A 57,671-nucleotide genomic window follows, 5' to 3' on the forward strand; every position below is an offset into this window, starting at 1 on the left:
TCATCTGTGTGGTCCCCGCCACAGCCAATATCCTGGCCAAAGCCGCCCATGGCCTGTGTGATGATTTAGCCAGCACGACCTTACTGGCCACCGACACGCCCGTCCTGATGGCCCCGGCGATGAATGTGCGCATGTGGACGCACGCCGCCACCCAAGCCAATGTCAAAACCCTGCGCGCGCGCGGTGTTGAGGTGATTGAGCCGGATGAGGGCGAAATGGCCTGCGGCGAATTTGGACCCGGTCGCCTGCCCGAGATTGAACGCTTGAGCCAGATTATCGAAGCGCGCCTGAACGCCATCACCGCGCCTAAGCCGCTGGCTGGAAAGCGTGTGGTCATCACCGCCGGGCCAACGATTGAGCCTTTAGATCCGGTGCGCTTCCTGTCTAATCACTCCTCAGGTAAGCAAGGCTATGCCCTGGCCGAAGCCCTGCGCGATGCCGGGGCGGATGTCATCCTGGTGTCGGGTCCAACGCAATTACCCAGCCCCTATGGCCTTAAAACCGAGCGCATTGAAACCGCGCTCGAAATGTTGAGCGCGGTCGAAAACGCCCTGCCCGCTGACATCTTTATCGGCGTCGCAGCGGTCGCCGATTGGCGGCCGAAAGAAACCTCGGACAAAAAGCTTAAACTGGAAAAAGCCACCGTGGCGAGCCTGTCGCTCGCGGAAAACCCAGACATTTTGCGCGCCGTCTCGCAATTAAAAACCGATCGCCCCCGCCTGGTCATTGGTTTTGCCGCTGAGACCCATGAGGTTGAAAAGCTGGCCAAAGACAAACGCAAACGCAAGGGCTGTGACTGGATCATCGCCAACGATGTCTCCGGCGATGTGATGGGCGGCAGCGAGAACGAAGCCTTGATTGTCGCTGAGACCTTCACCCGCCCGCTGGCCCGCGCCAGCAAGGCCGAGATTGCGCGCGACATTACCGCCGCGATCAGCGAACACTTCGCTGCGGCCAAAGCCTAATCCATCATTATAAGGACTATGCCATGCACGTACCCGTTCGCGCGCTCGATCATTTTTCTGGGTTGGAGTTGCCCGCCTATCAAACCGCTGGCAGTGCGGGCATGGATTTACGCGCTGCCGTCCCCCAAGACGCGCCCATCACCATCCCCAGCGGGCAATGGCGTTTAATCCCCACGGGCCTCGCCATGGCTCTACCCCAGGGTTATGAGGCCCAGGTGCGTCCGCGTTCAGGCCTGGCCGCCAAGCATGGCGTGACCTGCCTCAACACCCCCGGCACGGTGGATGCGGATTATCGCGGTGAGATATTCGTCAATCTGATCAACCATGGGCCCAGCGATTTCGTGGTTCAACGCGGCGAGCGTATCGCCCAGATGATCATCGCCCCGGTAATTCAAATCCAATGGAGTCTGGTGGATAGCCTGGATGACACCGAACGCGGCAGCGGCGGCTTTGGCTCGACGGGCGTGTGATCGCTGGTATCTGGGGTAAGTTTCAGCTAAACTCTAGGGCTCGTGACCCGAGGTTTGTCTATGAGCGTTCAAAAGACCATCGCTTTATCGCCCCAGCATGAAAGCTGGTTAGAGCTGCAGGTAAAAGAGGGGCGGTACGGATCTTTAAGCGCGCTTATCAAAGACTTGATTGATGAGCGGCAAATCCGCGAAGCGGAAACTCAAGAGCATATCGAGGATTTGCGCCGTGCCCTGATTGAGGGTGAGGCCAGCGGTCGCAGCCCGCTTTGCCTGCAAGACATTTGGCTGGATGAAACGCAAAAGCGATGACCCCCTTATGGGTCACGCGCGCGGCGGAAGACGATCTGCGCCAAATCGTGCGCTGGGGGCAAGATCATTTTGGCCCGCAGCAAAGTAAGATATTCCGGGATAAATTAGACCAAGTCTTTCGCCGAATTGCACACAGCCCGACGATTTATCCACAAGTGGATTATATCCGGCCAGGCTATCGCCGCGCCCTGTGCGGACCTTATTCGATTTATTATCGCCTTTGCCCAGATGGCATCGAAATCATCAGGGTCTTAGGCCGCCAGCATCGTGAAACAACGCTTTAACGCCCCAACAGCCCTTGAGGGAGCGGATCGCAATAGGCCTTCACATCAAACACACGCTGATCGATGATAATGTCTTGCGGGCGTAAAGAACGCGACAGCTCCAAGCCCTCAAGACTGCGCGCACGTGACAGGGCCACATAGGCCTGCCCATGGGCAAACAGATTGCGTGCGATATCGATATAGACCTTATCCAAAGTCAGCCCTTGGGCTTTATGGATAGTCATCGCCCAGGCCAGGCGCAGCGGAAATTGGGTAAATCCCCCCACCGCATCTTTCGAGAGCGCCTTTTGCCCGGCATCATAGGCATAGCGATAGCGTTCCCATTTTTGCGGCTCGACCAGATGCTGGTCGTTGCCGATCTTGATGCGGATTTTATCGCCTTCGAAGCCCGCCACTTCGCCCAGCGAGCCATTGACCCAGCGCCCTTGGGGGTCATTGCGGATCATCATCACCCGCGCGCCCGCTTTCAACACCAAAGGATCTTCGGTGGGATAGGCGCGCTCTTCAAACTGACCTTCAACCTTGGCCCCAAAGACTTTGGGTGTGCCGGGAAGGCCTTCCAAGCGTTGATAATTGATATTAAACGCCGCCTGATTGGTGGCGGTCAGCACGACATGGCTGGCGCTGGCTTCCAGACCCGAACGCCCGGTCACACGAGCATTTAACAGGCTGGCTTGATCTTCACGCAGATCCCCATCGCGCACCCCATTCAGGACATTGACGAAATCGGGATCGGATTGGCGATAAACCTGTTCCAGCTCGACATAGCTAAAGCCCGCATCACGAAACACCGGCGGGTGGAAGAAGAAGGGCCCGCCATAGGCCATGTCAAGATAGGCCCCTTCTTCGCCCTGAGCAATCGGAGGCAGCTGAGCCAGATCACCAACCAGAATAACCTGCACCCCGCCAAAGGGTTCCTGGCGATTACGGTTGAGGCGCAGGCTGGCATCAATCGCCCACATCACATCTGAGCGCACCATGGAGATCTCATCGATCACCAAGGTCTCTAAGGCTTGTAAAGCGCGCGCATTGCGCAAGCGTTTGATGTCGGCAGGCTCAATCAAGCGCGGCGGCAAGCGGAAGAAGGAATGAAGGGTCTGGCCCCCCACATGCATGGCCGCAACCCCAGTGGGGGCCACCACGGCCGCGCGCGCGCCCGCCCGACGTAAAAACTCACGCAGCAACGTGGTCTTGCCTGTCCCCGCCCGGCCCGTCAGGAACAGATTAGGCCGCTTATCAATCAGGAAATTGATTAAGGCGGTCTGGTCAGCGGCAAGCGCGGGGACATTGGGATCAGAGGCGAGCAGGGACATGGCGGGACCTAAACAAATCTAGAACACTACCATGGCGGGCTTCGCCCTAAAGCGCTAGGCCAAGATGTCACTGCGGTCTTTAAAAGGGACGGCACAGGAGGGCGTTTCACGCCGGTTAGCCCTCCTGTGCCTTAACCAGATCCCATCAACCCATTTCACAAGGGCTACCCCCCTCTTGATGATAGCGCCTTGCCCCGCGGGATCTGGCTTATCGCATTATGCTTGTCGACATATAGTCCTTGCAAGGAACAAATTTCTTCATAGTCCTAGCGACGCTCTGGCGCGCGGCACGCCTCACCCTCAAAGCGGAAATCGCGCACATAGCCATCGGGGCTGATCACAAAGCGAGTTTCACACGGGGCCCAATAATCACGCGGTGGTTCATAGACCACATCCTCAATGACTTCTTTGCGCTCGCGGCGATAGCCATCACTGTCGCGATACGTCACCCGGCGCTCGACAGGCACGGTATAATGATGACCGGGAATATAGCGATATTCTTCGAATTGATAGACCCAGACCTCGCTGTCATCGCTCAAGGCATGACGGCGCAGAGGCGGGCCTAATTCAATCACCAACATATCAGAAGTCTGGCCGATATATTGTTCCGTTTGCTGACGATAGCCTTCCGTCGTTGCACAGGCGCTGAGCATAAGACTGGTCGCCAAAGCCGCCAAAGCATAGTGTTTCAAAATGTCCCTCCCTACGTAAGTCATGGCATGCATGAAAGCATGAGGGGCGCTGCCTGAATGTAAGCTGAAGACGATCCTTAGCTTTTCGTCAAAAACATGAAATGCGAGTTATCCATGTCCATTGATATTGAGCGTCATGCCCGACATATCTTGCTCAAAGAAATCGGGGGGCCGGGACAGAACAAACTCGCTAGAGCCCATATCGCCCTCATCGGTGTGGGCGGGCTTGGCGCGCCTGCTGCGCTCTATCTGGCGGCGGCGGGCGTAGGAAAGCTGACCCTTATTGATCCTGATTATGTCAGCTTAGATAATTTACAACGCCAGATTCTCTATACCACAAAGGATATCGGCGCCCCCAAGGCGCAGCGCGCCAAAGATCGCCTCACCGCGCTTGATCCGCGCCTTCACTGTGACATTCACGCCGTCAAAGCCGATGCGCAGAACCTTCCAGCACTGCTTCAAGGTGTGGATGTGGTTCTGGATGGCTGTGATGATTTCGAGACGCGTTTCGCCGTCAATCACGCGGCGATCGCGGCGCAAATCCCGCTCATATCCGGGGCCTTGGGGCGCTGGGATGCCCAGGCGAGCGTCTTTGCCGGTCACGAGAGCGAGACCGCTTGCTATCAATGCTTCGTGCCGGACATTCCGCCCGAAGCAGAAACCTGTGAACGCGTGGGGGTCGTTGGGCCGTTAACTGGCATCTGCGGATCCCTGATGGCGTTGGAGGCGATCAAGCTGATCACTGGCGCGGGCCAGGTGTTAAAGAACCGGCTGTGGATCTATGAGGGCTTAACGGCGCGCACCCGGATCGTCACTCTGGCCAAGGACCCGGCCTGTCCCAGCTGCGGGACGCTCTAAGGCGTGAGATCTGGCCCAGGCGAGATCCAGAACAAGTCCTAAAACCGCCCAGGGCGCAAAACCCAGGATCAGACCGAAGACCAAAGCGCCGCTGACGGCGACAATGATCATACCAATCACCCCGCCCAGCACCAGACCAAGGGCCGATATCCAACCGGGATGCCAATGAGCCAGCACCCCCCAGGGGGCGCGATGCGAGGTCGAGGTCGTATCAAGGGGGGTGTTCTGGCTCATCATAAGACCCAGACTAGACAGGGGCGGCTTTCCCGACCCTGTCCAAAGTCTGAAGTCTTTGTAATTGTGTTACGTGTCTTATTCGAGACGGCCGGTGATATCGCGATAGAGGGTTGTGGTCATGCGCTCGGTCGTGATGAAGCGCCAATTCCAGTCCTCATGGAAATCCGCCAAGGGATTGGCCTCTTGGATCTGGGCTAAAGTCAAGCCTTGATCGACCAGGGCTTGAACGCGGGCTTTACCCTCGCGCAGCATCGCCACAGACGCTTCCAGATCGGCGCGCGTAGAGAGCGGGCCATGGCCAGAGATGATTTTGGTATTCTCATCAGAGCGCGCAATGATCGCTTCCATACCGGCGATATAACCCTCAACTGTGCCCCCCGTATCGAGGTCGATATAAGGGAACATGCCTGAGAAGAGGAGATCACCGGCGTGAATAACATTGGCCTCTTCAAACACGATGAAAAGATCGCCATCGGTGTGGGCGGTGGGGGTGTGGACGATGTCGGCCGTTTGCCCATTCATCGTGATGGTAAAATGATCGCCCAGATTAAGGCTTGGCAAAAACGCGCCGGCCAAAGGCTCCGCCGTAGATCCAAGGAGGTGCGAGGTCTGGGGATGGGTCAGGCGTTCACGCACGGTGTGATGGGCGGCAATCACGGCGCCACGTTCAGCAAAATAGGCATTGCCCTGAACATGATCCCCATGCCAATGGGTGTTCAGCACCAGCTCCACATCCTGGCCTGAAATCTCGCGCTGGGCGTGATCAATCAGGGGCGCGAGGCGCTCATATTGGGTGTCGATCATAAAGACGCCATCTTCACCCACTAAAATGCCCACATTGCCCGCCTGATCGGTCGCAAGCATATAGAGCCCGTGACCCAGATCGGTGGTTTGAACCTGAACATCGTCTTGTGCCAAAGCCATGCTGGGCACGAGTAAGCTGGTCGATAAGATAGTCGTTTGGATAAGCGTGCGGATCATCATCAGCCCCTTCATCAAAATCTGATGCCTTGCATATAGGGACACTGTGATCGATCTTCAAAAAAAGCGTGCTAAATAAACCGAGTCAAAAAACACTGTTTCACACTTCACTGAACCGTCCACCTCGTTAACGTCTGATTTACCAGTATGGGCGCACCCCTAAGTCTATGATCCGTGTTTTAAGCCTTCTTCTGATCTGGATACTCATCGCCCTTCCTGCGGGGGCGCAGGCCCCGTCACGATCGACGGGATCGGACAGCGGCCTTCCCATTCCGCGCTATATGTCCTTGAAGTTTTCCAGTGTGAACGGGCGTTCTGGCCCCTCCACCGATCATCCGATTGCCTGGCATTATAAGCGCGCAGGCCTTCCCATCGAAGTCATTGCCGAAACCGAAAGCTGGCGGCGCATTCGCGACCCTGAAGGCGAAGAAGTTTGGGTGCATGAACGCATGCTCTCTGGGCGGCGCTCGGTCTGGGTCGTGAACCCCACCTGGCTGCGCACCCGCCCGGATGCCGAAGCCCCGCAAGAAGCCCTGGCTGAGCCCGGTGCCATGCTATGGCTGGAGCGGTGCTTGTCGGGATGGTGCCGTTTAGAGGTTGAGGGCCAGCGCGGCTGGGCCCAGGCGCGCGATCTGTGGGGGGTTTATCCCCATGAATTGGGCACAGCCCCAACCTTGAGCCAGACCGAGAGCCATGCTACCGGTCCTTCCCTCTAACCACGCGATTGGTTTGAATGATCCTCATGGACGCATTCAAACCCGACTGAGCAGAGCCTTAAAATTCTGAACGGTCGCAACCTTCGGGCTTAAGGCAAATGACAAACCAACCCGACCATTATGATTATGATGGCCTGATCCAATCAGGTAATGCGCAGCTATGGGGCGATGGGAATGCTCAGCTTCCCTTACCGCCCATGCTGATGATGGACCGTATCACCAAGATCACCTCTGATGGCGGCGAATTCGGTAAAGGCCTGGTTGAGGCCGAGCTGGATATCAAAGACGATTTGTGGTTTTTCCAATGCCACTTCAAAGGTGACCCTGTGATGCCAGGCTGTTTAGGTCTGGATGCGATGTGGCAATTGGTCGGCTTTTTCTTGGGCTGGTCAGGCGCAGAAGGGCGTGGTCGCGCGCTGGGCGTGGGTGAAGTAAAGTTCACCGGACAAATTACGCCTGACGTAAAAAAAGTTCGCTATGTTATCAACCTTAAGCGGGTCATTATGAGACGTTTGGTCCTGGGCATCGCCGACGGACATGTAGAAGCGGACGGCGAAATCATTTATACTGCCAAGGACCTTCGGGTCGGCCTGTTCAAACCAGAAGCTAACAAGTCGCGAGAGTCTGAATGAGGCGTGTAGTCGTTACCGGACTGGGTATTATTTCTTCCATCGGCGAGAACGCTGAGGCTGTGCAAAAAGCCTTGCGGGCTGGTCAATCCGGGGTCATCCAAGCCCCTGACTATCAAGAGCTGGGCTTTCGCTGCCAAGTCCACGCCAAGCCGAATGTTAACGCGCAAGAGCACGTTGATAAACGCGCTTACCGCTTTATGGGTGAGGGTGCGGGCTGGTGCTATATGGCCATGGAACAGGCCATTAGCGATGCCGGGTTGAGCCCTGAAGAGGTCTCGCATGAGCGTACCGGCCTGATCGTCGGCACCGGGGGGCCCTCTACCGATGCCATCGTAAAGGCGGCTGACATCACCCGTGAAAAAGGTCCCAAGCGCATTGGGCCGTTCGCAGTGCCCAAGGCGATGAGCTCAACGGGCTCGGCCACCTTGGCGACCCCTTTCAAGATCAAGGGCCTGAATTACTCCATCTCATCGGCATGTACGACCTCTTTGCATTGCATCGGGGCCGCCGCCGAGCAGATCCAATGGGGTAAGCAGGATGTAATGTTTGCCGGGGGCGGTGAAGAACTACACTGGACGCTCTCCAACCTGTTTGATGCCATGGGCGCGATGTCCACCGGCTATAATGACACGCCAGAGCGGGCCTCCCGCGCCTTTGACAAAAACCGTGATGGGTTCGTCATTGCGGGCGGGGCTGGCATTGTGATCTTGGAAGAGTATGAGCGGGCCAAAGCGCGCGGGGCCAAGATCTATGCTGAAATCCTGGGCTATGGCGCAACATCGGATGGCTATGACATGGTTGCCCCCTCGGGCGAGGGCGCAGAGCGCTCCATGAAAATTGCCATGGCCGAAGCCAAGGGCCGCACGATTGATTATATCAATCCGCACGCGACTTCGACCCCGGTCGGCGATGTCGCAGAATCCAAGGCGATCCGCGCCACTTTCGGGGCCAATATCCCAGCCTTCTCTGCCACCAAATCCATGACCGGGCACTCGCTCGGCGCGGCCGGTGTGCAAGAAGCGATCTATTGCCTCCTCATGATGCAAGGCGGCTTCATCGCCCCTTCCATCAATATTGATGAGCTGGATCCTGAGTTTGATGGCCTGCCAATTGTGCGTGAAACCCAAGCCGCAACACTCAATACCGTGATGTCGAACTCCTTCGGCTTTGGCGGTACGAACGGCACGATCATTATGGGGACACCGGACTAATCTGGCCCCCAAAGTCTAACAAAAAAGCCGCCCCGGTCATCCGGAGCGGCTTTTTTTATGCGAAAAGCTGGAACCCTATTCCGCAGCCGGCAGGCGCGGCTGGCTGATAAATTGCGGGGCGATCTTCAGATCTTTTGCCCATTTCAGCTTTTCAAAAATCAACAGCAAAGTGCCATTATAGTCAAAGATGCGATTGAAAAAGCCCTTGCGCGGCAAGTGAAGCGCACTCACAGGGTAATCATGATGGTGATCATGGAAGGCTTCACCGCCGGTCAACAGGGCCAAGACATAATCAAACCAGAGCGGGGTTTTGAGATGACCAAAGACATTGATCCCCAAAATCGTGGCGTGAAATTGCACCCCGCGCGCAATGATCGCGGCCGAATGTAATAACAAGACCAGAATCACAGATCCGCCCAGCGCCCAGGTCGCCAGATAAATTGCCGCCGGAACAAACAGATGGATGGTCAAGGTCAGCCAGTTATAATGCTGATCGGTGATCTTCACGAAGGGAATATCGCGCAACCACATCGCCATCGGGCGCTTCAAATCATTGCGATCGCGGAAAAACAACCAGCCCATCCAGGCCCAGAGCTTTCCTTCAGCCGGATTATGCGGATCGCCTGGCTTATCGGACAGGCGATGGTGTTGGGAATGATAATTGACCCAGTCTTTAAGCGTACCCTGCATCGCCAGAACACAGTTCAAAGCCGTGATGATCTGGGCGGGCCATTTCAATTCACCGGCTTTATGTTGCCAGATGCGGTGCAGGACCCCAATGCCCATATTGCACGCCATCAAAGTGATACCCCCGACCATCATGGCCAACACGATATACCACCAATGGAAAGTAATGGCGGGCAGGGCCAAGCCCAAAACCATAGCCAAGATCAAACCGATAACCCCAAGGCTGGGATAGATCACGGCCGCGAAAACGCTCGGCCAATCCAAATTTGACCATGATTTTTCAATGGATTGAGAGCGAGGTAGTGGAGCCATATGTCTTTGCACCCTTATCTGTCATAACGCCCATCCCAAAGGGACGGTGCGTTAATTTAACCCCTCAACCCCTTGCCCGCCTAGACCAGGTTTCAGTATGGAGCGGGAAAGTGAAGAGAGCGTGAGCGAAAGCCCACAGTGTGAACGATCCGGTGCGCCATCTCGACGCGGGGTTAAAAACGCGTTATCGGATATGTCCTCTTAACGTTGTTCCTGTCGCTTGAGGGTTCAAGGCCTTCACGACGATTTTCATCACGGAAAACGAAACCATGACTGACACAAGCTTTCCTGCCGGTGACCTGTTAAAGGGCAAACGTGGCCTCATCATGGGCGTGGCGAACAAAAACTCCATCGCCTGGGGCATTGCCCAGCAATTGGCCGCTCAAGGCGCAGAGCTCGCCTTTTCCTATCAAGAAGCTCTTGAAAAGCGCGTGCGCGGTCTGGCCGAAAGCATCGGTCAGGACTTTTTGATCCCGGCTGATGTCACCAATGATGACGAAATGGAAGCCTGCTTCAAAACGCTTCAAGCGCGTTGGGGCACGATAGACTTCCTGGTTCACGCCATCGCCTTTGCGGGCAAGGATGAACTTCAAGGCTCCTTCACCCACAACACCACGCGTCTGGGCTTCCAACGCGCCATGGACATTTCCGCCTTCTCTTTCGTTGATGCGGCAAAACGCGCCAGCGCGATCATGCCCTCAAAGGAAAATGGCGGCGGGGCTATGGTCTGTCTTACATATTTGGGCTCTGAGCGCGTTGTCCCCAATTACAACGTCATGGGCGTTGCCAAAGCCGCCCTTGAAGCCTCAACGCGTTATATTGCCCGCGATCTGGGCCCTGAAGGCATTCGCGTCAATGCGATCTCTGCCGGTCCAATGCGTACCCTGGCCATGGCCGGGATTTCCGGCGGTAAGACCTTGATGAAGACCGGTAAAGACTGGTCGATGCTGAAAGAAGACACCACGATGGAAGGTGTAGCGGGCGCTGCGCTCTATCTGTTGTCAGACCTGGGTAAATCCTGCACCGGTGAAGTCCTGCACGTGGATGCCGGTTTCCACGCGGTCGGCGTGCCTGATATTTCTGAAGACGAATAAGTCTTTCAAAAACCGAAATGAAAAGCCCCGCTCGATTGAGCGGGGCTTTGTATTTTAAGCCACTTCAGCCCTAAATGCGTCTGCGACACGGGCAGACGCTTGAATATAAGGTCCTGGACTATAGCTGATCCGCAATCCCCTGCCGCCTTGATTCAGCGTCGTGAAGCCTTGGCGAAGGCGCAGCATGCGCCCCATTTCCCAGAATGTCAGGCCGAAATGGCGCTTGAAACTACGCCGCACCGTGGAGGGATCACAGGCCCACCTGTCAGTGGTGTGCGTCGAAAATCGGGCAGGTATTGCGATGAACTGACAAAAAAACTGCCTCCCCCCTATGACGGGTGGGGGAGGCATAAGTGCAGATTTAAAAGCGATGGTTGGAGGCAAATGCGCCTTTAAACCCAATACCTAAGGTCCAGACCATCAAGATGTCTGATGACAGAAGACCCTCTCTCTAACCCCAGGCATAAGTTTTTTATTGCAACTCAGACCTTAAAATCAAGCCAATTCTCGCTGCTTTGCAGCATAATTGCATATAAAATTATTTTACACCAAATAATTCTCTGGCAAAAGGGACGTGACTGACGATTTCCGCTAAAATCCAACTTCCCAAAGCCGTTGCGACCAGCACCAGGCTAAACTCGCCAAGCTTAGAGGGGATCCAATCGTATTGCGCCAAGATATAAACCAGCACCACCGTGATCGTTTGATGAAAAATATAAAGCGCGAACACTCGCTTGTTTAAATATGTGATGATCGCATGGGGGTTGGTGAACCAGATCCGCGCCCACGCCAACAGCGTGACAATCGCGCTCCACGTATAGACCACCCGACCAATGCGTGAAAGAAGCAAAACAGGACCGTCTTCTGCGGCCACCCAATCCCAATTAGACCAGGCAAAGGTCAAAATGACGCCCAATCCCAGGGTCAATACGGTCACCGGCCAGCGCACTTTATCAACCCCCAGCCAGAAGGGGCGATAGCGCGCCAGCGCCAAACCGCTGACAAACATCACCGCCATATGGGTCAGATTGGCCCAATCTGAAACCAAATTATGCGTGGTTGGAAAATAGGGTGTCAGCCCCCAGCGCACCCATAGAAGAGGGATGAGGGGGATCACCACACTCCAGACTGCCGCGCGGGCGGGCTGAGCTTCAATCTCGCGCGTCTGGCTTGGGAATACGCGGTTAAAAAGCGCAACTATGCCTGCACCCAAGGCCGTGAGCAGGCAAAACACCCACAAATAAGCGACATACCATAAATGGTTCCAGGTCGGGGTCGTAATGCCTTCGATCTTTGGGCCTTGCAGGTAATCGCCATAAAAGGCCCAAAAGCCTGGCTCAATCAAACCGGCCTGACGCAATTGGAAATAGGTCTGTGGCGCAACAATCGTCACCATGCCAAAGACCAGCGGCACGAAGAGCCGCCAGCCCCGCGACAGGCCAAATTTTGCCGCGCCCAGCTTGGCCAAGAGATAAGACGCGGCCACCCCAGAGATGAAGAATAACAGTGATAACCGCCAGGGGTTTAACAGCCGCATCAAGGCTTCACCCTGTTCGCTGGCAAAGCCGCTTTTGACATGCCAGTCCCAGCTCACATAGGCCATCCCGACATGATAAAAAATTAAAAGACCAAAGGCGATAACCCGAAGGGCATCCAGACTATGATGGCGTTGGAATGCGCCGTGATTGTGTGACATAGATCTCTCCCGCTATGATGTGGGGGAAGATGTCAGACCTCGCGTCCAAGTCAGTCAGTCTGGGCTCAACGCCATGACAAAGCCTATGAATTTCAAAGAACAGGGATAAGTGACAGCCCTATGGGACACACATCAGCCCCTTCGCAGACCCCCTCAACCAATATGACCGCGCAGGTCGGTCTGCGCCGGGTGTTTATCGTCTTTACACTGCTGACTTTGGGCTTCTGGCTGGTGAATGTGTCCAGCGTGGCCAGCGAGCTGGCGCGTGATGGTCATGCCCAGGCCCTGCTGCAGGCCAGTATTTTAGAAACCTCCAGCACACTCATGCTGATCGCGCTGTTCTGGGCCGTGGCCGCCTTAGACTTCTATGTCCCGCTCAGTCGCAGCCAATGGCGTATACCCTTGGCGCTGTATCTTGTGGCGAGCCTTTTTTATTCCGCGCTGCATATCATGGGCATGATGGCGCTGCGCTTTACGATCTGGCCGTTCGCTTTTGGCGAGCCCTATTCGGCCTTTGACAATCCGCTCGATGATTTTCTCTATGAATATCGCAAGGATGTATGGAGCTTTATTCTCACCCTGCTCATCTTGCATATGGCCCGTCATCTTCATGAGTTGACGATCAGCGCTCAAGCTAGCCTGAAAGCGGCCCGCAAGGATCATATGCTCACCTTGCGTTCGGGCGGGCGTGAGCTGCGCCTTCCCATCTCCAATTTTCTCTATGCCAAGGCAGCCGGTAATTATGTGGAGGTGGTCACCGTGCAAGGGGGGACGCATCTTGTACGCCTTACTTTAAGTGAGTTGGAAACCTTGTTGGAGGAGGGTGAGGGCGAGCCTTGCCGCCTGCACCGCTCTTACCTGACGCGTAAATCCCTGGTGCGCGAGATCACATCCCTGGGCGATGGTCGTGCAGAGGCCCAATTGGTCGATGGCCAAATCCTGCCTGTCGGGCGGGCCTATCGCACCAGCATATAAAGCCAGGCCCCCAGAACCTATGTCCTCAGGAGCCTGGTAAGCTTTAGAACCGTGCGGTCACACCCACAATGCCAACCTGCGATTGGACATTGGAGATAGAGACATCTTGAATGCCTACAAAGGGTTGGAAGCCTTCGTTCAGCACCAACTCGATACCCAGATCAAGATAAGGGTTGAGATGGAATTCCGTGCTTAAAGTATGCTGGAAGACGTCATTGAACTCGGTATTATCCGGGCCCATCACCGATTGTGAATAGACCGCGGCCAAATCCGTCGGCACATTAAAGACGCGGGTCTTATAGCGCCCCATCACACTTAACGCAGACAAGGGCCGTGTCCCGTCAAACTTAGCCCCGGTATGGGTATCAAAAGACGTCGCGATCCATGACCGGGTCGATTGGGTATATTCAACAGCCAGATCAAAGCGCGGGCTGGTAAATTCCGCCGCCACATCCATCAGACCCGTGCGCTTGGCAATATAAACCCGCGGCGGCAAAGGCGCATGGGGCGGGGCCTGGCGATTGATCGCGTGAAGGGTATGGGCGGTATAGTTATTGTTATAGATGGTATCGTGGAGATAGCTGGCCGACACGCGCAGCTGACGATCCGCGCCCAGATTGAAGTGGCGTTCAGCCTTCAGCGCGAAATTTGATCCCAGATCGCCTTCACGATCCGTGGTCATGCCCACGCGCAGCATGCGCTCGCCCGGTGCCAGCGTGCCAGAGACCCGCCAAGTCTCGCCGATATAGCCGACTTCCAGCACGGGTTCATCGGCCAGCGCCCAGAAGAAATGCTGATTAACGCTATGGGTGAAGGGGTTATAGCCAAATTGCTCGCCAAAATCGATGGACTTACGGCCATAGGCAAGATATCCGCCAAACACATCCAGATTACCCAAAACCGCATAATATTCGCGCCATTGGATCTGATCATGATCACCAGTAAAGGTCACTTCGGAATATTCAACCTGGGCGTAAGCCGTTAGCCAATCGCCGACGCTGGCGATACCGCTTAAGCCCGCGACATTGATCACAAAGTCCTGATTGGATGTGCCCTTGCCATGCTGGAACGGAAAACGGCCCAATATGGGGTATTTTCCGGCCTGATCCGTGCTTTCATAATACTGACCGGCTTTGACAAAGCCGCCCAAGGTAAAGGTATTGGCCGCGACCACGCCAGATTGGCGCGCCTTTAACAGATACACCGCGTCTTGCGTAATATGCTCTTGCGTGTCGGTCAGGATCGTGGTGACAGGCGTATTGAGTTTTAAAACCTCACCCAAAGGCGAGTATTCGCGCCCTTCCTGTGCCCATACAGATCCACATATGCTGAGAGCGCCCAATGCGCCCGCCCAAATCATTTTCATCATGTCCCCAAATCTACAAACGCATCTCACCCACATTTCCGAGGGAAACTTGAATGGAGCTGCACGCGTGTCCAGCCAAGCCTTACGGACACCCCTAGCGAGCTACCCTTAAATCTGGTTTAAACCAACTCTTCGATACGGATAAATCTGAATACAAAACATAATTGTGACAAAAAAGCCGCCCTTGGACGATCCCAAGGACGGCTTTTTTTAAAACGCTCAAGTCAGAATGAAGGACTTATGCCTCTTCAGACGCCTCTTCTGCGATTTCTTCACCGGTTTCCTGATTGACCACTTTCATGGACAAACGGACCTTGCCACGGTCATCAAAGCCCAGAAGTTTGACGTAAACTTCCTGACCTTCTTTGACGATGTCAGACGGATGATTGACGCGTTCAGCTTTCAGCTGAGAGACGTGAACCAGACCATCACGCGGACCAAAGAAGTTCACAAAGGCCCCAAAGTCCATGACTTTGACAACTTTACCTTTGTAGATGTCACCTTCTTTTGGCTCTGCGGTCAGACCATAGATCCAATCGCGAGCCGCTTTGATCGAATCCGCGTCAGAAGAAGAAATCTTGATGACGCCGTCATCATTGATGTCCACTTTCGCACCGGTTTCTTCCACGATCTGACGAATGACTTTACCGCCCGACCCGATCACATCACGGATCTTATCGGTTGGAATGGTCATGGTCTCGATACGCGGGGCAAACTGACCGACATCATCGCGGGCACCAGAAAGGGCCTTGTTCATCTCACCCAGGATATGCAGACGACCACCATTGGCCTGGGCCAATGCGGTTTTCATGATGTCCTCGGTAATCCCGGCGATTTTGATGTCCATCTGCAGTGAGGTGATACCCACTTCAGTCCCGGCCACTTTGAAGTCCATATCGCCCAGGTGATCTTCATCACCCAGAATGTCCGAAAGAACAGCCACACCTTCAGGATCTTTGATGAGACCCATGGCGATCCCTGAAACAGGACGGACCAAAGGTACACCGGCATCCATCAGAGCCAGAGACGCGCCACACACGGTCGCCATAGAAGACGAACCATTAGACTCGGTGATCTCAGAGACCAACCGGACCGTATAAGGGAAGTCTTCCTGCGCCGGCAAGATTGCGCGCATCGCACGCCAAGCCAGCTTACCATGGCCAATTTCACGACGACCTGGTGAGCCCATACGGCCCGCTTCACCGACAGAGTATGGCGGGAAGTTATAGTGCAGCATGAAGCGCTCTTTATAGGTGCCGGTCAGGGCATCAATAAATTGCTCATCTTCACCCGTCCCCAAGGTCGCAACAACCAGAGCCTGGGTTTCACCACGCGTGAACAAGGCAGAGCCATGGGTACGCGGCAGAATGCCAACTTCTGAAACGATCGGACGCACCTGATCCAGCTTACGGCCATCAATACGAAGACCGGTCTTGATGATGTCACCGCGAACGACAGAGGCTTCAACGCTTTTGAGAACGTCTTTAAGGACAATACCATTGATGCCTTCAGGGTTTTCTTCAGAAACACCCAGGGCCGCAACGGCCTTGTCTTTAGCAGCAGAAACAGCCGCCTGACGTGCGGTCTTATCCTTGATCTTGTAAGCCGCTTCGATATCGGCCCCAACAAGCTCGCGAACTTTTGCGGCTTCCGCAGAACGATCCTCAGGCTCGAAATCCCAAGGCTCTTTCGCGGCTTTTTCCGCCAAGCGGATGATCATGTCGATCACCGGTTGGAACGCTGCGTGACCGGCCATAACCGCGCCCAGCATCGTGTCTTCGGATAATTCTTTGGCTTCAGATTCCACCATCATAACCGCATCGGCGGTCCCAGCGACGACCAGGTCCAGATCGGTATCTGCCATCTGATCTTCGGTGGGGTTGATGATATACTCACCGTCTTTATAGCCCACACGCGCAGCGCCAATAGGGCCCATGAACGGTACACCAGACAGGGTCAGCGCCGCAGATGCACCCACCATGGCTACGATATCAGGATCGTTTTCCATGTCGTGTGAAAGAACGGTACAAACAACTTGGGTTTCATTTTTGAAACCGGGTACGAACAGCGGACGAATGGGACGGTCGATCAAGCGAGAAACCAAGGTTTCCTTTTCGCTCGGGCGCCCTTCGCGCTTAAAGAAACCGCCAGGAATTTTCCCGGCGGCAAAGTATTTTTCTTGATAGTTGACGGTGAGGGGGAAGAAATCCACCCCCTCTTTCATCGACTTGGCAGCGACCGCGGTCGCCAGGACCGTTGTCTCACCATAAGTGACCATAACGGCCCCGTCGGCTTGGCGTGCGACACGCCCCGTCTCGATGGTGAGCGGACGACCCGCCCACTCAATAGTTTCTTTGTGTATATCGAACATATGATCTCGTAACGTACGGATGTCCCGGGCTTTAACGGCGCAGGCCAAGCTTCTCAATAAGCGCTTGATAGCGTGATTGCTCAATACGCTTCAAGTAATCAAGAAGACGGCGGCGCTGAGAAACGAGCTTCAAGAGACCGCGCCGGGAGTGGTTATCTTTTTTATGCGTCTTGAAGTGCTCGGTGAGGTTTGAAATCCGCTCAGTCAGGATCGCAACCTGCACCTCTGGTGAACCCGTGTCATTGGCTTCACGGGCGTGTTCTTTAATGAGTTCTGCTTTACGTTCAGCAGTAATCGACATCGTCAACTCCTAGTCAATTTGAAACACACGTACAGGGGCAAATTGACCTGCACGCGCTAAACCGATCGCCACGGCCCGACCTTCGAAAAATGCTACCGCCGCTCGGGAGAAATCCTTGTCCCCAATCATGCGGGGACGTCGAAGGGCGCGAAGCTCATCCGCTCGCCGGGCAGGCAGGACGATCGCACGACCTTGCCTCACATGAGCCACCTCATCTTGGGTAAGGGCGAGTGCCGGGATGTCGTCCAGCGCCGTCTCTACCGGTTTGAGAGCCTCATATAGCTGGTCCTTATGGCCTAAATCCGCCAGCGCGTCCAGCGTTACGGCGCCGTCCAGTGTAAAGGGGCCAACTTGGGTCCGGCGCAGCGCCGCAACATGGCCCTCTGCACCCAAGGCCATCGCCAGATCGCGCGCCATGGAGCGCACATAAGAGCCCTTCCCGCAAACCATTTCAAAAACGGCCAAATCCGCATTGGGGCAGTCCATCAGGCGCAGATCATCCACCTGAATTTTGCGCGCCTTCAGCTCCACCTCATGGCCCGCACGCGCCAAATCATAGGCCCGCTCACCATTGACCCAGATCGCGGAAAACGCCGGCGGCACCTGATCAATCTCACCGATAAAGCGCGGGATGACCGCTTCAATCTCGCCCTGGCTGGGGCGCACATCGCTTTCGCCCGTGCTCGCACCTTCCCCATCCAAAGTGGTGGTCGAGCGCCCCCAGCGCACGGTGAAGCGATAGGTCTTGGTGCCATCCTGGGCAAAGGGCACGGTTTTCGTGGCCTCGCCCAGGGCGATTGGCAAAATCCCGCTGGCCAAGGGATCGAGCGTCCCGGCATGACCGGCCTTTTGCGCGTTGAATAAATAGCGGATTTTTGCAACGGCCTGAGTGGAGGTCATCTCCAGCGGCTTATCAAACACCACCCAACCATGCACAGGGATCCCGCGCGTTTTTCTGCGTCCCATACGCCTTATCCTATGCTTGAAGGCTCACCAGACAGAGCCAAGCCCCACGGGCTTAGTTCTCACCCAGATCGCGGCGAACAGTGGCGCGGTTCAAGACATCATCAATATGGCTCGCCTCTTCAAAACGGGTATCTTCTTCAAAGCGCAGCTTGGGCGTGAATTTCAGATCCACTTCTTTGCCGAGCGCGCGTTGCAGATAGCCCGAAGCATGATTAAGCGCCTCGGCGATGGCTTTGACATCTTTACGCCCCAGCGCCGAAATAAGGCAGGTCGCATGCTTTAAATCGGGTGAGCATCGCACTTCGGTCACGGTGATCGACACACCGGCCAGGATCGGATCGCGCAGATAGCCTTCCTTTAAAATGTCAGACACGGCATGGCGAACCAGCTCCCCGGCGCGCAATTGTCGTTGGGATTGAGCTTTCATGAGTGATCTCCCTCTCGCGGGCTCGCGTCTCAGGCTGGGCCATCAAAGCCCCACGCTAACGCGAGAATGAATAAGAAACTGTAGACGCCTAAAACTGGAAAAAGCCCAACCCAAATATGCGGGCTGGGCTCTTGCCATGGCGTGTCAGGGATAGAGCCTATCCCGTGATGAGGATCAGAGCTTACGCTCGATCTCTTCGACTTCGAAGCATTCGATCAGATCGCCTTTTTGTAGATCCGAATAGTTCACAAAGCCCATGCCGCATTCCATACCCATATGGACTTCTTTGACCTCGTCTTTGAAGCGTTTCAGGGTTGACAGCTCGCCTTCGTGCAAAACCGTGTCATTGCGCAGCAAGCGGACACCACAACCGCGCTTAACGACACCTTCAGTGACCTTACAGCCCGCAACCTTACCCACTTTGGTGATGTTGAAGACTTCCAGAATTTGGGCGTAACCGATGAAGGTTTCGCGTTTTTCTGGGGCCAGAAGACCTTCCAGCGTGCCTTTAACGTCATCCAAAATGTCATAGATCACAGAGTAATAGCGGATCTCGACGCCTTCTTTCTCCGCCAGTTCACGTGCTTGCTTGGAGGCCCGCACGTTAAAGGCGAAGATCGGCGCAGATGAAGATTTCGCGAGCAGAACATCAGATTCGCTCACCCCGCCTGGGGCCGCATGAATGACTTTCGCACGCACTTCTTCGTTGCCGATTTTCTCAACCGAGTGGGTGATCGCTTCCGCAGAGCCCTGAACGTCCGCCTTCACCAGGATCGGCAATTCTTGGACTTCTTTCTGCTGCAAACGCGCCATCATCTGCTCGAGCGATGCGGTTGCCCCGCCCACCGGAGTATTTGAGCGCTCACGCTTCAAACCAATACGGTAGTTGACGATGTCGCGAGCACGTTGCTCGCTATCGACCACCGCAAAGGGTTCACCCGGTTCTGGTGCCCCATCCAGGCCCAGAATTTCAGCGGGTTCAGTCGGTCCAGCTTCTTTCATTTGCTGGCCGCGCTCATTGACCAGCGCGCGCACCTTACCCCAGTGACTACCGGCCACGATGATATCACCGCGCTTCAAGGTCCCTTTGCCGACCAGAACAGTGGCCACAGGCCCGCGGCCCTTATCGATCTGAGATTCAATCACGCTACCTTCCGCAGAGCGGTCAGGGTTTGCGGTCAATTCTAGAACCTCAGCTTGAAGGATGATGGCTTCGGTCAGTTCTTCCAGGCCCATACGGGTTTTGGCAGACACTTCAACCACCTGAACATCACCGCCCATGGCCTCAACCACGACCTCATGCTGCAGCAAAGCCTGCTGAACACGCATGGAATCGGCGTCGGGCTTATCCATTTTATTGACAGCCACGATCATCGGCACATTGGCCGCCTTGGCGTGATTAATCGCTTCAATGGTTTGCGGCATGATGCCATCATCACCCGCCACCACCAGGATGACGATGTCGGTGACTTGCGCCCCGCGTGAGCGCATGGAGGAGAAGGCCGCATGGCCCGGCGTATCCAGGAAGGTGATTTTGTTACCGGATTTCAATTGAACCTGATAGGCACCGATATGCTGGGTAATCCCGCCGGCTTCGCCGCCCGCCACATCGGTCGCGCGCAAGGCATCGAGCAGCGAGGTTTTACCATGGTCAACGTGACCCATGATGGTCACCACAGGAGGACGAGGCTGTTTGCTGTCTTCAGCATCATCTTCAGAGATGAAGCCTTCTTCCACGTCGGCCGCGGATACACGCTTAACGGTGTGGCCAAATTCTTCCACGATCAGCTGGGCGTCATCGGCGTCGAGCGAGTCGACCGCGCGCACCATTTGGCCTTGCTGCATCAAGAATTTCACAACGTCCGCAGCGCGTTCCGCCATACGGTTGGCCAGTTCACCCACGGTGATCACTTCCGGGATCACCACTTCGCGCGCAACTTTCTCACGCGCTTGAGTGCCTTGACGGCGTTGCTTTTCACGCTCACGCGCCCGGCGCATAGACGCCAGAGAGCGCTGACGATCTTGATCATCTTCAACCAGGTTTTGGATGGTCAGCTTGCCCTGACGGCGCTTGGGTTCGGACTTATTGCGCGCAGGCGCTGCAGCCTTGGCCTGATCGCCGGGCTTATCAAGATTATTAGGCCCGCCTTTTTTCTTGACCCGTCCACCCAACTCTTCAAGGGCAGTCATGGGCTCAGCAGGGGCCGCCGGCATATCACGGTTCGGACGTGGACCCCGCGCAGGGCGATCATCACGCGCACCGCGATCCGTACGCTCACCGCGTTCACGCTCTCGGTCGCGGCTCTTATCCGCAGCCGGAGCCGCTTTGCGCGCTGGCTTACCATCTTCTTGAGCCGCTTTTTGCTTGGCTTCAGCGGCTTGAGCCGCAGCCAGGCGCGCGGCCTCTGCTTCCTCAACCTTGCGCTTAGCGTCTTCTTCAGCTTGTCGACGCGCGTCTTCTTCACGCTTACGCTGGTCTTCTAAAGCCTTGCGCTCTTCTTCCTGGCGCTGGGCGCGCTCTTCATCTTCGCGCTTTTTGTCGGCTTCGCGACCTGCAGCCTCAGCGCGCGCGCGGGCAATCGCGCGCTGACGCTTGATCAGCTCTTCTTCGGATAGACCGAGTTTCTTGGCGGTGGCCGCCAACAGGTTTTGGGCCTTGGTTTTACCATCTGACGCCCCTTTGGCGCCGTCTGCTCCATCCTTACCCGGACCGCCCGCGCGTTTGCGCTTTTTCTCTACCACGACCTGCTTGGAGCGGCCGCGTGCAAAGCTTTGTTGCACCGTTCCTGATCCAGGCCGATTCAAAGAGAGGGGCTTACGGCCCGAAGGATTACGTTCGTCAGCGTCGCTCATGCACGTCTTTCATCGCGGCCTAAGTGTGAAACGGTACCGACCAGATCGCCGCAGATCTGATCACCGTCCTCTACGCATCTCGATTTGGGCAAGATCAACATAAGGTCCATCAGGACCGAATGTGCCTATGCCCCCCTTGGTGCAGGGGGGCTAACCTAGCTACCCTGCATAGGGATTCAAGCACTCTTGGACACCCATCACCGTAAATCGGCTTTGGATGCGTCAATTTGGTCATAGACCGCGCAAAAACCCGAGAGTTTCTGCAAAGTCTCTCTTAAACCGCGCGCATCTGATCCACCGGCCAAAGCCAAATGCACCATACCGCTGCGTCCCAACGCCATACCCAATTGCGCCGCATCGAAACACGTCACGACCGGCAAGGTTGACAGACCCAGCCCATAGGCCAGGCGGTCTAATTTTTCACGCCCATCGCGCGCGCCATCGCTCGCTTCAAAGCGCAGGACCGGATGGGGACTGGCCTTCAAGGCCAAACGTACCGCATCATGTCCACAGGCCAGACGCCCCGAACGGCGCGCTAACCCTAGTAAATCCAAGGCCCGCGTTTTCAGCAAAGCCTCAAACTGGTCAGCCAGATCGCTGGGGGTCTGAACCGCCTGACCAAAGGCGCGATTGAACGCGCGCTTGGTCACGGCCTGATCGACCACACTGCGCTGCGCGCTGACCCAGGCCCCACGCCCAGGTAATTTCGCAGCGACATCCGCAACAATCTGTCCATCCGGTGCCAGCCCAACCCGCAAGAGCGCGTCTTCAGGCTTGACCGACATTTCCACAACGCAACGGCGCTCTCGGCCCGCTTTAGCGGGCATCTTTAGGCCTCCGTCTTGCCTTCGTCATCATCCAAATCCACACCCAGACTTGCGGCTGCGGCTTCGATATCCTCTAGGTCGAGCTCATCGAGATCGGCCAGATCAACATCATCAGCGCTGATCTCTTCCTCACCCGCGTCGCCTTCGCCCGCTTGATCGGGCGCGTCATAGACCGGTAATTCAGATTCATCAATCCAACCCGCCTTCACCCGCGCGCGCATAATCAACATTTCAGCCTCTTCAGATGAGACATTCATGCCGTCCAGATAACCGGCTTCCCGTACGCGCTGCCCGCCACGGTTTTCAAACCAGCCGCGCAGATCATCGGGCACAAGCCCGGCCAGATCCTCGATCGTGCAAACCTCGTTTTCACCCAGACGCACAGCGATTTCCAAGGTCATGCCTTCGACTTCCATCACCTCATCGGTAACACCCAGCTCTTTACGCTTGGCATCGCGGATTTCATCCAGCTTCGCCAGGTAATCGGTGGCACGCTGTTGGATTTCGGCAGCGGTATCTTCGTCAAAGCCTTCAATGACGGCGATCTCATTGAGCTCAGCAAAGGCGAGGTCTTCAACATCGGTGAAGCCTTCTGTCGCCAACAATTGGGCGATGACTTCATCGACATCCAAGGCTTCCATAAAGGTCGCGGTGCGTTCAGCAAACTCTTTCTGACGGCGCGCAGATTCTTCTTCCTCGGTCATGATGTCGATGGCCCAGCCGGTCAGCTGAGAGGCCAAACGCACATTCTGACCGCGCCGACCAATCGCCAAAGACAATTGATCATCAGGAACGACAACTTCAATACGCTGGGCTTCTTCATCCAACACCACTTTGGAGACTTCAGCCGGTTGCAACGCATTGACGATAAAGGTCGCAGGATCAGGATTGAACGGGATGATGTCAATCTTCTCACCGGCCAGTTCATTCACAACGGCCTGAACCCGGCTACCGCGCATACCCACACAAGCCCCAACCGGATCGATTGAGCTGTCGTTTGAGATCACGGCAATCTTGGCGCGTGAGCCCGGATCGCGGGCCACGGTTGGGATTTCAATAATGCCTTCATAAACTTCAGGCACTTCCTGGGCGAAGAGCGCCGCCATAAAGTCCGGGTGCGCGCGCGACAAGAAGATCTGCGGACCGCGCACTTCTGGACGCACATCATAAATGTAAGCACGCACGCGATCATTGTTCTGCAGGCTTTCACGCGGGATCCCGTCATTGCGCCGGATAATGCCTTCAGCCTTACCCAGATCAACAATGATATTGCCGTATTCAACGCGCTTGACGATACCGTTGACGATTTCGCCCACGCGGTCTTTGTACTCGTTGAACTGGTTCTGACGTTCAGCTTCACGTACCTTTTGCGTGATGACCTGCTTGGCGGTTTGCGAGGCAACACGCCCGAACTCAATCGGGGGCAGCTCATCTTCAAACACATCGCCGACCTTGGCATTAGGATCAATGCGCTTGGCGTGCTCAGGATCAACCTCCTGGCTTTCGTTTTCAACGTCCTCGACCACCGTGATCCGGCGGGTTAAACGCATTTCACCGGTTTTAGGATGGATCGAGCAAGCGATATCCAGCTCAGCGCCATAACGCGAGCGCGCCGCTTTCTGGATCGCTTCTTCAATCGCGCCCAGAACAATCGCTTCATCAATATTCTTTTCCTGCGCCACGGCGCGGGCAATCTGAAGAAGCTCTAATTTGTTAGCGCTGACACCGATGGCCATGCGTATATCCTCACTCTTGAACTAAATTCGTGTCGTCGCTGTCTGAGGCCCCGGCTGCCTGAGCGCTGGCCTTCATCAACTCATCTGTCATGACTAATTTGGCATCATAGATCCAAGCAAAGGGGATCACGGCCGTGTCCTCTTCGCCCTCCAGATCGATCAGCACATTATCGTCTTCCGTCCCGGCCAGAACCCCTTTGAAGCGCTTGCGCCCTTCAACCATGCGGTCCAGCTCCAGCTTGGCTTCAAACCCTTCCCATTGATCAAAATGGTGAGGTGCCGTCAAAGGCCGATCAATGCCCGGCGAAGACACTTCAAGATTATATTCGCCAGAAATCGGGTCGGTCTCATCAAACAGAGCACTGATCCCGCGCGACAGGGCCGCACAGGCGTCCACATTCATGGTGCCATCGTCACGCTGGGCCATGATCTGCAAGGTCACGCGCTTACTGCCCAAAGTCCGCACACGAACGATTTCTAGCCCTAAGCCTTCAGCAATGGGCTCAATCAATTCAAGAATACGAATATCTTGTGGGGTTTTAGCTTTCACGCGCAGTCCTGTTTGTTGATCCCCGCCATGAGGGCAGGGTGTGAATACGAAAAAAGCGGCACCCATACGGGGCCGCTCGAAAGGTGTCACACCACCGATCGAAGCTGTGTTGGGAGCTATATACGCCTTTTACTTTAGCGATGCAAGGCGGGGGCACACCGATCATAAATGCGCCCCTTATCGCACTTAAACGTCCTTAAAAAAGTCCATGAAGACCGGCAGGCAATCGCCAAGATTTTTGGATTGATAGCGCGTGGTAATATGATCGGCGGGCGCATTAGCCCAATCTTCGCGACGCTCACCTGACCAGCTCAGCCCCGGCGTCGCGATCAAAATCGGCAAGGCCCAATCGGTATAGACTTTGACATCTGTTCCCACGCGCAAACGCCCACCAGGCTTTAACACGCGCGCCAGATGACGCGCAGTGTCAGGTTGCACAAAGCGACGCTTATCATGCTTACGCTTGGGCCAAGGATCAGGGAAAAGCAGATAAATCTCCTCAAATGCCGCATCGGGCATACGCTCCATCTCATCACGCGCATCACCGCGCTTGACGCGCACATTTTTAAGCGCACCCTTTTCAATCCCCGCCAAAGCCTTGGCGACACCGTTCAAAAACGGCTCAATACCCAGATAGCCTTTATCGGGATGGCGGCTTGCCTGAGCGATCAAATGCTCAGCCCCACCAAAGCCAATTTCCAAAACCCGCGTTTCAAAACCTGGTAATAGATCGGCAGGATCCACCACCGCGCCCTCACCCCAGCTTAAAGTCGGCAAAAACTCATCCACCAAGCCTTGCTGACGCGCCGTCAATTTATGCCCGCTGGCGCGGCCAAACAGGCGCCGTTCTGGGCGAAGCGCAGGAGTTTCAGTCATAATTCAAGGCGTCCTTTAGAGCGGGCTCATGCAGAAGAAAGGGCGCGGTTTAGCCAACCGCGCCCTTAAACTCAAGCCTTAAGACCTTAAACCGGCCTTAAGCGAGGGATTTAAGACCCTCAACCAGATCGGTACGCTCCCACGAGAAGCCACCATCAGCATCCGGCGTCCGGCCAAAGTGACCATAGGCCGAGGTCCGCTCATAAATCGGCTTGTTCAGGCCCAGATGGGTGCGAATACCACGCGGGGTCAGATCGACCATTTCTGGCAATTTCTGCTCCAACAAGGCCTCGTCCACCTCACCCGTGCCATGCAGATTAACATAAACACTCAAGGGCTTAGCCACGCCAATCGCGTAAGAAACCTGAATGGTACAACGCTTGGCCAAACCGGCGGCCACCACGTTTTTCGCCAGATAGCGGCACACATAAGCCGCCGAACGGTCAACCTTGGTCGGATCCTTACCTGAGAACGCCCCGCCGCCATGCGGCGCAGCCCCACCATAAGTATCCACAATGATTTTACGACCGGTCAGACCGGCATCCCCATCAGGACCGCCAATAACGAAAATACCCGTTGGGTTGACGTAAAACTCGTCTTCCGGCGGGAACCAGCCCTCAGGCAGAACCTCTTGAACGACAGGACGGACCAGCTCACGGATCGCATCCAGGCTGACGCCTTCTTTATGCTGGGTTGACACCACAACAGAGGTCACGCCAACCGGCACACCGTTTTCATACTTCAACGTCACCTGGGATTTGGCATCAGGCTCAAATTCAGGACGCGTGCCGTCTTTGCGCAGCTGGGCCATACGCTTCAAAATCTGATGCGAATAGGTGATCGGGGCCGGCATCAACTCAGGGGTTTCATCACAGGCAAAGCCAAACATGATGCCCTGATCGCCCGCGCCTTCTTCTTTAAAGGTCCCGGTGCCTTCATCAACACCGGCGGCAATGTCTTTGGATTGTTCGTGTAACAGGTTGAGGAAGTTCAGCTTCTGCCAATGGAAGCCTTCTTGCTCATAGCCAATGTTTTTAACGACGTCACGCGCAACGCTTTCGATTTCGTCGTTATCGATCTCAGCGGCGACGCGGATTTCACCCGCCAGAACCAGCTGGTTCGTCGTGCTGAGCGTCTCACAAGCCACGCGTGCGACAGGATCCTTACTCAGAAACAGGTCAACAACCGCATCAGACACACGGTCGCACACCTTATCTGGGTGGCCTTCGGAAACGCTTTCGCTGGTGAAAAGATAGGAGGTGCGGGCCAAGATCTGCTCCATATAAAGATTGCTTTATATGACGCAAGAAACCCTATCGCCCGCACAAAGGCAAGTCTCTTATCTAGTTAATTCTGAGTTGAGGCACCTTCAGCCTCAGCTTCAGCCTCTTCCGCGGCCAAAGTGCGCACCAATTCCAGAACCCGGCGGCGCACTTTTGGATCTCTGATCCGCGCAAAAGCCTGGGCCAGCGCAACCCCGTCGGCAGACTGAATAAAGTCATCAATTATAGGAGTTTGGTCGCTTTCCGCCACGCCCGCCGCGTGGGCCAGATCTGCGATGCCTTCGTAGAAAAAAGACACGGGAACGTCCAAAACCCGCGCCAGTAACCACAACCGACCCGCCCCGATCCGGTTGGCCCCGCGTTCATATTTTTGCACCTGCTGGAAAGTCACACCCAGCTCTTCACCCAATTTTTCCTGGCTCATATTCAGCAATTGTCGACGCAAACGCACGCGTGTGCCAACATGCTTATCAACCGTATTGGGACCTCTGGGATTTGTTGTCATTGCACCGCGTCCTTCGTGGGAAGATCTTTTGTTATAATGTCCAATCTCAGTAAGCGAAACCTTGCACACATCGAACTCTGATCAGATCTTCGATTTCATCGACGCTTAAAGCCGAGAAACAGACCAGCTAATGCACACAAAAACCCGAATATTCCGCTCACCCAGGGCCAATCTCCGTAAACCGCGTAGAATGTTTCGTCCAATGGCTCAAGCAGCCTGAAATCCAGCACACCATCGCTTGAATCCGGTGCAATATCGTGCATGCGCCCGTAACCATCAATTTGCCCCGAAACCCCTGAAGAGGCTGATCTGACCATCGCCAGACCTTCTTCAATGGCGCGATAGCGGGTCATAGTCATGAGCTGTTTTGGGCCCGCACTATCGCCATACCATGCATCATTTGAGATATTTAGCATCCAATCGGGCCGATCGTTTCCCCGCGGAATAAAGCGCGGGAAAATGGCCTCATAACAAATCAAAGGCGCAAAACTGGGCAATCCCGGTAAGGTTAAAGTAGAGGCATTTTTCCCTGATGAATAGAAGGGGGAGTTTTGTGATAGAGACGTAAAGTTTAGCAATTCGGTAACTGTAATTAGTGGGTTTCCTTCGCCCAAAGGAACCAGTTTAACCTTATCGTATACACCCTCAAGATGCAGCTTTTCATCATTCTTCACCAAAGTCACGAGACTATTATAATAGTCGATACGCCCATCTAGGGTTGTTGCGCGCGGTGTGCCAATAATCAGGCGAGTTTGGTCCGGCGTTTGTTCACGTAATCTTTGACCAATATCCGGGTCTCGCAAAACAAAACCGGGGATCGCCCCTTCTGGCCATATAATCGCATCGACATCTTGATAACCCGGCACAAAGGAGTGATCGAGATAACGCTCAAGCAATTGAAATCTGTGTTCATACGTCTTCAGACTTTGCGGAATATCCAGATGAACCAGGCGCAATCGCGTCTCAGACAAAGCCTGGTCTTCAGCTTGAGCGAGACGCATCGCCCCAAAACTGACCAGGCCGATTAAAATCAAAACGCCACACGCACTGGGCAAAACCCGCATCCAAAGCCGTTCACCCCCCCACAGAGCTGCCGGAGCGCTCAGCATAAAGAGGGTTAGGGCGCTCAGACCGGACGCGCCAATAAAGGCCGCATTTTGACTGATCACCCCACCCGCCGCCCAGACATGGCCCGGTAAATTCCAGGGAAAACCCGAGAAAACAACCGAGCGCGTCATCTCAATGACGATCATCAGCGCAACGAAAATGACAACGCGCAAAGGCCCCTTCAGGTTGAGCCGTCGATAAAGCGCGCCAACGACGCCCCAGAAGAGCGCAAGCCCCGCCGGAAAGACGATCAACGGCACCCAGATCAGCCAGACATAGCTCTGCCCCTCCACCAGGAAGGCATTAACCGTCCACCACACCGAAGCAAAGAAATAGCCAAAGCCAAAGGTCCAGCCCCGCCAAAAGCCAGAGCGGATCGGGCGCAAGGTTGAGCCGCTATCCAGCGCCCAAATCCAGCCCACCAGGCCGATCATCAAAGCGGGCACGACATAGGTCGGAGCCATGGACCATACACTCAAGGCCCCAAGTCCCGCCAATGCCAGACCGGCTTCCCACCCGCGTAAGGCACGCAGACGGACGAAAGTTCCTAAAACCTCACGCCGCCCAATCACGCAGCATCCACAGCAGCATCTTGCTGGGGCGCGTGTCCGACCCGCTTAATGCGCAGCTTTTTGATTCGGCGCGGATCAGAATCAAGAATTTCAAACTCATAACCGGAATCGTGATGAACCACCTCACCGCGCTCCGGGATCCGGCCGGTGTGGACATAAACGAGCCCGCCCAGCGTATCGACATCGGATTCCTCTTCGCCATTGGCGATGGTTTCACCCACCAAGGCTTCAAAATCCTCAATCGAGGCCCGTGCATCGGCTTCCCAGCAAGCGGGTGTTTTGGCGCGAATAGAGGGCGCTTCATCCTCATCATGTTCGTCTTCGATATTGCCGACAATCGGCTCGATCAAATCTTCAAGCGTCACCAGACCATCAGTGCCGCCGAACTCATCGACCACGAGGGCCATATGCATGCGCCGTGTCTGCATCTTTAACAGAAGATCCAGCGCGCGCATCGAAGGGGGCACATAAAGAAGAGGCCGGCGAATATCAGCCAGGATTTTTTGATCGCGCCAATCGTCTGGGCGTTTACCATCCTCATCACCTGAGAGATAGGCCACAACATCCTTGATATGCGCAACGCCCAAGGGGTCATCCAAAGTCTCATCATAGATGGGAAGACGCGAATGGGCGGCGTTGGAGAAGACTTTAAAAAGCTCGGCCAGGGGGGTATCAATTTCGACCGCGATAATGTCCGCACGCGGCACCATCACATCGGCAACGCGTAGATGCTCATAGGATTGGGCATTGAGCAGAAGGTCGCCATTGGCGCTCTTGACCGCGATTTCATTAGCATCGCCCGTTGTTGAAGAGGGTTTAAATACCCCAAACATACGGGCGAACAGACTTGGAGGCTCACTGGCAGGGTCAGACATTAAAGGTCAAGCGCTCTGATAAGGATCATCAATTTCGAAATGGGCCAAAATACGCGTTTCAAGGCTTTCCATATCCTGGGCCTCATCCTCGTCTTGATGATCAAACCCGTTGAGATGGAGAAATCCATGAACGACTAAGTGTATAACATGGTTGCGTAAAGAGATCCCTTTTTCTTCGGCCTCACGCGCACATGTTTCAAAACCCAAGGCGATATCACCCGGATAGTCTTCACCTTCGGGTGCAGGAAAGGATAAGACATTGGTGGGCTTATCTTTATCGCGAAAGCGCGCATTGAGATCTTGCATCACACCATCATTGGTCAGCATGACCGCAGCCATGCCTTCGCGATAATCCTTGATCAACTGTGCCGCGTGCGCCAGCACACTCTGGCACAGCTCAACCCCATCTTCGAGGGTGCCCCAGGCCTCATCCTCGATCACAAATTCTGCCAACATCGCCTTTGTCCCCTCTTGAGATGACGCAGACATCGCTTATTGACCCTTCGCTTGATCTGCACGCTCATAGGCTTCCACAATCATTGCGACCAGATCATGGCGAACCACATCCTTGCGCGTGAAGGGATTGACCGAAATTCTGGGCACGCCGTCAAGGATTTTCAAGGCCTGAGCCAGACCAGAGGGTTCGCGCGCGGGCAGATCGGTTTGCGTCGGATCACCGGTGATGACCATGCGCGAGCCCTCGCCCAGACGGGTCAAGACCATACGCATTTGCGGTCCGGTGGCGTTTTGCGCTTCATCGCAGATCACAAAGGCCCGGTTAAGCGTGCGCCCGCGCATGAAAGCCAGCGGGGCCACCTCGATCTTGCCCTCTTCGCGCAATTTCTCCATCGCGCGTTGGCCCATGGCCTCACGCAGGGAATCCCAGATCGGCAACAAATAAGGGTCAATCTTCTCGGTCAAATCACCGGGTAGAAAGCCCAAACGCTCACCGGCTTCCACAGCCGGACGCGTAATGACCAAACGCTCAATATTACCCAGCACCAATTGCGCCGCACCATAAGCAACGGCCAGCAGCGTTTTACCGGTCCCGGCCGGACCTACACCGAAGATCAGATCATAATCAGCTTCGTTATTGAGCGCGCGAATATAGGCCTTCTGACCCGCCGTACGGCCCTGAAAGGCGGCCCCGCGCGGTACGCGGATGACATCATCCCCGCCGCTATATTGGCCCTCGCGCCCCATCACACAGGCCGCTTTGGCAATTGCAGGATCTATGGGCAGGTTCTGGCTGGCGCGTTCATACAAGTCCTTCAAGACACGGATCGCTTCCATCCGCATGCCACGATCAGCACTCGTCAGCACAATGACCCCGCCGCCGGGCGCTTCGAGGCGGATGTTCAGCTCCGCCTCCAGGACGGTGGCATTGTCTTGAGCGGGACCGAAGACCCGGCGCACGGCATCTTCATTATCAAAATAAAGCGTTTCACTGACGCCTTTTTGTGGACGCTTAATCTCTTTTACGCGCGGGCTTTTGCTGCGTGACAAACTCAAGATACTCCAATGAGGCGGCCCGCCAGGGCATTGCGCGAGGCGTCCAGGATCTCAACATGGCCAATCTGACCGAGCAGGGATTTTGGCCCTTCGACATGAACAGATTGCAAATATGGACTGCGCCCATGAAGCTGACCGTCTTTACGGCCTTCTTTTTCAAACAAGACGGCAAGATTTTTGCCGATCTGCATTTTATTGAAGGCGATCTGCTGGGCTTCCAACTTGGCCTGAAGGCGTGCAAGGCGTTGGGTTTTAATCTCTTCGTCCACCTGATCAGCCATTGAGGCCCCCGGCGTACCCGGACGGCGCGAATATTTAAACGAGAAGCACGAGGCATAATTGATCGTCTCGACCAAATCCATGGTTGCGTCAAAATCCTCATCGCTTTCACCGGGGAAGCCGACAATCATATCGCCTGAGATCGCAATCCCGGGGCGCGCTTGGCGGAAGCGTTCAATCAGGGCGATATATTGCTCAGCGGTATGTTTACGGTTCATCGCGGCCAGGATTTTATTCGAGCCCGCCTGCACCGGCAGGTGCAGATAGGGCATCAATTTGGGCTCATCCGCGAAAGCCGCGATCAGATCGTCTTCCATGTCATTGGGATGCGAGGTGGTGAAGCGAATACGCTCAATCCCGCCGATCAAGGCAATATGGCGCACCAACTGGCCCAGCCCCCAAGGCCCATCGGCTTCACGGCCCGAAGGCGCTTCACCATGATAGGCGTTGACATTCTGACCCAGCAAAGTGACCTCGCGCACGCCCTGGGCGGCCAAAGCCCGGATCTCGGCGACAATCTGATCGACCGGACGCGACCATTCCGCACCGCGCGTATAAGGCACCACGCAGAAGGTACAGAATTTATCGCAGCCCTCTTGAATGGTCACAAACGCGGCCGGACCCTCAACATGGCGTTTAGCTGGGGCGAGGAGATCGAATTTATCTTCAACCTCAAACTCGGTATCCAGGGCTTCGCCGCGCTCGCGATGCACCTTTGCAATCAGTTCTGGCAATTTGTGATAGGTTTGCGGGCCGACCACCAGATCCACCACCGGGGCACGGCGTTGAATTTCCGCGCCTTCGGCCTGGGCCACACACCCTGCAACCGCAATCGTCATCGGCGCGCCGTCTTTTTTCTCTTTCAAGGGACGCAGGCGACCCAGCTCAGAATAGACCTTTTCCGCAGCCTTTTCGCGAATATGACAGGTGTTGAGAATGATCAGATCCGCGCCCTCAGGCTCATCGCTGGGCTCATACCCCAAAGGATGGAGCACATCGCGCATCCGCTCAGAATCATACACATTCATCTGACAGCCATAGGTCTTGATGAACAGGCGTTTGCGGGTCTGGGCCTCTTCGGGCGCGGCGGTGTCTGGCGAAGCGATATCAGTGGTCATGGATCAGGCTGGCCTCCTTTGCCAGCGCAGCATCTTGTCTTTTCAGATCGTCTCTTACGGGTGAGGAACGCCCCTAGCGACCTTCATCCCATTTAAGGCTGCAGGTTATGCGGAAAATCTCTAAGCCCTGCAAGGCCTCTGAACGGTTAAGATAAGCGCTCATGCGTGCGCTTCAAGCGCACATGATAGCCGTAATACGCAATCACCAGCGCCAAAGCCGTAAATCCAGCCGCGAACACAAAGGGCATGCCAGGTTGATAATGGGCTGAAGACTTATCGCTAAACATCTCAAAAACATGAGAATAAATCAGCGGGCCAAAGAAAAAGGAGAGGCTTTGCATGCTCCCCATCGCGCCTTGCAGCTCACCTTGAGCATTGGCCGGCGTCGCATTGGACATAATGCCCTGCATCGCCGGCTGAGCCATACCGCTGATCGAGGCAAACACGATAATCGGATACACCATCCAGCCCTCTGGGACAAAGCCATAGGCCAAATAGGCTATGATCACGACGCAAAGGCCCAGGACCAGAACCTTCCATTCGCCCAACAGCGGAATGACTTTACGGGTCAATCCCCCTTGAACCAAGGCGGCCAATATCCCCACCACCATTAAAGATAGGCCCACATCGCCTGAGGACCAGTTGAACTTCAATTGCGCGAAATATGACCAGATGGCGGGATAAACTGAATGGCCCAGCATCACCAGGAAAGACGCAAGCATCAACCAGATCACGGTTTTATTCTGCGCCACATGATAGAGCGCGCCCACGGGATTGGCGCGGCGCCAATTGAAGGCGCGCCGGTTCTCCTGCGCCAACGTCTCTGACAAGACGATCATCCCATAGATGAAATTCATCGCGGCTAAGATGGAGGCCGCAAAGAAGGGTGCCCGCGGGCCCAACTCCCCCAAGAAGCCACCAATCGCAGGACCAATAATAAAGCCCAAGCCAAAGGCCGCCCCGATCAGCCCAAAATTTGCCGAGCGTTTTTCTGGCGGGCTGACATCAGCGATAACCGCAAAAGCAGTTGAGAAGGTCGCGCCAAAGGCCCCGCCCATGATCCGACCAAGCAGCAACACCCAAAATGAAGGGGCCAGGGCCATGATCAGGAAGTCCACGCTCAAACCGGCCATAGAGACCATCAGCACGGCGCGCCGACCAAAACGGTCCGACATCGCGCCCACAATGGGGGCACACAAAAACTGCATGCCGGCATAAACCATGGTCAACACCGCACCTTGGGTGGCTGCGCGCGCGATCGGTAAACCGGTTACATCTTCGATAAGATTTGGCATCACCGGGATGATGATGCCAAAAGCGATCATATCGAGCAGAACCGTAACAAAAATAAAGGCCAACGCATGCTTGCGTGCGCCAAAACCGTTGATCACTTATCGTCGTCCGTTAAGGGTGTGCCATAAAGCTCTAGGCGGTGATCCACCAGCTTATAGCCTAAGCGCTTGGCGACCAGCTCTTGCAAGCGTTCAATTTCTTCATCAATAAATTCAACGACTTTACCGGTTTTGAGGTCAATTAAATGATCATGGTGATCATCGGAAGCCTCTTCATAGCGCGAACGCCCATCACGGAAGTCGTGACGCTCAATAATATTGGCTTCTTCGAACAAGCGCACCGTACGGTAAACGGTTGCCAGCGAGATCCCGCTATCAATCGCAGCGGCGCGCCGGTGCAGCTCTTCCGCGTCGGGATGATCCTCCGCCAAAGACAGGACGCGCGCGATAACCCGGCGCTGCTCTGTCATCCGTAGACCTTTTTCGATACATAATTTTTCAATACGGTCTTGCATGGCAGGCTCCTTCACTTGGATCACGTCTATAACGCGCTTTGTCTTTATGGGTCTAGCCGCGAAATATCACAAGAGTTTAGATAGGACGCGCGCATCACTGCCATCGCGGTAATAGGCCTTGCGTAGGCCTTCGCTTTGCCAGCCCGATGACTGATATAATCTCAGCGCGCCATCATTGCGAACTGAAACCTCCAAAAAAAAGCGGCGGGTGCCCAAGCCCGACACCAGACTTTCACTGGCCTTTAACAGATGCGCACCCATGCCCTGATGGCGATGGGCAGGATCAATACCAATGGTGAGAATTTCGGCTTCATCCAAAATCGCGCGAATCAAAGAAAGCCCAATCAGGCCCGCCCCCAGATAAAGCCCCAAGCCATAAATGCCCGTACTCGCGAGCAGGCCCTCGAATTCCTTTGCGCTCCAGGGATGGTCAAAACAGCGCGCGTGCAGGGCGGCGACCTCGTTTGATGACGCATGACTTAAATGACGGCACTGGGCTGTGCGTTCAAACGCAATCACGCCGATGTCCTTTCCCTAAACCGGGTCTTGACCGCCGGGCAATTTAGCATCGGGGGGCCGAGCGTAAAAGGGCACAGGCGGCGCATCGCAAGGATGCTTGGCCGCCACTAAAGCGGCAAATGTCAAAAAATCAAGCGCAATCGAGGGTTCAGCGTGCTCCAATAGGCCCGCCCCACTGCCCACCACATCATCATAACCAGATAGATCCAAGGCCTTAGCTGCGTCCAGGCTTATCCGCTCCGGCGCGTTTAACGCTGTGCCATTTTGAAACGCTTGGACAATCACATCGCCGCGCTTGGCATCATGAACCGTTAAGATGGATTTGTCCCGTTTTGGGTCAGCGCCCAAGGCCCAGAGCTCTAAATTACTGATCCCTATCGCCTTCGCCCCTGTTGCCAAGGCCAAACCGCGCGCGAAGGCGACGCCCACGCGCGTGCCGGCAAAACTGCCCGGCCCGATCGTGACGCCAATGCGTCCCAAGCTGTCCGGGCTCCAGCCAGCCTCGCTCAACAACGCCTCGATCAAGGGCGCGAGATGTTCCGCTTGTCCACGGCCTAAAGCATGACGGCGCTGAAGGAAGGTCTCACCTTCTTTCAGCGCCGCACCACACTCTTGCCCGGTTGTATCCAGGACCAGTATGCGCATTGGGTTTACTTCAAAATCACCGCGGCTTCGGAGAAGTCCAAACGCGGCAGGCGCGGGAAAAGCTTGTCATTCGTGCCATAGCCCAAATTGATCAAGAAGTTAGAGCGCCAGCTGGCGCGTTCTGGATCGTTTTGGAAAAACTCCTTATCAACGGCCGCATTATCAAAGCCCGACATCGGACCAACATCGAGACCCAAGGCGCGCGCGGCCATGATAAAATAGGCCCCTTGCAGGCTGCCATTGCGGAAACCGTGAGAGAAGCGCGCTTCATCGGCCTCGAACCAGTCTTTGGCTTCTGGGGCATGGGGAAACAGTTGAGGGATTTTCTCATGGAAGTTCCAGTCCCAAGCCACGATCGCTGTGACCGGCGCGGACATGGTTTTTTCCATATTAGATTCAATCAAGAAAGGGCGAAGACGCTCTTTCGCGGGGCCTTTGCGCAAAAACATAAAGCGCGCGGGTGATTGATTGGCGCTGGTCGGAGCGTATTTGACCAGGTCAAAAATGGCTTGCAAGGTTGTGTCGGACACATCCTTGTCTTCCCAGCTATAAAAGGTCCGCGCCCCGCGGAATAATTGATCGAGAGCATGATCAGAAATCACCCCATGGCGGTCTTCCAGGGCCAGCGGGGCATTCTCTTGAGTGTGAACGGCTTCGGTCACGACAAAACTCCCTATAGGGTCTGAGTGGATGGCCCGACCATAATCGGCTTTCCATCAAACGCCTATGGCCAAGATGGAAAAAGACTAATGCCCAGTAGACTAGGGTGAATTATACGCCAACCGCTTCTACGGCTGTAACCTCTGGCACATAATGGCGTAAGAGGTTTTCGATACCGTTTTTCAACGTCATCGTTGAAGAGGGACAGCCCGCACAGGCCCCGCGCATATGCAGCTGCACCACACCGGTGTCCTCATCAAAGCTATGAAAGACAATATCGCCGCCATCTTGAGCGACCGCCGGACGGACACGCGTGTCAATAATATCAATGATTTCTTTAACGATGCCGGTCTGTTCCTGGGCCGGAGCCGCGTCCGCATCCTCACCGAACAACGCGCGGTCCGTTTCCAGCACATCCATGATCGCGCCCAGAACGCCGGGCTTCAAATGCACCCATTCGCTGGTGGGATCTTTGGTGACGGCGATATAATCGGCCCCACAGAACACTCGGATCACACCATCCACACGAAACAGCTCACGCGCCAGGACCGAGCTTTCCCCCACCTCAATCGTTTCGAAATCGCGCGGCATGTCGGGCGAGATTTCCCGGCCCGGCATGAATTTCAAGGTATCAGGATTGGGGGTGGTTTCAGTTTGAATAAACATAAGCAGAGGCCATAGGGTTTTGACCTGTGACAATCGGCCAGGTCCATCCATCTCCCCCCACATCTGGTATGGCTTTGACCTCGGGTCAAGGCCGGGCGCACAGATCGTGATCGCTTAAAGTCTTGGCACAAGCTTTAGCACAGCGCCTCAATGGTCGCCTGATCCAACTCACCGGGGACCACGGTGACAGGAATGGCGCGCTTGCCAAACAGGCGTTGGCGGGCGAGTGCGCTGACCAAAGGCCCGGCCCCTTCGGTGGAATTGGATGCGCCCAGGCACAGAATGGCAATCTCGACATTTTCATCGATCAAAGTGCGCAGTGCCTCTTCCTTTGGGCCATTGCGCATCGCCACATCAGGGCGCACACCGGTAATGGATTCAACATCTTCGGCGAGCGATTCAATATGGGCTTCGGCGTTTTGCTCCGCCTCGCGGCGCATGGCTTCGCCCACGCCCATCCAGGCTTCAAAGCCTTCGGTTTCGACCACCGCCAGCAGCATGACCTGTCCACCGGTATTATGCGCGCGTGCCGCGGCAAAGAAGGCGGCCTTGCGCGCTTCTTCACTGCCATCGGCTATGACAAGAAACTTACGTGGTGTATCCATGGGCCAAATGTGTCGCGTTGAGAGGTTTTCAGCAAGTCCGATTGCTCATCTCAAGCCTAGTTTGTGTAAAGGAAGTGTGTGCGCCCATGGCCGAAGCCGAGCCCCTATCCCAACTTCATGATCGGCGCAGTTTAAGCCAACCGCTCGCCACCATCAGCCTTTTTGCCGATCACTTGGAAATGCGCGACGATGAAAAACTGATCCAGCGCATCGCCTTAGCTGAGATAACCAGCGTGCGCATGGCCGTAGAGATGGCCGGACAAGGGCGTCAAATCATCTGTCAAATTCGCACCGATAAAACCGAGATGAAGCTCGGATCCCAACGTCCTTTAGGGGTCACAAGCTGGGAAAATAATGCGGTTAATTTCCGCCAATTCCTGCTCGATCTGCATCAAATCCTGATCACCTTGCCCCAGCCCATCGTCTATGTAGAGGGTCAAAGCCTGAAGCTGCGTCTGATCATAACAGCCGTGGGCCTGGCCATGATTTTCGGCGGAATAGGCTTTGGCTATTGGGCGTTTCAAGATCAGGGTTTGAGCTTTTTGACCCTGATGGCGCTGCCCTTCATGGCGCTAGGGGGGATGGTGGCGTGGAGCTTTCGCCCCTCACGCCCCTTCCCCTATGACCCCAAGGGCTTGATTGAAAACTTCAAAAATCAGATTGAGCGCGCCAAGGATCATAAAGACCCGATCGCTGCGCCCGCCTATAAGGATGAGGGTCAAACGCCCGATGAGGACGACACCGCCGGATCCAGCCCAATCGGCTGATTATTGCGGGTCGTGGCTGCGGTTTTGGCCGGCATGATTATGCTCACCCAGACCATCATGGGTGTGCATGACACCGGGGGCCATGGTCTGGATCGGGAAGGTCACGATCTGCTCACCGCCCTCGGCAAACACCAAAGTCACGTCAATCTGACCGGCTTCGATGGCCTCAGCCGCCAGCCCAAAGACCATCATATGGTGCCCGCGCGGGGCCAGCTCTAACCAACCGCCCGCCGGGATGTCATAGCCTTCAACCGGGCGCATCTGCATGATGCCGCCTTCAGAAATGACGGTGTGCAGCTCAATCCGGCTGGTCTGGTCTGAGCGCGCTGCAATCAAGCGATCCGTCGCCGTACCGCCATGGATCAAGACATAGGCCGCGGTCATATCGCGCCCACCGGGTGGGGTGCGCATCCAGGCGCCTTCGATTTGCAGACCATTATGTGTGGTCACCACCGCGCTTTCACCCGCAGCAGCGGGCAAGGACGTGTCTGGATCTTGCGCAGAACATGCCGCACTCAATACCAAGGCCGCAAAACCCGCACCTAATAGCTTCATCATCACACACCCCTTCACACGCATAAAAAAAGATCAGGCGGACATAGCCGCCTGACCTCTCTAACACAAATTAAACTTATTGTGAGACGCGACCGATTAGCTCGCCCTCCAATAGCCCACCAGGTCACGCACCTCATCCATCACCGGCGTAGCGATTTCACGCGCTTTCTCAGCGCCCTGCTTCAACACCGCATCAATCGTGCCTTGATCATCACGCAATTCACGATAGCGCGCAGAGACATCGCCAAAGAATTCCACCGCCACATCGGCCAGCTTCGGCTTGAACACCCCAAAGCCCTGACCGCCGAATTCAGCCAGAACCTCATCGACAGACTGGTTATTCAAGGCCGCATAAATGCCAACCAGATTGCGCGCTTCGGGGCGATCATTCAGCCCTTCTGCGGTTTCCGGCAGCACATCGGCATCACTTTTGGCTTTTTTGATTTTCTTGGCGATTGTGTCCGCATCGTCTTCCAGATTGAGACGAGACAGATCCGACGGATCGGATTTCGACATCTTCTTGGTGCCGTCTTTCAACGACATCACGCGCGCGCCCGGTCCTTCGATCAAGGGGTCTGGCTGTGGGAAGAAAATCTCGTCCTTATAGAAGTCACGATTGAAGCGCGCGGCAATATCGCGCGCCAGTTCCAAATGCTGTTTCTGATCATCGCCCACCGGCACATGGGTCGCCTTATAAATCAGAATATCCGCCGCCATCAGAACCGGATAGGTGAACAAGCCCACACTGGCGCGTTCAGCATCTTTACCCGCTTTATCTTTAAACTGGGTCATACGCTCTAACCAGCCCATACGCCCGACACAGTTTAGCACCCAAGCCAGCTCTGCGTGTTCCGGCACAGAGGATTGAGCAAAGATGGCCGATTTATTGGGATCGACCCCCGCCGCCATATAGGCCGCCGCGATCGAACGGGTCGTCGCGACCAGCTCTTTCGGGTCATGGGGCATGGTCATGGCATGCATATTGACAACGCAATACAGGCATTCACGGCCCTGATCCTGAAGGGCGGCGAACTTTTTCAAGGCCCCCAGATAGTTACCAAGGTGAAGGCGCCCTGTAGGCTGCACACCGGAAAGAACGCGCTCCGGGCCTGTATATCGAGGGGTCGTATCGGTCATAAGATAAAGTCCATAAGGCGGGTTGGAACATAAAGCGAGATGCGGGTGATAGCGCCCTTCTGACACGCCCTCAAGCCTTTGATACGCTATCATCCTGGCCGCTTGGAGTTTCAAGCTTGGGCTCACTGGGCGTTTTAGGGCCAGATTTCAACGCCTGGCGCAGATCACGCGGGCTGACCGCGCGAATGCCCAGCGCCACACCGCCAAAGATCACCCCGCCTGCCAGAACCGTGGCGGCCATCACCAGCGGACGATCCAAGGGCAGGGCCGTATAATCCCAAACCTGCGCCAAAGCCGGAAGGCCCATATAGACCAGCGCCCAGCAACCCGCCCCCATGGCCAGCGCGGCCAGCATGATCCGCGGCAGGCGCGATTTGGACCCCTGATCAAGGACCAGCAAGTCTTTGCGATACAGGGTAAAGGCCAACAAGCCGGCATTCAGCCATCCGGCCAAGGTCGTCGCGACGGCCAGACCCAGATAGCCCATCCCGCCAAAGAAGAGCCCCACCCCGACAACCAGATTGAGCACCATGGAGGCCATGGCATATTGCATCGGGGTCTTGGTATCTTCACGGGCAAAAAAGCCGGGGGCCAAGACCTTAACCAGAACGAAAGCCGGAAGCCCCAAGCCATAAAGGATCAAAACCGGGGCCGTGCGCGCGGTATCCAGACTGGTAAAATGCCCACCTTCAAACAGGCCCCGCACCAGAAAATCAGGGATAAACACAAAGGCGACCGCAGCCGGGACGGTGAGCAGTAATGACAGCTCAATCGCGCGGTTCATCGCATAATCCCCGCCCACCTTGTCACCCGCGCGCACCCGGCGTGAGAGATTAGGGAGCAGCGCCACGCCCATGGCAATCCCGATCACACCCAAAGGCAATTGATAAAGCCGCTCAGCATAATAAAGCCAAGACCGCGCGCCCTCTTCCAAGGTCGCGATGGAGGAGGTTACCAGCACATTGATCTGGGTCGCGGCCGCCGCCAACGCGCCGGGCACGCCAAGTTTGATCAAGCGCGCGACTTTGGGCGTTAATTGAGGCATTTTAAAACGGATGGAAAGCTTGGCTTGACGCGCGCTCAACCACAGCCAGGCCGCCTGCATCACCCCCGACAAGGTCACGCCGGCCGACAGCCAAGTCACCAAAATATCCGGCGTGACCGGGCGGATATAGGTCGCATAGACCAGAAGACTGATCAGAACCACATTGAACAAGGTTGGGGCCGCCGCCGCGACCGCAAATCGACCTTGCGAGTTTAAAACCCCACTGATCAGCGCCGTCACCGCCATGCACAACAGATAGGGCATGGTGATTTGCAGCAATAATACCGCCAGCACCCGGCCCGTGGGATCATCACTAAGGCCAGGAAAGAACACATAGACCAGCCAGGGCGCAGCGAGCTGAAACAGGACCACAACGCCAAAGGTGACCGTTACCAGAAAGGATAAAGCTTCAGAGGCAAAGCGATCAGCGGCATCACGGCCATCGCCTTCATCGGTTTTGGCATAAAGCGGCACAAAAGCGGCATTAAATGCGCCTTCGGCCAGAATGCGCCGGAAGGTGTTGGGAATAGTCAGGGCCTGAAAGAAGATATCGGCGACACTGCCCGCCCCCAGCGCGCGCGAGGTCAACATATCGCGCACAAAGCCCATAATCCGGCTTAACAGCGTAAAGCCACTGACAACACTTAAATTTCGCAATAGCCGCATGATTTATCGCCACTCACTGGCGCGTGCGCGTGAAAGACCGCGCGCTTCGGTTTGTTGATCCAAAGTCTCTTCAGGCTTCTCCAGCATAGCCATCAAATTATCATGCAAGGCTTTTAACCGTTCAGGGTCGGTAATTTTATGACCCTTTTCTGTCACATAGAACACATCGACAGCGCGCTCGCCATAGCCATCAATGCGCGCAGCTTGCAGGCTGACCCCGGTTTCGGCAATCACGCGGGCCAAGTCATGTAAAAGCCCTGGCCGATCCCGGCAGGTCGCCTCAATCACCAAAGCGCTTTGCGCCGCCTCGACATCCAGATGCACGCTGGGCTGGACGGCAAAGGCCGCTTCACGGCGCTTCACCGGACGCGAGGGCATGGTGACATTATCGGTGAGGCCATCGCGGGCCGCCTTGATCACCGCGCCTTGCAATCGCGCGCGCGCCTGTGGGTCATCATGGCCAAAGGGCCGGCCCGAAACATCCTGCACATAGAACACATCAAAGGCCGAGCCGGTTTGCGTGGTCGCAACCTGCGCGCCCACCACATTGGCCCCTGACAACGCCAAAGCCCCGGCGATATCGGCAAACAAGCCCTGACGGTCCGGGGCCCAGATCATCACCTCTGCGGCGGACCGGCGCCGATCAATGCGCACCCCGGCGGCGACCGCTTCACCGCGCGCTTTGGCGGCCCGCACAAAGGCGGCATGGCGCAAACGATCGGTTTCAAAGAAAGCCAACCAATACGCATCTTCCAGATCTGCCGTCCATTCGCGCGCAAAGTCCGGGTCCAAACGCCCCAAATGATCGCTAACCGCTTTACGCGCCAGATCTGCACGCGCGGACAGACGCGCGCGCGCTTCGCCTTCATCGGCGCGCCGACCCCCGGCCAGAACCGAAGCGGCGGCCTGATAGAGATCGCGCATCAATTGCGCTTTCCAGCCATTCCAAACCCCCGGCCCGACGGCGCGAATATCCACCACGGTCAGAATGGTGAGCAGACGCAGGCGCTCCAACGTGCCCACTAAATCGGCAAAATCAATCACGGTGCGCGGGTCAGACAGATCACGGCGCTGGGCGGTATCACTCATCTCTAGATGATGACGGATCAACCAGGCGACCAGATTGATCTCGTGATCATCCAGGCCCAAGCGTTCACAGGCCGAATGGGCGCGCTCTGCGCCTTCGATACACTGATCGCCCTGCCCCTTGCCGGTATCATGCAGCAAAACCGCAAGATGAAGGGCCCGGCGGTGATTGACCAAGGGCGCGATCTGGGTCGCCAGCGGATGGTCCTGCTGATGCTTACCTTGTTCAATTTCACGTAAGAGGCCCAGCGCCTTCAGCGTATGCTCATCCACCGTATAGCGATGGTACATATTAAACTGAGTGCGCGCGACGATGTCGCCAAATTCTGGAATGAACGCGCCCAGCAATCCGGCCTCAGTCATGGCGCGCAAAGTCATATAAAGATCAGGCGCATCCAACAGCACCGCAAAGAAGGCCCGCGTCGCGCGCGGATCAGAGCGGTAATTATCATCGACAAAGCGCAAGGATTGCCCAATCAAGGCCACCGCATCGGGATGTAAATCCAGCTGATGGGCCGAGGCAACTTCAAACAGGCGCAGCATCAAGACGGGATCTTGTTCCACCAAGCTGGGATCGGCAAAGCTAAGACGCCCGGTTTTGATGACAAAGGCATCATTGTTCAAATCCGCACTGGTCGTGGCAGGCCCGCCCACGGGCATGAAGCGGCCAATCCCTGACGGGGGATCTTTCAATTCATCGGCTTCCAGCTTCGCACAGACCAGGCGGGTCAGTGCGCCGACATCAATCGCAGCCCTAAAATAATCACGCATAAAGCTTTCAACGCCAGCGACATCATCCCCATCACTATAGCCCATGCGTTCGGCGATTTCCGGCTGCACATCAAAGCTGAGGCGATCATCCTTGCGCTCTTGCAGGGCATGAAGGTGAAAGCGGGTCGCCCACAGGAAATCACCCGCATGCAGATACCGCTCCACATCGCGCACAGCGAGGAACCCCGTACCCACCCAGCGCTCCAACGCATCGTCACCATAAAGAACTTGTGCCAGCCATCGAAGGGTTTGCAGATCACGAAGCCCGCCCTTGCCGTCCTTGATATGGGGTTCCACCTCATAGCGGCTATCACCCTGCTTATCGACGCGGGCCTCACGCTCGGTCAATTTGGCGGTGATGAAGGCAGTCATATCGCCCTGACGGATCTGCTGGTGAAAGCGCTCCATCAGATCAGAGACCAGACGGCCATCGCCTGAGATCAGCCGCAAATCCAAAAGCGCCGTACGCTCCGACACATCATCGGCAGCCAAAGTCAGCGCTTCTTCCACAGTACGCAGCGCCCCGCCGCCGACATGTAAGCCCACATCCCACAGGGCATAAAGCACGCGCTCAATCACCAGCTGATGATCTTCAGGCGGAACGTCATCGACCAAAAACAGGAGATCAATATCAGACTGGGGAGCCAGCTCGCCCGCGCCAAATCCACCCAGGGCACATAGCGCAATCCCGGATTTACGCGCGCCCTCGTCCCAGACCTCCATGGCGATGGAATCATAAAGCGCATAAAGCACCGCATTCATCACCTGGGCCAGGGTACGGGCCGCTTCCAGCCCGCCTTCCTTACCCTCCAGGCGCGATTGGGCTTCGGCGCGGCCCTTGGCGATGAATTTCTTCAACCGGGCTAGACCCGCCTTGCGCGATGAAGACGATGACCAGCCCGAGCGCGTGGCCGCCGCCAATTCCGCGCGCAGACGTAATCCATCAAGACTGGCAGGCAGGGCACTGAGGCGCATGGAAGACCCCTAAGGACAAGAATTGAGCGCTTAGCTTCTATTATCGAGCATTTCTCGCAACTCATAAAGCAGAGCTTGCGCATCCCTTGGACTTAACGCATCCAGATCCATAGCTTTGAGTTTTAATTCCACTTTTGAGGGTTCTGGTTCTCGAACCTGCGCCATGACGGTGGAAAATAGCGGTAAATCATGCAGCGCAGCCGCTGGCGCGCCATCGGCTTCCAACCGGTCGAGAATATCTTGTGCCCGCACCACCGCGCGCTTGGGAAGACCTGCGCGCTTGGCGACCTCCACCCCGTAGGAGCGATCGGCCGGGCCTGGGCCCACCTCGTGCAGGAAGACCAGATCGCCCTTCCATTCCTTGGCCCGCAAAGACACATTTCCGGCCGCATCCAGATCATCGGCCAGCCGTGTCAGCTCGTGATAGTGCGTGGCGAACAGCGCGCGGCATTGATTGACATCATGGAGATGCTCAACCGCGGCCCAAGCAATCGACAGGCCATCAAAGGTCGCAGTTCCGCGCCCAATCTCATCCAAGATCACCAGCGCGCGTGGGCCCGCTTGGTTTAATATCGCGGCGGTTTCGATCATCTCCGCCATAAAAGTCGAGCGCCCGCGCGCCAGATCATCGGCTGCGCCCACGCGTGAGAAGAGCCGATCCACCAGACCGATATGGGCTGCACGTGCGGGCACATAAAGCCCGGCCTGGGCCATCACGGCAATCAACGCATTCTGGCGCAGGAAGGTTGATTTACCGGCCATATTCGGCCCCGTGACCAAAACCATGCGCGAATGACTTTTTCCAGCACCATCCAGACAGCAGGAATTGGGGGCAAAGGGGCCATCGCCTGCACGGGTCAAGGCCGCTTCAACCACCGGGTGGCGTGCGCCCTCAATCTCAAACATCAAGCTGGTATCGACCTGGGGTCTAACCGCCTGATGACGATCAGCCCAGGCCCCCCCAGCGGCGGCGACATCCAGATCGGCCAACGCCTTGGCACTGGCGCGAATGGCATCGGCCTCAGCCTCGATGCGGGTCCGGAAGGCCTCGAACATCTCTTGTTCCATGGCCAGCGCACGTTCACCAGCCTGGGCGATCTTGGCTTCCAATTCGCCCAGTTCCGGGGTTGAGAACCGCACCGCATTCGCCAAGGTCTGGCGATGGATGAAGCGATGATCGCCCATCAAGGCATCGCCATGTTTGGCGCTGACTTCGATGAAATAGCCCAGCACATTATTATGCTTGACCTTAAGGGCGCTGACCCCACTGGCCTCCGCATACGTCCTTTGCAAACCGGCCACGATACGCCGGGATTCATCGCGAAGGCCGCGCGCCTCATCCAGGGCACCATGCCAACCCGGCTTGATAAAACCGCCATCGCGCAAAAGAAGCGGCGGCTCGTCATCCAGCGCCTTTTCCAAATCCTGCACCAGGCCGGCCAGCTGAGGCTTATTGATCAGCGAGAGCGTATTCAGCGCGGCGTCAATCACCTGCGGCGGGGCGGCCAAAGGCATTTGGGCAAAATCCGCACACAGATATTCACCTTCACGCAGGGCACTCGCCAGCGATTTAAGATCACGCGGACCCCCGCGCCCCAGCGCCAAGCGCGACAGGGCGCGCGCCGGATCCCCGGCGGCTTTCAGGCGGGTGCGCACCTGCTCACGCAGGCCCGCATCTTCCATAAAATATTGCACACCATCGAGACGCGCATGGATAAGATCAAGATCCAGGCTGGGCCGGGCCAAACGCTCCGCCAGGGCGCGCGCACCGGGGGCGGTGACTGTCAGATCAATCGCATCGAGCAACGAGCCTTTGCGGCTACCAGACAGGGTGCGTTCAATCTCCAAACTCGCGCGCGCGGCCGGATCAATCGCCATCGCGCTGCCCGCAACATGGCTGACGGGCGGTTGTAATTTCGCCGGTGCTCCGGCTTGCGACAGCTCCAGATAATCAAGAAGCGCGCCCAGTGCGGAGATTTGCGCCTTGGTAAAATCGCCAAAGGCTTCCAGGGTTTGGACGTTAAACTGTGCTTTTAAACGCCGCTCTGCCGAGCCGACATCAAATTTGGTCTTCGGCCGCGCGGTGACCGAGGCCAGGGGACAGGCCATCTCCACCGTCTTGATATCCTCATCCAGCACCAGAATTTCGGCCGGATTGAGCGCGGCAAGTTCCGCCTCCATATTTGTCTCATCCACCCCGGCGCTGGCAAATTCGCCCGTGGAGACATCGGCCCAGGACAGCGCGCGCTCGCCGGTCGCCAGACGGGTCAGCGCCGCAATCCGGTTGGCCGAGCGCGCATCGAGAAGATCATCTTCGGTCAAAGTGCCCGGTGTGACGATGCGCACAATGGCGCGCTTAACCACCGATTTAGAGCCGCGCTTTTTGGCCTCCGCCGGGTCTTCGATCTGTTCACCGACCGCGACTTTGAAACCGGCCTTGATCAGGCGCGAGAGATAGATCTGGGCATTATGAACCGGCACCCCGCACATGGCGATGGGCTCACCTTGATGTTCGCCCCTTTTGGTCAAGGCAATATCGAGCGCTTCTGATGCGCGCACCGCATCATCAAAAAACAGCTCATAGAAATCACCCATGCGGTAAAACAAAAGCGCCTCAATGGGCGCATCTGCGCGCAGGGTTAAAAACTGTTCCATCATCGGGGTTGCCCCCTCAGGCGATGGAAATTGACGGGTAAAAATCGAAGATGCGCTCAAAGAATGGGTCATGATGTGCGATTTAGTGCCGGGGTTCTTTGCAGTTGGCAAGACATGGCCTGTTGCCGTGCTACGCGAAGTGTTTAGGGTGTCTCGCCGTCTACCCTTCCTTCCGGTTAAAGGCCACACAAGATGACTGACCGCACCAGTAAAATTGATGATGATGAAGCCTTAGCGTTCCACCGCTATCCTGAACCCGGTAAGGTTGCCATTCGCGCGACCAAACCCATGGCCACCCAGCGCGATCTATCGCTGGCCTATTCGCCGGGCGTTGCCGCCCCGGTCAAGGCCATCGCCGCCAATCCCGATGCCGCCTATGATTACACCTCCAAGGGTAATATGGTCGCGGTCATTTCCAATGGTACGGCGATTTTGGGCCTGGGTGATTTAGGGGCTGCGGCCTCGAAGCCGGTGATGGAGGGTAAGGCCGTCCTCTTCAAACGCTTCGCCGATGTCGATGGCATTGATATCGAAGTTGAAGAAAATGACCCCGAAGCCTTCATCGAATGCGTCAAGCGCTTCGGGAATAGCTTTGGCGGTATCAATCTGGAAGATATCAAAGGCCCCGATTGCTTCATCATCGAAGACCGTCTGCGCGAAGTGCTGGATATTCCCGTCTTCCACGATGACCAACACGGCACCGCCATCATCTCTGCGGCGGGCGTACTCAATGCCTGTGAGCTGACCGGGCGCAAGCTTGAAGATCTGACGGTGGTTGTGAATGGCGCAGGCGCGGCCGGCATTGCGGTGCTGGAGCTGATCAAATCCATGGGCGTCAAGCACGACAATGCGATTTTGTGCGATTCTAAAGGCGTCATCTATAAAGGCCGCGAAGAGGGGATGAACCAGTGGAAATCGGCCCATGCGGTCGATACCGACCGGCGCACCCTGGAAGAGGCGCTGGATGGCGCGGATTGCTTTATCGGGCTGTCCATCAAAGGGGCGGTGACTAAATCCATGGTCAAATCCATGGCCGCCGATCCGATCATCTTCGCCATGGCCAATCCGGACCCTGAAATTACCCCGGAAGAAGTGCGTGAAGCGCGCTCTGACGCGATCATGGCCACAGGGCGTTCGGATTATCCCAACCAGGTCAATAACGTCCTGGGCTTTCCCTATATCTTCCGTGGGGCGCTGGATGTGCGCGCGCGCACTATCAATGAAGAGATGAAGGTCGCCGCAGCGAAAGCGCTGGCTGAATTGGCGCGTGAAGATGTGCCCGATGAAGTCGCCGCCGCCTATCATGGGAACCGGCCAAGCTTTGGGCGCGACTATATCATCCCGGCACCGTTTGATCCGCGCCTCATCTCTCACGTGCCGCCTTATGTGGCACAAGCGGCGATGGATTCGGGCGTCGCCCGCAAACCGATTTCCGACATGAACGCCTATCGTTCAGCCCTGAAACGTCGTCTCGATCCAACCGCCGCAACCTTGCAGGCGATCTATGATGAGGTGCGCGCCGCCCCCCAAAAAACCATCGCATTTGCGGAAGGCGAAGAGCCCAGCGTCATTCGTGCCGCCCATGCCTTCCAATCTCAAGGCCTGGGTAAAGCCATCTTGGTGGGCCGGGTTGAAACCACCCATGCCAATATGCGTCTTGTGGGTGTGCCTACCGACAGTATCGAAGTCGTCAATGCGCGCCTGTCCGAAGCCAATACCGATTATGCGGACTTCCTTTATAAGCGCCTGCAACGCCAGGGCTATCTGCGCCGTGATGTGCAGCGCCTGGTCAATCAGGATCGTAACGTCTTTGCCGCCTGCATGGTCGCCATGGGGGCCGCTGACGGCATGGTCACGGGGACAACCCGGAACTATGCCCAGGCCTTGAGCGATGTGAAGCTTGTCCTCGATCAGGCTGAAGGCGAGCGCGTCATGGGGATGTCGGTGGTCCTGACCCAGGGCCGAACGCTGTTCATCGCCGATACCAATGTCACTGAGTTTCCAACCTCTGAGGCTTTGGCCGATATGGCGGTTGAGGTGGCGGCAGCGGCCCGGCGCTTTGGCGCGAAACCGCGCGTGGCTTTCCTCTCCTATTCCACCTTCGGCAATCCTCATGGCGAACGCTCTGAGAAAATCCAGGCCGCCGTCAAAGCTCTCGATGAGCGAGGGGTGGATTTTGAGTACGAAGGCGAGATGAATGCCGATGTCGCGCTCGACCCCGGTCATCGCCGTCTCTATCCCTTCTCGCGCCTGTCTGGGCCAGCAAATGTGCTGATCATGCCGGCGATCCACGCCGCCTCGATCTCCACCAAGCTGTTGCGCGCCGCGGGCGGGGCGACCGTGCTCGGCCCGATGCTGCTCGGTTTGGAGAAACAGGTGCAGATTGCGCGCCTGGGCTCCAGCGTCACCGACATCATGAATTTGGCTGCTTTGGCCGCCCATGACTTGTCCGCCAGCGCGGTCAATGGCGAGGGCGAATAACCCCGCCCTTCACGACTAAAAGAAATAAGGCCGGGTCCATGATCCGGCCTTATTTCTAACCCTCTTGGGCCTTTTGATCGGGCGGGGTGAAATCAATCTCGCCCTTGGCCGCTTTGGATCCAAAGGCTAAAACCGCAATCACCATCAAGGTCGCTGGGATGGCATAACTCGCCGTGATCAAGAAGAAGTGCACATAGCCCACGGCCTCGGCCAAAATCCCCGAAAGGCCCGCCAAAAACTTATTCACCAGCGCATAAAGCGAAGATAATAAGGCGTATTGCGTCGCCGCATTGGCCGGATCCGTCAGGGAAGACATATAGGCGATCAAAATCGTGCCGGTAAAACCGCCTGCGATATTATCGAACATGATCGCCAGGCCAACGCGCCAAACCTCATCCGGCCCGCCGGTTTGCGCCAGCCAGGCATAGGCCCCGTTCGACACCAAGGTCAAAAGCCCCCCGATCACCATGGTGGGCAGAACCCCAAAGCGGAACGCCAAAAAGCCCCCCAGAAAGCCGCCGGTGACGGTGGCGATAATTCCCGGCCCGCCTTGCAAGGCCCCAATAATATCACCGGCATAGCCCAGATCGGCATAGAGGGGCGAGGCCATAATCCCCATGGTAAAATCGCTCAGACGATAGATGGCGATCATCACAAAAACCGGAATAATCCAGAATTTCAACCGGGTGAGAAACTGCTTAAACGGATCCACGATCGCAACGCCCATCCGCTTGGCGAACGACATCGGCGGTTCAGCCTGGGAGGGATCGCGCGCGGGCTCCTTCATCAACAGCACAAAAACGCCGCCAATCACCATGGTCGCGGCCATCACCGTGAAGGAAATCCGCCAATTGGTCCAAGATGCCACGGCCAGACCAAAACCTGCAAACATGATCGCCCCGCGATAGCCCATCACATAGGCCGCGGCCATATTGGCCTGATTATCATTGGTCGCGCTTTCAATGCGCCAGGCATCAATCGCGATATCTAAGGTGGCTCCGGAATAGGCCAGGATCATCGCCCCCGCCAGGGTCAGCCAAAGCCCTTGTGACGGCGTGGAATAGCCAATGACCAACAGCCCGACAATCGTGCCCACAATCGCCACCAGCATCCAGCTGCGCCGACGGCCCAAAGCCTTCGTCAGGAAGGGAATGGGAATGCGATCAACCGCTGGGGACCACATCCATTTGACCGTATAGGCAATGGTCACCCAATACATGAAGCCGATTGTGGCTTTATCAATGCCTTCAGACCGCAGCCAATAAGAGAGCTTCTGAAAGACCATCATCAGGGGCAGGCCAGAGGCGAAGCCCAAAATCAGCATGGACAGCATTAAAGGCGTCGCATAGACACGCACAGTCTGCAGCCAGGAATGGCGTGCTTTGATCAGAGCATCAGACATCAGAAGATCCCAGCATAAAGATTTTATTTAGGCTGGACTTTTTTTAGCGCTGGCACAAGCGTTTAAGCGTTAAGATCAGGTCATCTTCCTCGACGGGCTTGGTCAGGAAGGCATTCATGCCCGCTTCTAAGCATAACAGGCGATCAGCCTCGGTTGCGTTCGCGGTTAGCGCGATCAGCGGCATGGCCGCACGCCCATCGCCCAGATCACGGATCGCGCGCGCGGTGTCTGGCCCATCCAGCTCCGGCATGCGCATATCCAACAGCGCCGCATCATAAAGCCCCGGAGCCAGACGATTAAGCGCGCTACGCCCGTTGGATACGCGCTCGGCTTCAGCGCCCAGGCGGCGCAACACCGTTTCAATGATCAGGCCATTGACCGCATCGTCTTCGGCAAGCAACAGGCGCAAGCCCTTCAAGGGCTTTTCATCCTTTTTGACTGTCGCCTTTTTAGGGTTCAGCTCATCCGTGTTCGCACTGATATGCGCACCAAGCGAGGACAGGCGCACCGGGGCGACCAGCCAACCATCCACACCCTTGGGCCTGCGATGACCCATATAATGGACCTTGGTCTGCGGTGTGGCCAGCACCATGACCCTTTTGGCTTTGGGTTGATGAAGATGAACGATCTGATCTTCATCAAGGATCAAGCTGGAGACCGGCTCAAGCGGGAGGTCACTAAACTGGGTTGCTTCAATGACATCCGCGCCCAGCGCCAGGCATTGGCGGGACAAGGCTTCGCGCTGGATATGACAGCCCACCGCCAGGGCAATGGTCTGCCCGTAGAGGCTTTGGGGGCCTGGGCTTTTATCCAAAATCACCGGCGGAAAGCGCACCCAGAAATGGGCACCATGGCCGGGCTCGCTTTCGACGCCCACTTCGCCGCCCATGGCTTCGGCGAGACGCTTGACCATGGCGAGCCCCAGGCCCGCACCCGGCTGGGCCGTGCGCTCGGCGGCACCGCGCTCAAAATGCTGAAACAGATGCGTGCGATCGACCGCATTGATCCCCGGACCGGTATCACGCACCGAGATCCGCACTTGATGATCGGGATCCAGCTCACTGGTGATCAACACCCCGCCGGTTTTGGTGAATTTCACCGCATTCCCGACCAGATTAAACAGAATTTGGCGCAGACGTGCAGGATCGGCTTCAATCGTTGTGGGCAGATTGTGCTCACACACATGGGCCAGAACGAGATTTTTCTCTGCCGCTTTAGAGGCCATCAGCTCACTGACCTCTTCGATCAGTGCGCGTAAATCCACCGGCTCAGCGCGCAAGGTGAGCTTACCCGCCTCAATCCGCGATAGATCCAAGATGTCGTCCACCAGGGCCAGGGCGTGGCTGGCGCTCGATTTCAACGCCTCCACATAGGCGCGCTGATCGGGACGTAAATGCGTATCTTCCAACAGGCGCGCAGCCCCCAAAGTGCCTGATAGGGGCGTGCGCAATTCATGGGTAATCGCGGCGAAGAAAATATTCTTACCCTTGGCCGCTTCACGTTCCTGGGCTTCGGCGCGTCGGCGCTCCGTCACATCACGGCCCACGGCCAGCGAGCCGCCTTCCACCAGCGGATATTCCACCCACTCAACCCATAAATCACCCTTTTGCGTGCGCATGCCGGCTTCATAGCGCCGCGGGCCGCCCTCTTCCTTGATGGCGGGGGCCACTGCAAACCAGCGCCCGATCCAATCTTCGCGCGTACCGCCAAAGGTCTGGGTAAAGGCCTGATTCACCTCGGTCAGGCGGTTATCTTCATCGCGCGCCAGGACCAGCTCGCCCATCTGATCCAGCACCAGGCGCGCAATGGCGCTGCCCGAGCCATGATCAGGCGTCTGCTTGGAGGCGCTCAAAGCAGCATCTTCCTCAGAAGAGGGATCAAAATCTGGATGTGGTCGTAATTGGCCCGCCATAAAACGAGCCTACGCCAACAGCGTTAAAGAAATCTCGATAATGGATCGCGGGCATTCTACTTTTTCAGGCCGCCAACGCCTATATTCCATAAAATCATCCATAAGGGGAGCGTGAAATGACCTTAGATATCTGGATTCTCGTCGGCCTGTGTTTCTGGGCCCTGTTTCATATTCTCTGGGCCGGGGCAGTGTTCACCCGCACCGTCGGGATTGGCTATAATGTTGGGCCGCGCGATGAAAATCATCCGCGCACCGGGCTCGCCGGACGGCTATATCGCGCTCAGATCAATTTCTTTGAGACCTTTCCCTTGATGGCCTTTTTAGTGCTGGCCTGTAGTCTTTCCGGCACAAATGGCACGCTCAGCCTCATCGGTACCGCGCTCTATGCGCTTGGTCGAATTCTCTATGTCTTTGTGTATGCAGCGGGCATTCCTTATGTGCGCTCTTTCATCTGGATGGGTGCAACTTTCGGCCTGGTGTTGGTGAGCGCTCAAATGGTGATCACTCAGCTCGGCTAGGGCTCACATTTCCTTGAACCCCAAAATTTTCCCCTTGTTGCTGGCGTAAACCCTGACACACTGAAGAACAATAATGGGGAGAGCGATATGCAGCCATCACACTGGGCCCAAATGGGCCTCAGCCTAAGCTTAGGTCTAGGTCTGGGTCTGAGCCTCAGCGCCAGCACACTGGGCCAAAGCCCCTCCACTGAAGTTGAGCGGATTTACGCCATTCGCGATGCGGTATCGCCCGATCGCATTGAAAGCGATATCCGCACCCTGGTGGGCTTTGGCACGCGCCATACCTTATCAGATACTACATCTGATACACGCGGGATCGGCGCGGCGCGGCGCTGGATCTATGAAGAATTTCAACGCATTTCTGCCGATTGCGGGGACTGTCTGGACGTGATGTATGTCAGCGATACCATCTCTGGCGAAACCCGCATTCCTGATCCCGTCGAAGTCGTCTCAGTCATCGCCATTCAACGCGGAACGCTGGACCCTGATCGCTATGTGATCATGAGCGGCGATATTGATAGCCGGGTCAGCGATGTTATGAACGCCACTTCGGATTCGCCCGGGGCCAATGATAATGCCAGCGGCGTTGCCGGCACGTTAGAAGCCGCGCGCGTGCTCAGCCAGCATCAATTCGCCGGCAGCATCGTCTATGCCGCCCTTTCCGGCGAAGAACAGGGCCTCTTCGGCGGTAAAATCCTCGCTGACTACGCCCTAGACAACAATTGGCGGGTCAAGGCCGTCCTCAATAACGATATGATCGGTAATATCGAAGGCATTGACGGGGTGATTGAAAATTCCACCATCCGTGTTTTCTCCGAAGGGACCCGGCCCACCGAAACCCCTGAAGAGGCCCGCCTTCGCCGTTTTACCGGAGGTGAAGTGGATTCGCCCTCGCGCAATCTTGCCCGCTTTATTGACCGAACGGCGGATCAATATTTTCCCAATCTGGATGTGATGATGGTCTATCGCCTGGACCGCTTTCGGCGCGGCGGTCATCACCGGCCCTTCAATGATGTCGGCATGCCGGGCGTGCGTCTGATGGAAACCCACGAGCATTATGATCGTCAGCATCAGGATTTACGTACCGAGGCGGGCCGTCCCTATGGCGATGTCATTGAGGGCGTCAATTTCGCCTATGCGGCCAAGGCCACTGCGTTGAACGCGGCAAGTCTTGCCCTGATGGCCGGGGCCCCGCCTTTCCCCGCTGGGGTTGAGATTGAAGGCGCAGTCAGCCCGGATACGACTTTACGCTGGACCCGGCCTGAGGGGCGTTCCGCCGACAATCTCGCCGGATATCGCCTCTATTGGCGCCTCACCGATGCGCCGCAATGGACAAACAGCCGCTGGGTCGGGAATGTCAGCGAATACACCCTGGAAAATGTCGTCATCGACAATTACTTCTTCGGGGTCGCCGCCGTTGCCCAGGATGGATCTGAAACCCCTGTGGTCTTCCCCGGTCCCGCCGGATCCTTCGGCGAATAAGTCTAACCCACAAAACCAAGCGGGCGGGCAATGGCCTGCCCCTTGGCTTTGGCGCGCCGGTTCGACAGTGCTTCAGCGATATGGATCCGGCGCACGCTTTCGCCCCCCTCCAGATCGGCCAATGTTCGCGCCACACGCAGCACCCGGTGATAGCCGCGCGCACTTAAGCCCATATGCTGGGCGGCCTGGTTGAGAAGCTGCGCCCCCGCCTCATCAGGGCGCGCATAACGATCAAGAAGATCACCTGAAAGCTGCGCATTCAAACAACCGCGCTCATCCTGTATCGCACGGGCTGCGAGCACACGCGCCGCCACCTCGGCCGTGCCTTCCGCGCTGGGCGGAAGGGCCAAATCCGCCGCTGTCACGGGGGGGATATCAAGCTGTAAATCAATCCGGTCCATCAAAGGCCCCGATACACGCGCCTGATAAGTCTCGGCACATTTGGCCCCGCGTGCGCACGCCTCGCCATTTTCACCAGCCCACCCACACCGACAAGGGTTCATCGCCGCGATGAGCTGAAACCGTGCCGGATAGCTGAACCGGCCATTGGCGCGCGCAATGACGGCCTGTCCGCTCTCTAAAGGTTGGCGCAGGGAATCAAGGACTTGCGGATGAAACTCCGGCAATTCATCCAAGAATAACACACCATTATGGGCAAGGGACACCTCACCGGGGCGTATCCGATTCCCCCCACCGACCAAAGCCGCCATCGAGGCAGAATGGTGCGGGGCACGAAACGGGCGTTGGCGGGTGAGACGGCCCTGATCTAATAATCCGGCTACGGATTGAATGGTCGAGACGTCCAGTAATTCCTGTGCGGATAAAGGCGGCAAAATCCCCGGCAAACGTTCAGCCAACATAGATTTTCCAGCCCCGGGAGGGCCGACGAAAAGCAGATTATGCCCGCCTGCCGCCGCGATTTCCAAGGCCCGCTTAGCGGTTTCCTGACCGCGCACATCGCGTAAATCTTTATAGACTGCACCTTCAATCATATCGCCAGGTACGGGCCGGGTCAGAACCTGACGGCCCTTGAAGTGATTGACCAATTGAATGAGCGAGGCGGGGGCCAACAGCCCGACATCCCCGCCAGCCCAGGCCGCCTCTGCCCCGCCTTTGGCCCCACAGATAAACCCATAGCCTTGGCCATGAGCCAGCATCGCCCCAGGCAATAATCCGGGTACGGGCGCGATTGACCCGTCAAGCCCCAACTCCCCCATCGCCAGCCATTCCTGCGCCGCTTCAGGGGGGAGAACCCCCATCGCCGCCATTAAACCGATCGCGATGGGAAGGTCGTAATGGCTGCCTTCTTTAGGCCGATCAGCGGGGGCAAGATTGATGATCACCCGCTTACTGGGGATGGCCAGTCCAATGGCGGCAAAAGCGGCGCGCACCCGTTCACGGCTTTCACCTACGGCCTTGTCAGCGAGGCCAACAATGATGAAGGCGGGCGTGCCCCCGGTCAGCTGGACCTGGACTTGAACGGGATGGGCCTGCGCCCCTTCAAAAGATGCCGTATAGGTGCATGCACTCATCTCGCCCCCTCAAAATGAATCGACTCATCGAATCCAGATTCACCTTAACTATGTTCACGACCTTTTCCACACGCCCTATTTGGAACGTCCGATCAAATCAAGAACATAGATAGAACGTGCAACAGGCGTATGTCAACACCTGTGAGGGGAAAAAGAGATATGTGGATAAATCTAGAGTTTGTGGTTAACACAATCCCAGAAAATCTGCGCGGTATCGACACCGGAGAAGCGTTTAAGCTCCTGCACGCCCGTCGGCGAGGTCGAATTGATTTCGGTCAGCTTATCGCCGATCACATCAATGCCGACAAGCACCAATCCACGTTTTTTCAGCTCTGGACCAATCGCCGCGCAAATGGCCTTATCAGAAGGGGTGAGGTCACTGACCTCGGCCACGCCGCCGACATGCATGTTCGAGCGGGTTTCGCCCTTTTGCGGCACACGGTTGATCGCGCCCACTGGTTCGCCATCAATCAAGATGATGCGCTTATCCCCGGCGCTGACGGCGGGTAAAAAGGCTTGGGCGATAATCGGCTCGCGATTGCGTTCTTGGAACATCTCAACCAGAGCGTTGAAATTGCTATCGCCCTCTTTCAGGCGAAACACCCCGGCCCCGCCATTACCGTAAAGCGGCTTAAGGATAATATCCTTATACTGATCACGGAAAGCTTTCAGATCTTCCGCTGAGCGCGCAATCATGGTCGGGGGAATAATCTCAGGGAAGAGCAGCGGCAGAAGTTTTTCCGGTGAAGAGCGCACCCATTCAGGGTCATTGAGCACCAAGGTCTGACCCTTTAGAAGCTCCAAAATATGCGCCGCCGTCAGATAGGCC

Annotated in this window: 53 protein-coding genes (2 of these 53 cut by a window edge); 14 read left to right on the forward strand and 39 right to left on the reverse strand. The window is 56.3% G+C overall.

Going from position 1 to position 57,671, the window contains the following annotated elements:
* The 4 genes in view from coaBC to H151_RS0104015 are tightly spaced (at most 60 nt apart) and all read left to right on the forward strand, a layout consistent with a single transcriptional unit that may run on beyond the window.
* Positions 1-965 carry the 3' portion of a bifunctional phosphopantothenoylcysteine decarboxylase/phosphopantothenate--cysteine ligase CoaBC gene (gene coaBC, locus H151_RS0104000; RefSeq protein WP_019960348.1) on the forward strand. The gene continues 244 nt to the left of window position 1, outside the view, so the window shows 965 of its 1,209 coding nt (coding positions 245-1,209); the start codon falls outside the window, past its left edge; it ends in the stop codon at positions 963-965.
* Between the two features lie 23 nt (positions 966-988).
* Positions 989-1,435 (forward strand): dUTP diphosphatase, encoded by a 447-nt coding sequence (gene dut / locus H151_RS0104005; protein ID WP_019960349.1) that lies wholly within the window; start codon positions 989-991, stop codon positions 1,433-1,435.
* Positions 1,436-1,495: 60 nt separating this feature from the next.
* Positions 1,496-1,744, forward strand: a complete 249-nt coding sequence (locus tag H151_RS0104010; protein ID WP_019960350.1) for a type II toxin-antitoxin system ParD family antitoxin — start codon at positions 1,496-1,498, stop codon at positions 1,742-1,744.
* Positions 1,741-2,028: a type II toxin-antitoxin system RelE/ParE family toxin gene (locus H151_RS0104015; protein ID WP_019960351.1), complete on the forward strand. Its 288-nt coding sequence runs from the start codon at positions 1,741-1,743 to the stop codon at positions 2,026-2,028. Before H151_RS0104010 ends, H151_RS0104015 begins: the two co-directional genes overlap by 4 nt.
* Here H151_RS0104015 and H151_RS17835 read toward each other — a convergent pair.
* Positions 2,025-3,341: an ATP-dependent DNA helicase gene (locus tag H151_RS17835; RefSeq protein WP_019960352.1), complete on the reverse strand. Its 1,317-nt coding sequence runs from the start codon at positions 3,339-3,341 to the stop codon at positions 2,025-2,027. The two genes, H151_RS0104015 and H151_RS17835, sit on opposite strands and share 4 nt — an antisense overlap.
* A 266-nt stretch (positions 3,342-3,607) precedes the next feature.
* Complete coding sequence (locus H151_RS0104025; protein ID WP_019960353.1) at positions 3,608-4,033, reverse strand: hypothetical protein; 426 nt, start codon at positions 4,031-4,033, stop codon at positions 3,608-3,610.
* Positions 4,034-4,147: 114 nt separating this feature from the next.
* Between H151_RS0104025 and H151_RS0104030 the strand changes: the two genes are divergently transcribed.
* Positions 4,148-4,891: a HesA/MoeB/ThiF family protein gene (locus H151_RS0104030; RefSeq protein WP_019960354.1), complete on the forward strand. Its 744-nt coding sequence runs from the start codon at positions 4,148-4,150 to the stop codon at positions 4,889-4,891.
* Here the strand turns inward: H151_RS0104030 and H151_RS17490 are convergent.
* Both H151_RS17490 and H151_RS0104035 read right to left on the reverse strand, forming a co-directional pair.
* Positions 4,823-5,125 carry a hypothetical protein gene (locus H151_RS17490; RefSeq protein WP_156823354.1) on the reverse strand — a complete coding sequence of 101 codons (303 nt, stop codon included), beginning with the start codon at positions 5,123-5,125 and terminating at the stop codon, positions 4,823-4,825. The genes H151_RS0104030 and H151_RS17490 overlap by 69 nt on opposite strands.
* 78 nt (positions 5,126-5,203) lie before the next feature.
* Positions 5,204-6,109 (reverse strand): MBL fold metallo-hydrolase, encoded by a 906-nt coding sequence (locus H151_RS0104035; protein WP_156823355.1) that lies wholly within the window; start codon positions 6,107-6,109, stop codon positions 5,204-5,206.
* A 167-nt stretch (positions 6,110-6,276) separates the two neighbouring features.
* On the opposite strand from H151_RS0104035, the gene H151_RS0104040 reads away from it, so the two are divergent.
* The 3 genes from H151_RS0104040 to fabB all read left to right on the forward strand — a co-directional run bounded on the left by H151_RS0104040 (position 6,277) and on the right by fabB (position 8,668).
* Positions 6,277-6,825 carry an SH3 domain-containing protein gene (locus tag H151_RS0104040; RefSeq protein ID WP_019960356.1) on the forward strand — a complete coding sequence of 183 codons (549 nt, stop codon included), beginning with the start codon at positions 6,277-6,279 and terminating at the stop codon, positions 6,823-6,825.
* A gap of 98 nt (positions 6,826-6,923) precedes the next feature.
* Positions 6,924-7,457 carry a bifunctional 3-hydroxydecanoyl-ACP dehydratase/trans-2-decenoyl-ACP isomerase gene (fabA, locus tag H151_RS0104045; RefSeq protein WP_019960357.1) on the forward strand — a complete coding sequence of 178 codons (534 nt, stop codon included), beginning with the start codon at positions 6,924-6,926 and terminating at the stop codon, positions 7,455-7,457.
* On the forward strand, positions 7,454-8,668 hold the full coding sequence (gene fabB / locus H151_RS0104050; protein ID WP_019960358.1) for a beta-ketoacyl-ACP synthase I: 1,215 nt from the start codon (positions 7,454-7,456) through the stop codon (positions 8,666-8,668). Before fabA ends, fabB begins: the two co-directional genes overlap by 4 nt.
* Before the next feature lie 75 nt (positions 8,669-8,743).
* On the opposite strand, the gene H151_RS0104055 is transcribed toward fabB, so the two are convergent.
* Entirely contained in the window at positions 8,744-9,667 is a 924-nt protein-coding gene (locus tag H151_RS0104055; protein WP_019960359.1) for an acyl-CoA desaturase, read from the reverse strand.
* A 269-nt stretch (positions 9,668-9,936) separates the two neighbouring features.
* Here H151_RS0104055 and H151_RS0104060 point away from each other — a divergent pair, with 269 nt between their 5' ends.
* Positions 9,937-10,761: an enoyl-ACP reductase FabI gene (locus tag H151_RS0104060; protein ID WP_019960360.1), complete on the forward strand. Its 825-nt coding sequence runs from the start codon at positions 9,937-9,939 to the stop codon at positions 10,759-10,761.
* 538 nt (positions 10,762-11,299) lie between these two features.
* Here the strand turns inward: H151_RS0104060 and H151_RS0104065 are convergent.
* The gene (locus H151_RS0104065) at positions 11,300-12,457 is read right to left on the reverse strand and encodes an acyltransferase family protein (RefSeq protein WP_019960361.1); all 1,158 of its coding nucleotides are present in this window, start codon (positions 12,455-12,457) and stop codon (positions 11,300-11,302) included.
* A gap of 120 nt (positions 12,458-12,577) precedes the next feature.
* Here H151_RS0104065 and H151_RS0104070 point away from each other — a divergent pair, with 120 nt between their 5' ends.
* Positions 12,578-13,432 carry a LytTR family DNA-binding domain-containing protein gene (locus tag H151_RS0104070; RefSeq protein WP_019960362.1) on the forward strand — a complete coding sequence of 285 codons (855 nt, stop codon included), beginning with the start codon at positions 12,578-12,580 and terminating at the stop codon, positions 13,430-13,432.
* Positions 13,433-13,475: 43 nt separating this feature from the next.
* On the opposite strand, the gene H151_RS0104075 is transcribed toward H151_RS0104070, so the two are convergent.
* From H151_RS0104075 to H151_RS0104190, 24 genes are all read right to left on the reverse strand, one after another.
* Complete coding sequence (locus H151_RS0104075; protein ID WP_019960363.1) at positions 13,476-14,798, reverse strand: hypothetical protein; 1,323 nt, start codon at positions 14,796-14,798, stop codon at positions 13,476-13,478.
* Between the two features lie 238 nt (positions 14,799-15,036).
* Positions 15,037-17,169: a polyribonucleotide nucleotidyltransferase gene (gene pnp / locus H151_RS0104080; RefSeq protein ID WP_019960364.1), complete on the reverse strand. Its 2,133-nt coding sequence runs from the start codon at positions 17,167-17,169 to the stop codon at positions 15,037-15,039.
* A gap of 31 nt (positions 17,170-17,200) precedes the next feature.
* Positions 17,201-17,470, reverse strand: a complete 270-nt coding sequence (gene rpsO / locus H151_RS0104085; RefSeq protein ID WP_019960365.1) for a 30S ribosomal protein S15 — start codon at positions 17,468-17,470, stop codon at positions 17,201-17,203.
* A 9-nt stretch (positions 17,471-17,479) separates the two neighbouring features.
* The gene (gene truB, locus H151_RS0104090; protein WP_019960366.1) at positions 17,480-18,436 is read right to left on the reverse strand and encodes a tRNA pseudouridine(55) synthase TruB; all 957 of its coding nucleotides are present in this window, start codon (positions 18,434-18,436) and stop codon (positions 17,480-17,482) included.
* Positions 18,437-18,488: 52 nt separating this feature from the next.
* Entirely contained in the window at positions 18,489-18,863 is a 375-nt protein-coding gene (gene rbfA, locus H151_RS0104095; protein ID WP_019960367.1) for a 30S ribosome-binding factor RbfA, read from the reverse strand.
* A gap of 174 nt (positions 18,864-19,037) precedes the next feature.
* Positions 19,038-21,716: a translation initiation factor IF-2 gene (infB, locus tag H151_RS0104100; RefSeq protein ID WP_019960368.1), complete on the reverse strand. Its 2,679-nt coding sequence runs from the start codon at positions 21,714-21,716 to the stop codon at positions 19,038-19,040.
* Between the two features lie 197 nt (positions 21,717-21,913).
* On the reverse strand, positions 21,914-22,543 hold the full coding sequence (locus tag H151_RS0104105; protein ID WP_040758339.1) for an RNA-binding protein: 630 nt from the start codon (positions 22,541-22,543) through the stop codon (positions 21,914-21,916).
* A 2-nt stretch (positions 22,544-22,545) separates the two neighbouring features.
* On the reverse strand, positions 22,546-24,279 hold the full coding sequence (gene nusA / locus H151_RS0104110) for a transcription termination factor NusA (protein ID WP_019960370.1): 1,734 nt from the start codon (positions 24,277-24,279) through the stop codon (positions 22,546-22,548).
* Positions 24,280-24,289: 10 nt separating this feature from the next.
* Entirely contained in the window at positions 24,290-24,829 is a 540-nt protein-coding gene (rimP, locus tag H151_RS0104115) for a ribosome maturation factor RimP (RefSeq protein ID WP_026353809.1), read from the reverse strand.
* A gap of 186 nt (positions 24,830-25,015) precedes the next feature.
* Positions 25,016-25,705 (reverse strand): tRNA (guanosine(46)-N7)-methyltransferase TrmB, encoded by a 690-nt coding sequence (gene trmB / locus H151_RS0104120; protein ID WP_019960372.1) that lies wholly within the window; start codon positions 25,703-25,705, stop codon positions 25,016-25,018.
* 97 nt (positions 25,706-25,802) lie between these two features.
* Positions 25,803-26,975 (reverse strand): methionine adenosyltransferase, encoded by a 1,173-nt coding sequence (metK, locus tag H151_RS0104125; protein WP_026353810.1) that lies wholly within the window; start codon positions 26,973-26,975, stop codon positions 25,803-25,805.
* A gap of 77 nt (positions 26,976-27,052) precedes the next feature.
* Positions 27,053-27,493, reverse strand: a complete 441-nt coding sequence (locus tag H151_RS0104130) for a helix-turn-helix domain-containing protein (protein WP_019960374.1) — start codon at positions 27,491-27,493, stop codon at positions 27,053-27,055.
* 95 nt (positions 27,494-27,588) lie between these two features.
* Positions 27,589-29,172, reverse strand: a complete 1,584-nt coding sequence (gene lnt, locus H151_RS0104135) for an apolipoprotein N-acyltransferase (protein WP_156823356.1) — start codon at positions 29,170-29,172, stop codon at positions 27,589-27,591.
* Positions 29,169-30,047: a hemolysin family protein gene (locus H151_RS0104140; protein WP_019960376.1), complete on the reverse strand. Its 879-nt coding sequence runs from the start codon at positions 30,045-30,047 to the stop codon at positions 29,169-29,171. The genes lnt and H151_RS0104140 overlap by 4 nt, the downstream gene beginning before the upstream one ends.
* Before the next feature lie 6 nt (positions 30,048-30,053).
* Positions 30,054-30,536 (reverse strand): rRNA maturation RNase YbeY, encoded by a 483-nt coding sequence (ybeY, locus tag H151_RS0104145; protein WP_233354509.1) that lies wholly within the window; start codon positions 30,534-30,536, stop codon positions 30,054-30,056.
* A gap of 3 nt (positions 30,537-30,539) precedes the next feature.
* A complete protein-coding gene (locus H151_RS0104150; protein WP_019960378.1) occupies positions 30,540-31,553 on the reverse strand; it encodes a PhoH family protein in 1,014 nt (337 codons plus the stop codon).
* 2 nt (positions 31,554-31,555) lie between these two features.
* The gene (miaB, locus tag H151_RS0104155; RefSeq protein ID WP_019960379.1) at positions 31,556-32,956 is read right to left on the reverse strand and encodes a tRNA (N6-isopentenyl adenosine(37)-C2)-methylthiotransferase MiaB; all 1,401 of its coding nucleotides are present in this window, start codon (positions 32,954-32,956) and stop codon (positions 31,556-31,558) included.
* A 146-nt stretch (positions 32,957-33,102) separates the two neighbouring features.
* Complete coding sequence (locus H151_RS0104160) at positions 33,103-34,347, reverse strand: TCR/Tet family MFS transporter (RefSeq protein ID WP_019960380.1); 1,245 nt, start codon at positions 34,345-34,347, stop codon at positions 33,103-33,105.
* On the reverse strand, positions 34,344-34,763 hold the full coding sequence (locus H151_RS0104165) for a Fur family transcriptional regulator (RefSeq protein ID WP_019960381.1): 420 nt from the start codon (positions 34,761-34,763) through the stop codon (positions 34,344-34,346). Before H151_RS0104165 ends, H151_RS0104160 begins: the two co-directional genes overlap by 4 nt.
* A 66-nt stretch (positions 34,764-34,829) precedes the next feature.
* Positions 34,830-35,282, reverse strand: coding sequence for a ribosomal protein S18-alanine N-acetyltransferase (rimI, locus tag H151_RS15420; protein WP_019960382.1), 453 nt, complete (start codon positions 35,280-35,282; stop codon positions 34,830-34,832).
* A gap of 15 nt (positions 35,283-35,297) precedes the next feature.
* Positions 35,298-35,927 (reverse strand): tRNA (adenosine(37)-N6)-threonylcarbamoyltransferase complex dimerization subunit type 1 TsaB, encoded by a 630-nt coding sequence (tsaB, locus tag H151_RS0104175; RefSeq protein ID WP_019960383.1) that lies wholly within the window; start codon positions 35,925-35,927, stop codon positions 35,298-35,300.
* 5 nt (positions 35,928-35,932) lie between these two features.
* Positions 35,933-36,529, reverse strand: coding sequence for a malonic semialdehyde reductase (locus H151_RS0104180; RefSeq protein ID WP_040758720.1), 597 nt, complete (start codon positions 36,527-36,529; stop codon positions 35,933-35,935).
* 169 nt (positions 36,530-36,698) lie between these two features.
* Positions 36,699-37,253 carry a NifU family protein gene (locus H151_RS0104185; protein WP_026353814.1) on the reverse strand — a complete coding sequence of 185 codons (555 nt, stop codon included), beginning with the start codon at positions 37,251-37,253 and terminating at the stop codon, positions 36,699-36,701.
* A gap of 134 nt (positions 37,254-37,387) precedes the next feature.
* A complete protein-coding gene (locus H151_RS0104190; protein ID WP_019960386.1) occupies positions 37,388-37,858 on the reverse strand; it encodes a universal stress protein in 471 nt (156 codons plus the stop codon).
* An 86-nt stretch (positions 37,859-37,944) separates the two neighbouring features.
* On the opposite strand from H151_RS0104190, the gene H151_RS0104195 reads away from it, so the two are divergent.
* Entirely contained in the window at positions 37,945-38,625 is a 681-nt protein-coding gene (locus H151_RS0104195; protein ID WP_019960387.1) for a hypothetical protein, read from the forward strand.
* On the opposite strand, the gene H151_RS16845 is transcribed toward H151_RS0104195, so the two are convergent.
* From H151_RS16845 to mutS, 5 genes are all read right to left on the reverse strand, one after another.
* Positions 38,626-39,183, reverse strand: a complete 558-nt coding sequence (locus H151_RS16845; protein WP_169336702.1) for a copper chaperone PCu(A)C — start codon at positions 39,181-39,183, stop codon at positions 38,626-38,628.
* Between the two features lie 93 nt (positions 39,184-39,276).
* Entirely contained in the window at positions 39,277-40,317 is a 1,041-nt protein-coding gene (gene trpS / locus H151_RS0104205; protein WP_026353815.1) for a tryptophan--tRNA ligase, read from the reverse strand.
* 70 nt (positions 40,318-40,387) lie between these two features.
* Entirely contained in the window at positions 40,388-42,028 is a 1,641-nt protein-coding gene (gene murJ, locus H151_RS0104210; protein ID WP_026353816.1) for a murein biosynthesis integral membrane protein MurJ, read from the reverse strand.
* A 3-nt stretch (positions 42,029-42,031) separates the two neighbouring features.
* Positions 42,032-44,860: a [protein-PII] uridylyltransferase gene (locus H151_RS0104215; RefSeq protein ID WP_019960392.1), complete on the reverse strand. Its 2,829-nt coding sequence runs from the start codon at positions 44,858-44,860 to the stop codon at positions 42,032-42,034.
* Positions 44,861-44,890: 30 nt separating this feature from the next.
* Positions 44,891-47,587: a DNA mismatch repair protein MutS gene (gene mutS / locus H151_RS0104220; RefSeq protein ID WP_019960393.1), complete on the reverse strand. Its 2,697-nt coding sequence runs from the start codon at positions 47,585-47,587 to the stop codon at positions 44,891-44,893.
* A 120-nt stretch (positions 47,588-47,707) separates the two neighbouring features.
* Between mutS and H151_RS0104225 the strand changes: the two genes are divergently transcribed.
* Positions 47,708-49,996: an NADP-dependent malic enzyme gene (locus tag H151_RS0104225; RefSeq protein WP_019960394.1), complete on the forward strand. Its 2,289-nt coding sequence runs from the start codon at positions 47,708-47,710 to the stop codon at positions 49,994-49,996.
* 55 nt (positions 49,997-50,051) lie between these two features.
* Here the strand turns inward: H151_RS0104225 and H151_RS0104230 are convergent, their stop codons facing one another.
* Together H151_RS0104230 and H151_RS0104235 are read right to left on the reverse strand one after the other, a co-directional pair.
* Positions 50,052-51,398: an AmpG family muropeptide MFS transporter gene (locus H151_RS0104230; RefSeq protein ID WP_019960395.1), complete on the reverse strand. Its 1,347-nt coding sequence runs from the start codon at positions 51,396-51,398 to the stop codon at positions 50,052-50,054.
* A gap of 43 nt (positions 51,399-51,441) precedes the next feature.
* Positions 51,442-53,310, reverse strand: coding sequence for a hybrid sensor histidine kinase/response regulator (locus H151_RS0104235; RefSeq protein WP_019960396.1), 1,869 nt, complete (start codon positions 53,308-53,310; stop codon positions 51,442-51,444).
* A 116-nt stretch (positions 53,311-53,426) separates the two neighbouring features.
* On the opposite strand from H151_RS0104235, the gene H151_RS0104240 reads away from it, so the two are divergent.
* Entirely contained in the window at positions 53,427-53,828 is a 402-nt protein-coding gene (locus tag H151_RS0104240; protein WP_019960397.1) for an MAPEG family protein, read from the forward strand.
* Between the two features lie 87 nt (positions 53,829-53,915).
* Entirely contained in the window at positions 53,916-55,310 is a 1,395-nt protein-coding gene (locus tag H151_RS0104245; RefSeq protein ID WP_019960398.1) for a M28 family metallopeptidase, read from the forward strand.
* A gap of 2 nt (positions 55,311-55,312) precedes the next feature.
* Here H151_RS0104245 and H151_RS0104250 read toward each other — a convergent pair whose 3' ends face one another.
* Together H151_RS0104250 and gshB are read right to left on the reverse strand one after the other, a co-directional pair.
* On the reverse strand, positions 55,313-56,842 hold the full coding sequence (locus H151_RS0104250) for a YifB family Mg chelatase-like AAA ATPase (protein ID WP_019960399.1): 1,530 nt from the start codon (positions 56,840-56,842) through the stop codon (positions 55,313-55,315).
* 171 nt (positions 56,843-57,013) lie between these two features.
* On the reverse strand, positions 57,014-57,671 hold the 3' portion of the coding sequence (gene gshB / locus H151_RS0104255) for a glutathione synthase (protein WP_019960400.1). 284 nt of this gene lie beyond the right edge of the window; the window shows 658 of its 942 coding nt (coding positions 285-942); the start codon falls outside the window, past its right edge — the gene reads right to left on this strand; it ends in the stop codon at positions 57,014-57,016.

It is taken from the genome of Woodsholea maritima DSM 17123, from assembly GCF_000382325.1.
Taxonomy (GTDB): Bacteria; Pseudomonadota; Alphaproteobacteria; order Caulobacterales; family Maricaulaceae; genus Woodsholea; species Woodsholea maritima.

Bases quoted from the DNA above. Each gene is read 5' to 3' on its own strand.
- dut (WP_019960349.1), top strand. From the start codon at position 989: ATGCACGTACCCGTTCGCGCGCTCGATCATTTTTCTGGGTTGGAGTTG.
- H151_RS0104010 (WP_019960350.1), top strand. From the start codon at position 1,496: ATGAGCGTTCAAAAGACCATCGCTTTATCGCCCCAGCATGAAAGCTGG.
- H151_RS0104015 (WP_019960351.1), top strand. From the start codon at position 1,741: ATGACCCCCTTATGGGTCACGCGCGCGGCGGAAGACGATCTGCGCCAA.
- H151_RS17835 (WP_019960352.1), bottom strand. From the start codon at position 3,341: ATGTCCCTGCTCGCCTCTGATCCCAATGTCCCCGCGCTTGCCGCTGAC.
- H151_RS0104030 (WP_019960354.1), top strand. From the start codon at position 4,148: ATGTCCATTGATATTGAGCGTCATGCCCGACATATCTTGCTCAAAGAA.
- H151_RS17490 (WP_156823354.1), bottom strand. From the start codon at position 5,125: ATGAGCCAGAACACCCCCCTTGATACGACCTCGACCTCGCATCGCGCC.
- H151_RS0104035 (WP_156823355.1), bottom strand. From the start codon at position 6,109: ATGATCCGCACGCTTATCCAAACGACTATCTTATCGACCAGCTTACTC.
- H151_RS0104040 (WP_019960356.1), top strand. From the start codon at position 6,277: ATGATCCGTGTTTTAAGCCTTCTTCTGATCTGGATACTCATCGCCCTT.
- fabA (WP_019960357.1), top strand. From the start codon at position 6,924: ATGACAAACCAACCCGACCATTATGATTATGATGGCCTGATCCAATCA.
- fabB (WP_019960358.1), top strand. From the start codon at position 7,454: ATGAGGCGTGTAGTCGTTACCGGACTGGGTATTATTTCTTCCATCGGC.
- H151_RS0104055 (WP_019960359.1), bottom strand. From the start codon at position 9,667: ATGGCTCCACTACCTCGCTCTCAATCCATTGAAAAATCATGGTCAAAT.
- H151_RS0104060 (WP_019960360.1), top strand. From the start codon at position 9,937: ATGACTGACACAAGCTTTCCTGCCGGTGACCTGTTAAAGGGCAAACGT.
- H151_RS0104065 (WP_019960361.1), bottom strand. From the start codon at position 12,457: ATGTCACACAATCACGGCGCATTCCAACGCCATCATAGTCTGGATGCC.
- H151_RS0104070 (WP_019960362.1), top strand. From the start codon at position 12,578: ATGGGACACACATCAGCCCCTTCGCAGACCCCCTCAACCAATATGACC.
- H151_RS0104075 (WP_019960363.1), bottom strand. From the start codon at position 14,798: ATGAAAATGATTTGGGCGGGCGCATTGGGCGCTCTCAGCATATGTGGA.
- pnp (WP_019960364.1), bottom strand. From the start codon at position 17,169: ATGTTCGATATACACAAAGAAACTATTGAGTGGGCGGGTCGTCCGCTC.
- rpsO (WP_019960365.1), bottom strand. From the start codon at position 17,470: ATGTCGATTACTGCTGAACGTAAAGCAGAACTCATTAAAGAACACGCC.
- truB (WP_019960366.1), bottom strand. From the start codon at position 18,436: ATGGGACGCAGAAAAACGCGCGGGATCCCTGTGCATGGTTGGGTGGTG.
- rbfA (WP_019960367.1), bottom strand. From the start codon at position 18,863: ATGAAAGCTCAATCCCAACGACAATTGCGCGCCGGGGAGCTGGTTCGC.
- infB (WP_019960368.1), bottom strand. From the start codon at position 21,716: ATGAGCGACGCTGACGAACGTAATCCTTCGGGCCGTAAGCCCCTCTCT.
- H151_RS0104105 (WP_040758339.1), bottom strand. From the start codon at position 22,543: ATGCCCGCTAAAGCGGGCCGAGAGCGCCGTTGCGTTGTGGAAATGTCG.
- nusA (WP_019960370.1), bottom strand. From the start codon at position 24,279: ATGGCCATCGGTGTCAGCGCTAACAAATTAGAGCTTCTTCAGATTGCC.
- trmB (WP_019960372.1), bottom strand. From the start codon at position 25,705: ATGACTGAAACTCCTGCGCTTCGCCCAGAACGGCGCCTGTTTGGCCGC.
- H151_RS0104130 (WP_019960374.1), bottom strand. From the start codon at position 27,493: ATGACAACAAATCCCAGAGGTCCCAATACGGTTGATAAGCATGTTGGC.
- H151_RS0104140 (WP_019960376.1), bottom strand. From the start codon at position 30,047: ATGTCTGACCCTGCCAGTGAGCCTCCAAGTCTGTTCGCCCGTATGTTT.
- ybeY (WP_233354509.1), bottom strand. From the start codon at position 30,536: ATGTCTGCGTCATCTCAAGAGGGGACAAAGGCGATGTTGGCAGAATTT.
- miaB (WP_019960379.1), bottom strand. From the start codon at position 32,956: ATGACCACTGATATCGCTTCGCCAGACACCGCCGCGCCCGAAGAGGCC.
- H151_RS0104165 (WP_019960381.1), bottom strand. From the start codon at position 34,763: ATGCAAGACCGTATTGAAAAATTATGTATCGAAAAAGGTCTACGGATG.
- tsaB (WP_019960383.1), bottom strand. From the start codon at position 35,927: ATGCGCATACTGGTCCTGGATACAACCGGGCAAGAGTGTGGTGCGGCG.
- H151_RS0104185 (WP_026353814.1), bottom strand. From the start codon at position 37,253: ATGTTTATTCAAACTGAAACCACCCCCAATCCTGATACCTTGAAATTC.
- H151_RS0104190 (WP_019960386.1), bottom strand. From the start codon at position 37,858: ATGGATACACCACGTAAGTTTCTTGTCATAGCCGATGGCAGTGAAGAA.
- H151_RS0104195 (WP_019960387.1), top strand. From the start codon at position 37,945: ATGGCCGAAGCCGAGCCCCTATCCCAACTTCATGATCGGCGCAGTTTA.
- H151_RS16845 (WP_169336702.1), bottom strand. From the start codon at position 39,183: ATGATGAAGCTATTAGGTGCGGGTTTTGCGGCCTTGGTATTGAGTGCG.
- trpS (WP_026353815.1), bottom strand. From the start codon at position 40,317: ATGACCGATACGACCCCTCGATATACAGGCCCGGAGCGCGTTCTTTCC.
- murJ (WP_026353816.1), bottom strand. From the start codon at position 42,028: ATGCGGCTATTGCGAAATTTAAGTGTTGTCAGTGGCTTTACGCTGTTA.
- H151_RS0104215 (WP_019960392.1), bottom strand. From the start codon at position 44,860: ATGCGCCTCAGTGCCCTGCCTGCCAGTCTTGATGGATTACGTCTGCGC.
- mutS (WP_019960393.1), bottom strand. From the start codon at position 47,587: ATGACCCATTCTTTGAGCGCATCTTCGATTTTTACCCGTCAATTTCCA.
- H151_RS0104225 (WP_019960394.1), top strand. From the start codon at position 47,708: ATGACTGACCGCACCAGTAAAATTGATGATGATGAAGCCTTAGCGTTC.
- H151_RS0104230 (WP_019960395.1), bottom strand. From the start codon at position 51,398: ATGTCTGATGCTCTGATCAAAGCACGCCATTCCTGGCTGCAGACTGTG.
- H151_RS0104235 (WP_019960396.1), bottom strand. From the start codon at position 53,310: ATGGCGGGCCAATTACGACCACATCCAGATTTTGATCCCTCTTCTGAG.
- H151_RS0104240 (WP_019960397.1), top strand. From the start codon at position 53,427: ATGACCTTAGATATCTGGATTCTCGTCGGCCTGTGTTTCTGGGCCCTG.
- H151_RS0104245 (WP_019960398.1), top strand. From the start codon at position 53,916: ATGCAGCCATCACACTGGGCCCAAATGGGCCTCAGCCTAAGCTTAGGT.
- H151_RS0104250 (WP_019960399.1), bottom strand. From the start codon at position 56,842: ATGAGTGCATGCACCTATACGGCATCTTTTGAAGGGGCGCAGGCCCAT.